A 43,921-nucleotide genomic window follows, 5' to 3' on the forward strand; every position below is an offset into this window, starting at 1 on the left:
CAACGGTGAGGCGGCCGAGGCGGCCATCCCCGAGCTGGTGATCATCTCGGGCATGTCGGGAGCGGGCCGCAGTACCGCCGCGAAGTGCCTCGAAGCCGGGCCGCTGTCTTCGCGTGGGTGACCTGGACGGCCGTGCCGGCGCCGGTGACCAGATCTGTCCCGGCGCGCCGGGTTTCACGCGCCTTCTTCGAGGACCTGGGAGATGAGCCGGGTCTGCGCCTCCGTCAGCCGCGGGTCCGCGCAGTAGACGGTCTTCCCGTCGACCGTGATCTGGTAGCTGAACCCGTCCGGTACGCCGACGGGCGGTGTGCCCCGGCCTTCGGCGACCGCCGACTCGGCCAGGGCATGCCACTCACCGGCATCGGGCCGTTCCGAGGTGTCCACCTCGGCATACCGCTCGATGCCGGCGAAGCCTCCCGTACGTCTTACCGCGATTCGCATGCTCTCCGTTCTAGTACGGATACGCCTCAGCCGGTAGGCACCCCGACCCGGGACCACGCTTTCAGCAGAGCCTCCCGCTCCTCACCGTCACCGAAACGGGCCCGCGCGGCGGCCGCGGTGGCGCGGGCGAAGCCGGCGAAGTCCACGTCGGCCTCCAGGCTCCCGGCGGTCAGGGTGTCGTACCAGATCTGCCCCGCCCGCTCCCACGCCTTGCCGCCGAGGGCGGTGGCGAGCAGGTAGAAGGCGTGGTTGGGGATGCCGGAGTTGATGTGGACGCCGCCGTTGTCCCGGGTGGTGCGGACGTAGTCGTCCATGGTCGCGGGCTGCGGGTCCTTGCCGAGCAGGTCGTCGTCGTACGCCGTGCCGGGCGCCTTCATGGAGCGCAGGGCCACTCCGGTGACCCGCTCGGTCAGCAGGCCCGCGCCGATCAGCCAGTCGGCCCGGTCGGCGCTCTGGTCGTCGACGTACTGCTTGACCAGGGAGCCGAAGACGTCGGACACGGACTCGTTGAGCGCGCCGGACTGGCCGAAGTACGTGAGGTTGGCCGTGTACTGCGTCACGCCGTGGGCCAGCTCGTGGGCGATGACGTCCACGGGGAGGGTGAAGTCGCGGAAGATCTCGTCACCGTCGCCGAAGACCATCTGCTCGCCGTCCCAGAAGGCGTTTCCGTAGTTCTCGCCGTAGTGGACGCTCGCGACGAGCGGCAGGCCGTTGCCGTCGACCGAATCGCGGCCGAACGCCTTCAGCAGCAGCTCGAAGGTCGCGCCGAGACCCGCGTACGCCCGGTTGACGGTCGCGTCCTGGTGGGGCTCGTCGCCCTCGCCGCGCGCCTTGCGGCCCGGCAGGTTCCGGAGGTGCCCCGCGTCGTGGACGGTGCGGTGGGGGGTGCGGGCGGCCGTGTCCCCGGGCGGGGCGGCCGGCGTGGCGCCGAGCGCCGGGGCGAACTGGCGGCGGGCGCGCTGCGCGGCGTCCGTTTCGAGGGTCCGCCGGGCGGGGCCCGCGAGCGCGGGGTCGTCGGCCCGGGCCAGCTTGTCGAGGACGTGGGGCGGCACGATGGTGCAGAAAACGGGATGCGTGGCTCTCATGACGGCAATGTGGCACTGCGTAACCCAGGTGTCTCTCCTTGTCACCATGATTGACGAAATCGAGTGAAGGATCACTCTCAACCCCTTATCGGTGACCGGTCCCGCATACTGATACAGGACCGGCGTTCCCGGCGCCCCTGGGCTAGGCTGCGGCACATCATGCGTTACGGGCTGCTCCTCCTTAGCTGCCGCGGCGAGGGTCTGTAGTTATAGGCCGACCCCCTCCCCGCGGAGTCTGGTGCTGCAGCGACACCGTCGGCCGTCCCCTCCGCAGGACACCGAGGAGCCCCACGCAATGAACGCCCCTGTTGGACGCCCCACGCCGATCACCAACGCGACGCAGCTGCAGAAGCCGTCCGGGATGCCGGTCCACAAGTACGGCGCGTACGAGGCCGTCGACATCCCCGACCGCACGTGGCCGGACCGGCGGATCACCAAAGCGCCCCGCTGGCTGTCCACCGACCTGCGCGACGGCAACCAGGCCCTGATCGACCCGATGTCCCCCGCCCGCAAGCGCGAGATGTTCGACCTGCTGGTGCGCATGGGCTACAAGGAGATCGAGGTCGGCTTCCCCTCGTCCGGCGAGACCGACTTCAACTTCGTACGCTCCATCATCGAAGAGGGCGCGATCCCCGAGGACGTGACGATCTCCGTCCTCACCCAGGCGCGCGAAGAGCTGATCGAGCGCACCGTGGAATCGCTGGTCGGCGCCCGCCGCGCGACCGTGCACCTGTACAACGCCACCGCGCCGACCTTCCGCCGGGTCGTCTTCCGCGGCTCCAAGGAGCAGGTCAAGCAGATCGCCGTGGACGGCACGCGACTGGTCATGGAGTACGCCGACAAGCTGCTGGGCCCGGAGACGGTCTTCGGCTACCAGTACAGCCCGGAGATCTTCACCGACACCGAGCTGGACTTCGCCCTGGAGGTCTGCGAGGCCGTCTGCGACGTGTGGCAGCCGGAGGAGGGCCGGGAGATCATCCTCAACCTGCCCGCCACCGTGGAGCGTTCGACCCCGTCCACGCACGCGGACCGCTTCGAGTGGATGTCCCGCAACCTGTCCCGGCGCGAGTACGTCTGCCTGTCCGTGCACCCGCACAACGACCGGGGCACCGCCGTCGCCGCCGCCGAGCTGGCGATCATGGCGGGCGCCGACCGCATCGAGGGCTGCCTGTTCGGGCAGGGCGAGCGCACCGGCAATGTCGACCTGGTCACCCTGGGCATGAACCTCTTCTCCCAGGGCGTCGACCCGCAGATCGACTTCTCGCAGATCGACGACATCCGCCGCACCAGCGAGTACTGCAACCAGATGGAGGTCCACCCGCGCCACCCCTACGCGGGCGACCTGGTCTACACCGCCTTTTCCGGCTCCCACCAGGACGCCATCAAGAAGGGCTTCGACGCGATGGAGGCCGAGGCGGCCGCCGCCGGCAAGACGGTCGACGAGATCGAGTGGGCCGTGCCGTACCTGCCGATCGACCCGAAGGACGTGGGCCGTTCGTACGAGGCGGTCATCCGGGTCAACTCGCAGTCCGGCAAGGGCGGCATCGCGTACGTCCTGAAGAACGACCACAAGCTGGACCTGCCGCGCCGCATGCAGATCGAGTTCTCCCGGATCATCCAGGCCAAGACGGACGCCGAGGGCGGCGAGGTCACGCCGAAGGCGATCTGGTCGGTCTTCCAGGACGAGTACCTGCCCAACCCGGAGAACGCGTGGGGCCGCGTCCAGCTGCGTTCCGGCCAGACCACCACCGACACGGACGGCCAGGACACGCTGACCGTCGAGGCGGTCGTGGACGGCGTCGACACCGTGCTGACCGGCACCGGCAACGGCCCGATCTCGGCCTTCTTCGAGGCGCTGGGCGCGGTCGGCGTGGACGCCAGGCTGCTGGACTACCAGGAGCACACGATGAGCGAGGGCGCGAGCGCCCAGGCCGCGTCGTACATCGAGTGCGCGATCGACGGCAAGGTGCTGTGGGGCATCGGCATCGACGCCAACACCACGCGCGCCTCGCTGAAGGCGGTCGTGTCGGCGGTGAACAGGGCCGCTCGCTAAGGGAGTTCAGGCCCCCCGAATCCTCCGGGGGGCCGCTTCTGACCTCACGTTCCGCCCGGCCCCGCCCACCCGGACCGGTGGGCGGGGCCGTCACTTGTCGCGACGGGGTACTGACGCGGCATCACTGATGTGGCTAACATCACGTCAAAGCGGCAGTGTTGCCGGATACGGAGGTGCGACGTGCTGCCAGTCCGAGGGCGGAAACAATACGTATGGGGCATTCGCACTGCTTGGAGCACGGTCGGCGACGGTGACTTCTTCTGCCCCGGCTGCGGCGGCGACCGCAACTACCGGCGTCGCACGGGCCGCAGGCGCCTCACCGTCCTCGGCGTCCCGCTGCTGCCGCGCGGCTACGAGGGCCCGGTCGTCGAATGCGCCGCCTGCCGGCACCACTTCAGCACCGACGCACTCGACCACCCCACCTCCGCCCGCCTCTCCGCGATGCTGCGCGACGCCGTCCACACCGTCGCCCTCGCCGTACTCACCGCGGGCGGCGCGTCCTCCCGTACCGCCAGGGTGACCGCCGTCGCCGCGGTGCGCGCGGCCGGCTTCGACGACTGCACCGAGGACCAGCTCACCACCCTCATCGCCGCGCTCGCCGCCGACACCGGGCGTCTTCCCGGGCCGTACGAAGGGACCGGCGAGCCCTGCGGCGCCGCGCTCGCCATCGAACTGCACGAGGCGCTCGGACCGCTGGCCCCGCACCTCGCGCCCGGCGGCCGTGAATCGATTCTGCTCCAGGGCGCCAGGATCGCCCTCGCCGACGGCCCGTACAGCCCGGCCGAGCACGAGGTGCTGACGATCGTGGGCGGCGCGCTGCTGATCCGCCCCGAGGACACGGTCCGGCTGCTCGCGACCGCCCGCACGCCGTCCTGAACCGTCCGCCGTTCACCGCTGCCCTGCCGCTCCCCCGGGGGTGAGGCGGCCCGCGTGCCGCCCCGGCGGCAGCGCTGTCCTCGCCCGTACGCGCGACGCGCCGGCGCCATCCCGCGACGGGTCTCCGGCGAGGGGAGCGGGCCGGTCCCCTCGCCGTGGCCGCGTACGGGCCGGGGCCCGGCCCGTACGGCTCAGTCCTGAGCCGGGGCCTCGCTCGCCCGCAGCATCGCCTCGCGTTCGACGATCTTCACGCGCTCGCGCCCCTCGGCGGCGCCCAGCGCGCGCTCGGCGCTGTCGAGGTGGTGCCAGCCCTCCCACGTCGTGTACGTCACGCCCTTGGCCGCGAGGAAGTCCACCACGGCGTCCTCGGCGGGCGCGGCGGGCGCGGGCAGGCGGCCCGCGCCGTGGTCAGCCAGCAGGTTGGCGACGGTCTCGTTGGCGTCGCCCTTGGTGTGGCCGATGAGGCCGACGGGGCCGCGCTTGATCCACCCGGTGACGTACGTCGACGTAAGGTGCTCGCCCGCCTCGATGACGCGGCCGCCCTCGTGCGGGACGGTGCCGGTGGTGAAGTCGAAGGGCAGCTTGGGCAGCTCGTCGGAGAGGTACCCGACCGCCCGGTAGACGGCCTGCACGTCCCACGTCTGCGTCTCGCCGGTTCCGGTGACGTTGCCCGTGCCGTCGAGCCGCGTCCGCTCGGTGCGGAGTCCGACGACCCTGCCGTCCTCGCCGACGACCTCGACGGGCGACTCGAAGAAGTGCAGGAAGAGTTTGTGGGGCCGGTCGCCGACGTCCCGGATCGCCCAGTTCTCCAGCGTCTTGGCGACCATGTCCGCCTGCTTGTTGCCGCGGCGGGTGGCGATGCTGCCCTCGTCGTAGTCGATGTCCTCGGGGTTGACGACGACCTCGATGGTGGGGGAGTGGTCCAGCTCGCGCAGCTCCATCGGGCTGAACTTCGCCTGCGCGGGGCCGCGCCGCCCGAAGACGTGGATCTCGCGCGCCCTGTTGGCGGCGAGGCCGTCGTAGACGTTCGGCGGGATCTCGGTGGGCAGCAGCTCGTCGGCGGTCTTGGCGAGGATGCGGGCCACGTCGAGCGCGACGTTGCCGACGCCGAGGACGGCCACCTTCTCGGCCTCCAGCGGCCAGGTGCGCGGGACGTCCGGGTGGCCGTCGTACCAGGAGACGAAGTCGGCGGCCCCGTAGGAGCCGTCGAGGTCGATGCCCGGTATGTCCATCGCCCGGTCGGCGCTCGCGCCGGTGGAGAAGATCACCGCGTCGTAGAACGCGCGGAGGTCGTCCAGGCCGATGTCGGACGGGTAGTCGACGTTGCCGAAGAGGCGTATCTGCGGCTTGTCGAGGACCTGGTGCAGGGCGGTGATGATGCCCTTGATGCGGGGGTGGTCGGGCGCGACGCCGTAACGGATCAGGCCGAAGGGCGCGGGCATCCGCTCGAAGAGGTCGATGGAAACACCGGGCTCGGAGGCCGCCTCGGATTTCAGCAGGGCGTCGGCGGCGTAGATCCCGGCGGGGCCGGCACCGACGATCGCTATCCGCAGGGGGCGGGGCATGGGGGTTCCCTTCGAGCGGCGACAACTGGACAACTGTCTCAAGCGTCACCCTAGGCAAGAAATTACCTGCTCAGGTACCTGACCCCTGCCTATGACCCCATAAGTCATGCTTATGACTTCTCATAGGTGTCCTTGATGGGGCGGGGCGCCGCATGCGTTGGCCACGGGTTAACTCCCTTGTGGTGCCAGCGGGTTGCAGAGCATGTCGTCCTGCCGATTTCGGATGCGTGGCCTCAAGGTGGAGGGAGAAAAGGAAAAAGGGTAAGAAAGAGGCGCGCATAGTGTCAAAGGGAATGGAAGAAGGCGATTTCGTCATCGATACGCGCACCGGGCGCGTGGGATGTGTCAGGGGGAACGAGGGGCCGCGTCTTCGGCTCCGGCCCGTCGGCGGCGGACGGGAATGGGACTGCTCTCCCGACGACGTGCGCCCCGCCACCATCGCCGAGACGATGCGCGCCAAGGTCGCGGCGGCCAATGCCCTCAGCCGGCGTGGGCGGTGACCGGAGAAGAAGCGGGTCTGTGACATACGCCATGCGCTGCGGGACCCGGCGAGGCGAGTGCGGTCGCGAGGTGGGCGAGAATGGACGTATGAGCCTGTTCCGCGACGACGGCATCGTGCTGCGCACCCAGAAGCTGGGCGAGGCGGACCGGATCATCACGCTGCTCACCCGCGGTCACGGCCGCGTACGCGCCGTCGCGCGCGGAGTGCGGCGGACCAAGTCGAAATTCGGGGCCCGCCTGGAGCCCTTCTCGCACGTCGACGTGCAGTTCTTCTCGCGCGGCAGCGAGCTGGTCGGGCGCGGGCTGCCGCTGTGCACGCAGGGCGAGACCATCGCCCCGTACGGCGGCGGCATCGTCACGGACTACGGCCGCTACACCGCCGGTACGGCGATGCTGGAGACCGCGGAGCGGTTCACCGACCACGAGGGCGAGCCCGCCGTACAGCAGTACCTGCTGCTCGTCGGCGCCCTGCGCACCCTCGCCCGCGGCGAGCACGCCCCCCACCTCATCCTGGACGCCTTCCTGCTGCGCTCGCTGGCCGTCAACGGCTACGCGCCCAGCTTCACCGACTGCGCGCGCTGCGGCCTCGACGGTCCGAACCGGTTCTTCTCGGTGGCGGCGGGCGGCGTCGTGTGCGGCGACTGCCGGGTGCCCGGAAGCGTCGTACCCTCGGCGGAGGCCGTCGGTCTGCTCAGCGCGCTGCTCACGGGGGACTGGGAGACCGCGGACAGCTGCGAGGCCCGGCACGTCAGGGAAGGCAGTGGGCTGGTGTCGGCCTATCTGCACTGGCACTTGGAACGCGGACTGCGCTCGCTGCGGTACGTGGAGAAGTAGAGAAGTGAATCGAGGGAGAGAAAAGCTCATGGCGCGACGCGGGATTCTCGGCCGTAACCGGCGCGAATACAAGACGCCGGAACCGCACCCGTCCGGCGCGCGGCCGCCGAAGATCCCCGGCGAGCTGGTTCCGGAGCACGTGGCGATCGTCATGGACGGCAACGGCCGCTGGGCGAAGGAGCGCGGACTGCCGCGCACCGAGGGCCACAAGGTCGGCGAGGGCGTCGTGCTCGACGTGCTCAAGGGCTGCCTGGAAATGGGCGTCAAGAACCTCTCCCTGTACGCCTTCTCCACCGAGAACTGGAAGCGCTCGCCCGAGGAGGTGCGCTTCCTGATGAACTTCAACCGGGACGTCATCCGCCGCCGCCGGGACGAGATGGACGAGCTCGGCATCCGCATCCGGTGGACCGGCCGCATGCCGAAGATGTGGAAGTCCGTCGTCCAGGAGCTCCAGGTCGCCCAGGAGCAGACCAAGGACAACGACGCCATGACGCTGTACTTCTGCGTCAACTACGGCGGGCGCGCGGAGATCGCGGACGCGGCGCAGGCCGTCGCGCGCGACGTCGCGGCGGGCAGGCTCGACCCGTCGAAGGTCAACGAGAAGACCCTCGCGAAGTACATGTACTACCCGGACATGCCGGACGTCGACCTCTTCGTGCGCCCCAGCGGCGAGCAGCGCACGTCCAACTACCTGATCTGGCAGAGCGCGTACGCCGAGATGGTCTTCCAGGACGTCCTGTGGCCGGACTTCGACCGCCGCGACCTGTGGCGCGCCTGCGTCGAGTACGCCTCCCGCGACCGCCGCTTCGGCGGCGCGGTCCCGAACGAGGAGCAGCTCGCCGCGGGCAGCATGTAGGCGGCGGCGAGGGGCCGGCGGCCGGCCGAGGGGCCGCCGCCGGGATCCCGCCCCGCGGGTCACCGGGGGCGGGGACGCCGACCGGGCCGCGGAGGCCGCCGAGCCGGTCGGCCGGCGCGCGGCGGCATTCCGGCGGGCGTCCGGCGTCCGGACGCGCGACCGCGTCCGGTGCCCCGCCCCGTCCCGTGTCCCTACGCCGCGCCCGCGCACTCCACGCACGTGCCGAAGATCTCCACGGTGTGGGCCACGTTCACGTAGCCGTGCTGGGCGGCGATGGCCTCGGCCCACTTCTCCACCGCGGGGCCCTCGACCTCGACGGCCTTGCCGCACACCCGGCACACCAGGTGGTGGTGGTGCTCGCCGCTGGAGCAGCGCCGGTACACCGCCTCGCCCTCACTGGTGCGCAGCACGTCCACCTCGCCGGCGTCGGCGAGGGACTGAAGGGTGCGGTAGACCGTCGTCAGCCCGACCGAGTCGCCCCGGTGCTTGAGCATGTCGTGAAGCTCCTGCGCGCTGCGGAACTCGTCCACCTCGTCGAGCGCGGCCGCTACGGCGGCCCGCTGCCGGGTGGACCGGCCGCGCACCGGGGATGGGGTTCCCGCAGTCGTCACAGGTGCCTCCTCTGGTCGCCCGTACGTATGCCGGGCCATTCTGCCAGGTCGCTGCCGGCCGCCGGTCAGACCTTGGCGTCGTCAGTGGGGCGCCGGGTGTCCGGCAGACCGCCGGCCTCCACGCTACAGCCGCCCGCCGGTCCGGCCTCCGCCTCGCCCAGGGCCCGTGCCCGGCGCCTCGCCAGGGGAGCGGCCAGTGCGGTCAGTACGAAGAAGGCGGCGATGGCCAGCAGCACGATCGTCGCGCCCGGCGGCACTTCGTACTCGTACGAGGTCACCGTGCCGGCCAGCGTCACGACCGTGCCGATGACCACGGACAGGACGAACGTGACCTTGAACGACCGGGTGATCTGCTGCGCCGCCGCCACCGGCACCACCATCAGCGCGCTGACCAGCAGCAGTCCGACGACGCGCATGGCGACGGTGACCGTGACGGCCGCGGTGACCGCGATCAGCAGATTCAGGGCGCGCACCGGCAGACCGGTCACCCGCGCGAACTCCTCGTCCTGGCTGACCGCGAAGAGATGACGCCGCAGTCCGACCGTGACCAGCATCACAAAGGCGGCGAGCAGACAGATCGCGACGACGTCCGCGTCCGAGACCGTCGACAGCGAGCCGAAGAGGTACGAGGTGAGGTTGGAGTTGGAGCCGCCCGGTGCGAGGTTGATCAGCAGGACACCGCCCGCCATGCCGCCGTAGAAGAGCATGGCCAGCGCCATGTCGCCGCGCATGCGCCCGTACCAGCGGATCAGTTCCATCGCGACGGCGCCGGCGACCGAGACGAGCGCGGCCATCCACACCGGGTTGGCGCTCAGCAGGAAGCCGAGGCCGACACCGGTCATCGCGACATGGCCGATGCCGTCGCCCATCAGGGCCTGGCGGCGCTGCACGAGGTAGATGCCGACGGCGGGGGCGGTGATGCCGACGAGGACGGCTGCGAGCAGCGCCCGCTGCATGAAGGCTGTTTCGAGGATTTCCATCAGTCAGGTCAGCAGTCCTGTGCGGACGGGCTCGGAAGCCGCGTGCGGGTGTACGTGGTCGTGGCCGGGCAGCGCGTGCTGGCCCAGGGACTCCGGGGGCGGCCCGTCGTGCGTGACGCAGCCGTCGCGCAGGACCACCGCGCGGTCGATCAGCGGCTCCAGGGCGCCGAGCTCGTGCAGGACGAGCAGCACGGTCGTACCGGCCGCCACCTGCTCGCGCAGGGTCGTCGCGAGGATCTCCTGGCTGTTCAGGTCCACGCCCGCCATCGGCTCGTCCATGATCAGCAGTTCCGGCTCGGCGGCGAGGGCCCGCGCGATGAGCACGCGCTGGTGCTGGCCGCCGGAGAGGGCGTTCACGGAGTCCTTGGTGCGGTCCGCGAGCCCGACGAGCCCGATGGCGCGGTGCACGGCGGCGCGGTCGGCCTTCGAGGGCCAGCGCAGCTTCGCGCGGGAGAGGCGGCCGGAGGAGACGATCTCGTACACGGTCGCGGGAACGCCGCTCGCGGCCGTGGTGCGCTGCGGTACGTACCCGACGCGCGCCCAGTCGCGGAAGCGGCGCAGCGGCGTACCGAAGAGGTCGACGGTGCCGCCGGTGAGCGGCACCTGGCCGATCACGGAACGTACCGCCGTCGACTTGCCGGAGCCGTTGGCGCCGAGCAGGGAGACGACCTCACCGCGGTGCACGGTGAGATCGACGCCGCGCAGCACGGGGCGTGAGCCGAGCGTGGCCGTGGCGCCGCGCAGGGATATGACGGGCTGCTCTGGCTCTGGCTTCATGGCTCTCGCCTCCGATGCTGCGGGTGATGCCGGGGTGCCGGGTCGTACGGGGGAGACCTGCTTCACTTCGCGCCGAGGGCCTTCTCCAGCGCGGCGAGGTTGGACTCCATGACCTCGATGTAGTCATCGCCCTTGGACTTGTCCGTGATTCCCTCCAGCGGGTCCAGGACGTCGGTCTTGAGGCCGGCGTCGCCCGCGAGGGTCCTGGCGGTCTTGTCGCTGGCGAGCGTCTCGAAGAAGACCGTGGTGACCTTGTCCTTCTCGGCGATCTTCTGGAGGTCCTTCATGCGGGACAGGCTGGGCTCGGAGTCGGGGTCGAGGCCGCTGATGCCTTCCTGCTTGAGGTCGTAGCGCTCGGCGAGGTAGCCGAAGGCGGCGTGGGTGGTGATGAAGGTCCTGGTGCCGGTGTTCTTCAGGCCGCTCTCGAACTTCGCGTGCAGCCCGTCGAGCTTGCCGACCAGGGCGTCGGTGTTCTTCTTGTACGCGGCGGCGTTGTCGGGGTCGGCCTTCTCCAGGGCCTTGCCGACGCCCTTGGCGACCTCGGAGTACTTCACGGGGTCCAGCCAGACGTGGGGGTCGCCGGCGGCGCCTGCGTGGTCGTGGCCGTCTTCGTCGGCGTGCTCGTCCGCGTGCTCGCCGGCGTGCTCTTCGCCCTCGTGCTCGTCGTGGCCGGCCCCGGTGCCGTGCTCTTCGAGGTGGGTGAGGCCGGCGGCGTCGACGGTGTTCTTCACACCGGACTGCGCGACGGCCTCGTCGACGGCGGGCTGGAGGCCCTTGAGGTAGAGGAGGAAGTCCGCTTCGCCGAGCCCGGCGGTCTGCTTCGGGCTGAGCTCCAGGTCGTGCGGTTCGACGCCGGGCTTCGTCAGGGTCGATACGGCGACGTGCTCGCCGCCTATCTCCTCGGCGAGGTACTGCAGGGGGTAGAACGACGCCACCACGTCGAGCTTGCCGTTGCCGTCCTTGTCGGCGGCGCCGGAGGAGGAGGAGCAGGCGCTGACGGCCATCAGGCCGAGTGCGACGGCTCCGGCGGTCGCGGCGGTGGGTATGAGGCGTCGTCGTACGTTCATGACACCCATTTTCAACAAAAGTGGAAACGATTGTCAATAATGCCGGATGTGATCCGGGTCCGGCCCCCTTACCGGGATACCGATTTGATCCGGGGGGTGTGAGCGCCGGTAACCTGAATCATTCGCGTTCGTCGTCGTCGTAATGAAGAGAGCACCGTGGCCGCCGACAAGATCGACACCATCGTCAGCCTGAGCAAGCGCCGTGGCTTCGTCTACCCGTGCAGTGAGATCTACGGCGGCTCCCGGGCCGCCTGGGACTACGGACCGCTGGGTGTCGAACTCAAGGAGAACATCAAGCGCCAGTGGTGGCGCTCCATGGTCATCGCGCGCGAGGACGTGGTCGGTCTCGACTCCTCCGTGATCCTGGCCCCCGAGGTCTGGGAGGCGTCCGGCCACGTCGCGACGTTCTCCGACCCGCTCACCGAGTGCACCGCCTGCCACAAGCGCCACCGCGCGGACCACCTGATCGAGGCGTACGAGGCCAAGCACAACGGCCGCGCCCCCGAGAACGGCCTGGCCGACGTCAACTGCCCGAACTGCGGCACCAAGGGCCAGTTCACCGAGCCCAAGCAGTTCTCCGGCATGCTGGAGACGCACCTCGGCCCGACCCAGGACACCGGCTCGCGCGCCTTCCTGCGTCCCGAGACCGCGCAGGGCATCTTCACCAACTTCGCCCAGGTCCAGCAGACTTCGCGCAAGAAGCCGCCGTTCGGCATCGCGCAGATGGGCAAGTCCTTCCGCAACGAGATCACGCCGGGCAACTTCATCTTCCGCACGCGCGAGTTCGAGCAGATGGAGATGGAGTTCTTCGTCAAGCCGGGCGAGGACGAGCAGTGGCAGGAATACTGGATGGAGCAGCGCTGGAGCTGGTACCGCGAGCTTGGTCTCCGTGAGGAGAACATGCGCTGGTTCGAGCACCCGGCGGAGAAGCTCTCCCACTACTCGAAGCGCACCGCCGACATCGAGTACCGCTTCAACTTCGGCGGCAGCGAGTTCTCCGAGCTGGAGGGTGTGGCCAACCGCACCGACTTCGACCTCAAGGCCCACTCCAAGGCCTCGGGCCAGGACCTGTCGTTCTTCGACCAGGAGGCCGGCGAGCGCTGGACCCCGTACGTCATCGAGCCGGCGGCCGGCGTGAACCGCGCCATGCTCGCCTTCATGCTCGACGCGTACATCGAGGACGAGGCCCCGAACGCCAAGGGCGTCATGGAGAAGCGCACCGTGATGCGCCTCGACCCGCGCCTGGCGCCGGTCAAGGTCGCGGTCCTGCCGCTGTCGCGCAACCCGCAGCTGTCGCCCAAGGCCAAGGGCCTGGCGACCGACCTGCGCAAGAACTGGAACATCGAGTTCGACGACGCGGGCGCCATCGGCCGCCGCTACCGCCGTCAGGACGAGATCGGTACGCCGTTCTGCGTGACCGTCGACTTCGACACCCTCGACGACAACGCGGTGACGGTGCGCGAGCGCGACACGATGAAGCAGGAGCGCGTCTCGCTGGACCAGATCCAGTCCTACCTGGGCGGCCGTCTCCTCGGCTGCTGACCCGGGCGTACGCGTACGTACGTCTCCGAGACCCCGGCTGCGCACGGCGGAGCCGGGGTCTTCGCGTTCCCCGGCCGGGCCGGGCGGCAGAAAATCCGGTGACCGGCGGCGCCGGGGCCCGGTACTCTCACAAGCATGTTCTTCCAGATCTACGAGTGAGCGCGCGGCGGACCCCGTCCGCCCCCCACCAGACGAATCCGCAGATCACTTCTCATCACTTCGGGAGAACCCCGTGGCAAAGAGCCGCAACAACCTTCTCGGCGTAGGCGGGCAGCGCAAGAGGATGTCCCGCGCCGAACTCGCGGACAACGGCCCCACGCGCAACGCCGACCGCAGGACGGCCGCCGACCAGAAGGAGGAGCTGCTGCGCAAGATGCGCGAGCGCACCACCGGGGAAGACGGCGGCGAGGCGGCCGCGGAGGGCACTCAGGACGCCCAGGACGCCCAGAGCTGACCTGCTTTTCGGCACAGGCAGGCACAGGCACAGGCACAGCAGTGGGCCCGGACCGCACACCGCGGTCCGGGCCCACTGGTGCGTCCGGACCGTCCTCAGCGCGCCGCGCCCGCCGAGACCCGACCGGCCTCGGCCCCCTCCAGCCGGGCCGCCGTCCGCCGCGCCGACCCCAGCGCCCACGGCCCGCTGGTCAGCGCCCCCACCAGCAGCACGCACAGTCCGCAGCCGGTGAGGATCCACCAGGCCGGCCTGCTCGCCGCCACGGAGGTGTCGTCGTACGACCGTCCGTGCACCCCGGCCGCCAGTACCGCGCCGATCACGGCGACGCCCAGCGTCTGGCCGACCTGCCTGCTGGTCGAGGCGACCGCGGCGGCGACGCCCGCCTGGGCGCGCGGCATGCCGGACACGGCGGTGTTGGTGATCGGCGCGTTCACCATGCCGAAGCCCAGGCCGAAGAGGACGTAACCGGTGAACAGCAGGGGCGTGGACGTCTCGGCCTCGAAGACCGCGAACAGCACGCCGCTCGCCGCCATCGCGACCCCGGCCACCAGGAGCGGCAGCCGTGGTCCGCGGCTGCCGACGAGCCTTCCCGAGAGCGGTGCGCAGACGAACGTCAGCGCGGCCATGGGGAGCATGTAGAGGCCGGCGTGCAGAGCGGAGAACCCTCGTACGTCCTGGAGGTACAGGGTGTTCATGAAGAGGAAGCCGCCGAGCGCGGCGAACGCGCACACGGCGATCACCGTCGCGCCGCTGAACGGCGCGCTCCGGAAGAACCGCAGGTCGATCAGCGGCTCCGCCCGCCGGGGTTCGTACACGAGGAGCCCCACGAGGGACAGGACGGCCGTTCCCGCGGACGTCAGGATGAGCGGTGACGTCCAGCCCGCCAGGGGCGCCTCGATGATCGCGTACGTGAGCGACCCGAGCAGCGCGATGATCAGCAGCTGTCCGACGGGATCGGGACGGCGCGCCTTCGGGGCGCGCGACTCGGGTACGTACCGGACGGTCAGCAGCAGCGCGGCGAGTCCGACCGGCAGATTGACCCAGAAGATCGCCCGCCAGCCGACCGAGTCCACCAGCAGTCCGCCGACCAGCGGGCCCGCGGCCATCGAGATGCCCACCACCCCGCCCCACACCCCGATCGCCCGGGCCCGCTCGCGCGGTTCGGTGAAGGTGTTGGTGATGATCGACATCGCGACGGGGTTGAGCATCGAGCCGCCGACGGCCTGCACCATGCGGAAGGCGACGAGCGATTCGAGGTTCGGCGCGAGGGAGCAGAGCAGCGACCCGAGCGTGAAGAGCACGAGCCCGGCCTTGAAGACCTTGCGCCGCCCGATCCGGTCGGCGGTGGAGCCGGCGAGCATCAGCAGCGAGGCGAGGACGAGCGTGTACGCGTCGACCGTCCACTGCATTCCGGCGACTGACGCGCCCAGTTCCTTCCGCATGGAAGGGAGGGCGACATTGAGCGCGGTGTTGTCGAGGCTGACGATCAGCAGGCTCATGCAGCAGATCGCCAGCACCAGCGACCGCCGCCGGTGGCTGAGCTCGGGCATGAGTCGATAGTACGACTCACTAACGACTCTCGTCGTGCGGGACAATGGGGCCATGACGACCGCGCTCCCCCTGTCCCCCACGCTGTCCATCGGCCCGCACTCCGTGCAGCCGCCGGTGGTGCTCGCCCCCATGGCCGGCATCACCAACGCCCCTTTCCGCACCTTGTGCCGCGAGTTCTCCGGCGGCAAGGGGCTGTTCGTGAGTGAGATGATCACGACGAGGGCGCTGGTCGAGCGCAACGAGAAGACCATGCACCTGATCCACTTCGACGCGGCCGAGACACCCCGGTCCATTCAGCTGTACGGGGTGGACCCGGTCACCGTCGGCAAGGCGGTCCGCATGATCGTGGACGAGGACCTGGCCGATCACATCGACCTGAACTTCGGCTGCCCGGTGCCGAAGGTGACGCGCAAGGGCGGCGGCTCGGCGCTTCCGTACAAGCGGCCGCTGCTGCGGGCGATCCTGAACGAGGCCGTGTCCAACGCGGGCGAGCTGCCCGTGACGATGAAGATGCGCAAGGGCATCAACGACGACCACCTCACCTACCTCGACGCCGGACGCATAGCGGTCGAGGAGGGCGTCACGGCGATCGCCCTGCACGGGAGGACCGCCGCCCAGCACTACGGCGGTACGGCCGACTGGGACGCCATCGCGCGCCTCAAGGAGCACGTGCCGGAGATCCCGGTGCTCGGGAACGGCGACATCTGGTCGGCGGACGACGCGCTGCGGATGATGCGCGAGACCGGCTGCGACGGCGTGGTCGTCGGGCGCGGCTGCCTGGGGCGGCCGTGGCTGTTCGGGGACCTGGTCGCCGGGTTCGAGGGCACGGGCGCGTACGCCGCTCCGACGCTGCGCGAGGTCGCCGCGGTGATGCGCAGGCACGCGGAACTGCTCGGGGAGTGGATCGGGGACGAGGCACGCGGGGTCATTGACTTCCGTAAGCATGTCGCCTGGTACCTCAAGGGCTTCTCGGTGGGTTCGGAGATGCGTAAGAAACTTGCAATCTCCTCATCCCTGGATGAAATGGACGCTCACTTGAGCGAGCTCAATCTGGACCAGGAGTGGCCCGAAGGGGCGGACGGGCCGCGCGGCCGTTCGTCCGGCAATGGGCGGGTTGTCCTGCCTGATGGCTGGCTGAAGGACCCGTACGACTGCTCGGGCGTGAGCGTGGAGGCCGAGCTGGACACGTCCGGAGGCTGAGATCCGGGTCTCGTTCGGGTCTCATCTGTGACGTGATTCTCGCCACGCCTGATGTACTCATTGCTCAGATGAGCACATCAGGCGGGGCTGCACCTCTCAAAAGGTGGCACTGGGTGCCACCTCCTTTTGTTTTGATCGATCAAATCATCCGTCACTCTGTGGTGTCTATATGTGGAAAGTTCGATGCTCTCCGTGTTGATGTGTAAAACACTTGAACGAATGGGCTGATCGCTCCGGGAGAGTTGATCACTTTCGATCTGCTGGCGGACGAGTGGTTAAGGCCGCATGACAGTCAGGTGGACGTACCCAGGCACCTTCGATCTGGGTATGTTCCTCGCCGTCAGGGCAGCCACCGCGTCCTCGAGGAGTCGAGACCCGTGTCGGAAAACAAAGAACCCCAGGTAGCCACCGAGCCCCAGGGGCAGAAGTTCGTTTATGACTTCACCGAGGGCAACAGGGACCTCAAGGACCTGCTGGGTGGCAAGGGCGCCAACCTCGCCGAGATGACCAACCTCGGGCTGCCGGTCCCTCCGGGCTTCACCATCACCACCGAGGCCTGCAAGGTCTACCTCGACAGCGGCGAGGCGCCGGACGCCCTGCGCGACGAGGTCAGCGCGCACCTCGAAGCCCTCGAGCAGAAGATGGGCAAGAAGCTCGGCCAGGCCGACAACCCGCTGCTCGTCTCCGTCCGCTCGGGCGCCAAGTTCTCCATGCCCGGCATGATGGACACCGTCCTGAACATCGGGCTCTCCGACAAGTCGGTCACCGGCCTCGCCAAGCAGGCCGGCGGCGACGAGCGCTTCGCGTGGGACTCGTACCGCCGTCTCATCCAGATGTTCGGCAAGACCGTCCTCGGCGTCGACGGCGAGCTCTTCGAAGAGGCGCTGGAGCAGGCCAAGCACGCCAAGAAGGTCACGGTCGACACCGACCTGGAGGCGGCCGACCTCAAGAAGCTGGTCCGCAAGTTCAAGAAGATCGTCTCCGACGAGGCCGGACGCGACTTCCCGCAGGACCCGCGCGAGCAGATGGACCTCGCCATAAACGCGGTCTTCGACTCGTGGAACACCGACCGCGCCAAGCTCTACCGCCGCCAGGAGCGCATCCCCGGCGACCTCGGCACGGCCGTCAACGTGTGCTCCATGGTCTTCGGCAACCTCGGCCCCGACTCCGGCACCGGCGTCGCCTTCACCCGCGACCCCGCCAGCGGCCACCAGGGCGTCTACGGCGACTACCTGCAGAACGCGCAGGGTGAGGACGTGGTCGCCGGCATCCGCAACACCGTGCCGCTCGCCGACCTCGAGCACATCGACAAGGCGTCGTACGACCAGCTCATGCAGATCATGGAGACGCTGGAGACCCACTACAAGGATCTCTGCGACATCGAGTTCACCATCGAGCGCGGCCAGCTGTGGATGCTCCAGACCCGTGTCGGCAAGCGCACCGCCGGCGCCGCCTTCCGCATCGCGACGCAGCTCGTCGACCAGGGCCTCATCGACGAGGCCGAGGCGCTCCAGCGCGTCAACGGCGCCCAGCTCGCGCAGCTGATGTTCCCGCGCTTCGACGAGGAGGCGAAGACCGAGAAGCTCGGCCGCGGCATCGCCGCCTCCCCGGGCGCGGCGGTCGGCAAGGCGGTCTTCGACTCGTACACGGCGGTCAAGTGGTCGCGTTCCGGCGAGAAGGTCATCCTCATCCGCCGTGAGACGAACCCGGACGACCTCGACGGCATGATCGCCGCCGAGGGCATCCTGACCTCGCGCGGCGGCAAGACCTCGCACGCCGCCGTCGTCGCCCGCGGCATGGGCAAGACCTGTGTCTGCGGCGCCGAGGAGATCGAGGTCGACACCAAGCGCCGCCGGATGACGGCCCCGGGCGGGATCGTCGTAGAGGAGGGCGACGTCGTCTCCATCGACGGCTCCACCGGCAAGGTGTACCTCGGTGAGGTGCCCGTCGTGCCGTCCCCGGTCGTCGAGTACTTCGAGGGCCGCATGCACGCGGGCGCCGACGACGCCGACGAACTGGTCGCCGCCGTGCACCGGATCATGGCGTACGCCGACCGGGTCCGCCGCCTGCGCGTGCGCGCCAACGCCGACAACGCCGAGGACGCCCTGCGCGCCCGCCGCTTCGGCGCCCAGGGCATCGGCCTGTGCCGCACCGAGCACATGTTCCTCGGTGAGCGCCGCGAGCTCGTCGAGCGGCTGATCCTGGCCGACACGGACGACGAGCGCGAGCAGGCGCTGGACGCGCTGCTGCCGCTCCAGAAGGCCGACTTCATCGAGCTGTTCGAGTCGATGGACGGTCTGCCCGTGACGGTGCGGCTGCTCGACCCGCCGCTGCACGAGTTCCTCCCCGACATCACCGAGCTGTCGGTGCGCGTCGCCCTCGCCGAGTCCCGCAAGGACGCGAACGAGAACGACCTGCGCCTGCTCCAGGCCGTGCACAAGCTGCACGAGCAGAACCCGATGCTGGGTCTGCGCGGTGTACGTCTGGGCCTGGTCATCCCGGGTCTGTTCGCGATGCAGGTCCGCGCCATCGCCGAGGCGGCCGCCCACCGCAAGAACGCCAAGGGCGACCCGCGCGCGGAGATCATGATTCCGCTCGTCGGCACGGTCCAGGAGCTGGAGATCGTCCGCGAGGAGGCCGACCAGGTCATCGCCGAGGTCGAGGCGGCCACCGGCACGAAGCTGAAGCTGACCATCGGCACGATGATCGAGCTGCCGCGCGCCGCGCTGACCGCCGGCCAGATCGCCGAGGCCGCGCAGTTCTTCTCCTTCGGTACGAACGACCTCACCCAGACCGTGTGGGGCTTCTCCCGCGACGACGTCGAGGCGAGCTTCTTCACGGCGTACCTGGAGAAGGGCATCTTCGGGGTCTCCCCGTTCGAGACGATCGACCGGGACGGCGTCGGCTCGCTGGTGCGGTCGGCCGTCGAGGCCGGACGCGCCACGCGCCCCGACCTGAAGCTCGGCGTCTGCGGCGAGCACGGCGGCGACCCGGAGTCGGTGCACTTCTTCCACGAGGTGGGGCTGGACTACGTGTCCTGCTCGCCCTTCCGGATCCCGGTGGCGCGCCTGGAGGCGGGCCGCGCGGCTGCGCAGTCCACGGGCAGCGACTCGCGCTAGCGGGACCACCGGAGCTCCCGCCGGTCCACCCCAACCCTCGAACGGACCGGCAACGGCTCCGGCGCAACAAAGAAGCGGCGGCACCTCGTGCGGAGGTGCCGCCGCTCTGTTGTGCCGACGACGGAAAGTTCAGGAAACAACAGAAAGCAACAGCAGGTGAATTACGCCATTCTCTGCTGAAAGCAGGGCAGGATGCGGTCGCCGGATCCCCACCCGCCGACCGCATCCTGATACCCCGCCGGGCATCGAACTGTTCCCTTCGCCGACCGCCGCCAGGCCCGGCGAAGCCCCCCACGGCCTTCGCTGTGCCTTTCCGGTGACTCCGGTGTCGTGCCCGACGGGGAACAGCATTTCGTTCGGTGCGGGGGGCGCGCGATGCGTTTCAACTGTGGCTGAAAGGCCGTGGTGACGGCGTGTGATGGCATGCATACTCGACTGCGGGGGGCGATTGCGGATGCAACAGATGGGGCTTCGGTGCTGCGTGTTCATTTCTCCGGTGTTGACTTGTCGAGGGTTCGGCTGTCCGACCGGCCGGACGCGTTATGGGAAACAGTCCTCAGTTTTCACAGATTAAGAGACCGGCGCGGTGCCAAGGTGTTCGGAGAATGGCGCCGGGAATCGCGGACTCGGTTGAATGGTGAAACACGACTGCTGGCCTCCGTGATACCGAACAGGGGTTATTTCCCGGATTTCCTGACACCCCGTGAGGGGGTGCGCGGCATGGACGCGGGACTCGAAGCGCTACGGGCCACCGCCTCCGACCGGCTGCGCGCCGAACTGGCCCTGCTGGCCGCCTCGCACCGACCGGACCGTACGGCTCCGCCGGGCCGTGCGGCATTGGCACGGCACGGCGTCGCCCCGCTCACCGGGCGCCGGGGCGACATCCTCGGCCGGCTCGCCGGAGCCCTGCGCGGCTACCACCGCGCCGCCGTCGAGCCGTACTGGCCGCACATCCGGGCCCGTGTCGAAGCCGACCGGGCGGCCCGGGGCCGCGCGCTGCTCGACGGCGGCGCGGACGAGCTCCTCGCCTCGCTCCCGCCGATGCTGCGCTGGCGTCCGCCGGTCCTGGAGGCCGACTATCCGGTCGACCGGGACCTGTATCTGCGGGGCCGGGGCCTGCTGCTCCAGCCCTCGTTCTTCTGCCGCGGCACCCCGGTCGTCTACCGCGACCCGAACCTGCCGCCCGTCCTGGTCTACCCGGTGACCCACGCCGAGGCCCCGGCCCCTTCGGACGACCCGGGCCCGCCCCTGGGCCGCCTGGTCGGCCAGACCCGCTCGGCGGTCCTCGCGGCCATCGGCGGCGGCTGTACGACGAGCGAGCTGGCCCGCAGGGCCGGGGTGTCGCTCGCCTCGGCGAGCCAGCACGCGTGCGTCCTGCGCGAGGCGGGCCTCCTCGTCACCCTGCGCCACGGGAACGCGGTCCTGCACACCCTGACGCCACTGGGCGCCGCCCTCCTGCGGGGCGGCGCCACGGCGGAAGCACTGCGGTGACGCGGGGGCCGGCCGCACGGGGGCGGCCGGCCCGTCCGGGGCCGTCAGCTGCGGAAGGGGCCCGTCACCTCGTACGTGATGCCGCCCGAGGAGCTGCCGCTCGTGCCGCGCTGGCTGGAGAAGTACAGGCGCTTGCCGTCCGGTGAGAACGCCGGCCCCGTGATCTCCGATCCCGACTGCCCGTCGATCCGCAGGAAGGGCGCGACGACGTCGTCCGGCGTGATCACGCAGATCTCCATGGTGCCGCCGTCCTCCGCGACGAACAGGTCGCCGGAGGAGGTGCCGGTGACGTTGTCGACGCCCGTCAGCGGGGCGGTGCCGCTCACCAACGAGTCGTCGTAGGCGAGCTCGATGGTCTGCGCCGCCGCGTTGTACCGCCAGACGCGGTTGTCGCCCTTGGTGGTGAACCAGCACGTGTCGTCGGCGTAGTAGCAGCCCTCGCCGCCCGTGAAGCGCTTGGCGCCCGAGACCTGGTTGCGGGTGGCGGTCGTGGCGCCGCTCGGGTCGGGGACGGTGGCCCAGGTGACCGGTCCGGACGTGCCCGAGCCCATCTTCAGGACTTCGAGCCTGCCTGCCGACAGGTCGCCCCAGGTGGTGGGCGTGAAGCGGTAGAAGCAGCCGTCGGTGACGTCCTCGGTGAGGTAGATCGTCCTGCGTACGGGGTCGGCCGCGGCGGCCTCGTGCTTGAAGCGGCCCATCGCGTCACGGCGTACGGCGGCCTTCACGCCCCACGGGTCGGTCTCGTAGACGTACCCGCGGTCGACCTCCTCGCAGGACAGCCAGGTGTTCCACGGGGTCGTGCCGCCCGCGCAGTTCTGGCGGGTGGAGGACAGGATGCGGTACGCGCCGGTGATCGCGCCCGTCGAGGAGAAGCGGACCGCGCCCGCGCCGCCGGAGGGGTTGATCTCGGAGTTGGAGACGTAGATCCAGCCGGTGCCGTCCGCGTAGCAGGCGCCGCCGTCCGGCGCGTTGTGCCAGGTGTACGCGGTGGAACCGACCTTCTGGCCGGAGCGGGCGATGACGCGGCTGGTGAAACCGGACGGCAGGCGCAGGCCGTTGGCGTCGGGGGAGCGCAGCGCCCCGTAGGGGCCGGTGCCGGGCTGCGCGGGGTCGGCGTACGCGGCGCCGCGCCAGAGGGTGCCGCCGAAGGCGGCGACGGAGGTGCCGATGACAGCGCCGCGCAGGAAGCTACGACGTTCCATGTGTCACTCCAGGGTGGGGTGGTACCGGGACTGTGACCTCGGAACGTAAGGCTCTCGAATTGACAGTGCATCAACAACCGGTGAGCGGGAGATGATCAGTCGTCGGAGTCGGAGTCGGAGGCGCGGTCGAGGCCGTCGAAGACGCCCTGCGCCACCGCGAACGCCGAGTTCGCCGCCGGGACTCCGCAGTACACCGCCGTCTGGAGCAGGACCTCGCCGATTTCTTCCCTGGTCAGACCGTTGGTCAGCGCGGCCCGTACATGCATCGCCAGCTCCGCCTCGTGGCCGTGGGCGACGAGTGCGGTGAGTGTGACGCAGCTGCGGGTGCGCCGGTCCAGGATATCGCTGGTCCAGATCTCGCCCCAGGCGTACCGCGTGATGAAGTCCTGGAAGCGGGCCGTGAACGGCGTCGTACGGTCGGTCGCGCGGTTTACGTGGGCCGGCCCCAGGACCGCCCTGCGGACCCGCATGCCCGCCGCGTGGCGGGACGCGTCGGTGGCCGCGGGCGGCGGGTCCGGGGCGAAGTGGGCGAGCAGGGCGGCGGTCACCGCCTCCGGCTTCTCCACGCCCGCCAGATGGGCCGCGCCGGCGACTTCCAGCAGGCTCGCCCCCGGGATCGCGTCGGCGATCTCGCGGGCGTGCGCGGGCGGCGTGGCCGGGTCGTCGCGGCCGGCGACGACCAGGGTCGGTGCGGTGACCGTGGGGAGCGCGCCGCGCAGGTCGTACGCCGCGAGGGCGTCGCAGCAGGCGGCGTAACCGGCCGGGTCGGCGGCCCGCAGGTCGTCGACGAGGGCGCGGGCGACCGGCGCCGCGGCGAAGGCGGGCGCGAACCAGGTGCCCGGACGGCTCGCCGCCATGGCCCCGGTGCCCCGGGTGCGTACGAGGCCGGCGCGTTCGTGCCACGCGGCGGGGTCGCCGAACCGCGCCGACGAGCAGACCACGGCGAGGGAGGAGATCCGCTCGGGGCGGTGCGTCGCCAGGTGGAGTCCGACGGCGCCGCCGATGGAGACACCGGCGTACGCGAACGACGTCCAGCCCTGCGCGTCGGCCGCCCGCAGCACGAGCGCCGCGAGGTCGGCGACGGTCGCGGTGCCGTCCAGCGGGATCAGGCCGGCGGGGGTGGAGCCGTGGCCCGGGAGGTCCCAGCGCAGGACGCGGTGGGTGCGGGCCAGGGCGGCGAGCTGGGGCTCCCAGACGGCGAGGGAGGTGCCCAGGGAGGGGCCGAGGATCAGGGGAGTTCCGGACTCCGGGCCGTCCAGGCGCAGGTGGGGAAGGGCGTGGGTGTCAGGCATGGGGGTGCTCCGGCTTTCGTTCCAGGGCGCGGTCCACCAGGGCCGCCGCGGAACCGGTGTAGTGCGTGGGGTCGGTGAGTTCGGCCGACTGGTCCGTCGGGAGAGTGCCCGAGAGGGCCTCGGCCAGGGAGATGCCTTCCGCGGCTGTGCGCCGCGCGGCCTCGGTGAGGAGTTCCTTGGCGCGGGCCCGGCCGAGGACGGGGGCCAGGGCCGCGGCGATGCGTTCGCTGACGATCAGGCCGTGGGTGAGGCCGAGGTTCTCGCGCATGCGGTGGGGGTGGACGCGGAGGTTCTCCGTCAGTTCGGCCGCGTGGGCGGCCGCGCCGCCGGCCAGGCGCAGGAGCTCGCGCAGGGGCTGCCATTCGGCGTGCCAGGCGCCCGCGGGGCGCTCGTCCCCGGCGGACGCGAAGGAGGCGAGGAGGGCGGAGGCCAGGGCCGGGGCCTGCTGGGCGGCGGAGGCGATCAGGGTGGAGTGGACCGGGTTGGCCTTGTGGGGCATGGCCGAGGAGCCGCCGCCGGTGCCTTCGGAGAGCTCGGCGATTTCGGTGCGGGAGAGGGTGAGGACGTCCGTGGCCAGTTTGCCGAGGGCGGCGCAGGTGAAGGCGAGGGCGGTGGCGAGGTCGGCGACGGGGGTGCGGAGGGTGTGCCAGGGGAGGGCGGGCGCGGCGAGGTCCAGTTCGGCGGCGTAGGCGGTGAGGAGGGCCAGGGCGGGGCCGGCTCCGGGGGCGGGGGTGGGCTCGGGCAGGGGGGCTTCGGGGTCGGTGACGTGCCGGGGCGCCTCCTCGGGCGCCGAACGTTCGGGCACGGGGATTTCTTCGGGGTGGTCGCGTTCGACGCCCTGCGGGGAGCGCCCCGGCGCGTCCCCTCCCGCCACCGTGAGGGCGCCACCGGCGGCCGTGTGGCCGAAGGCGGCCAGCGTGCCTGCCGCTCCGCCGAGTTGTGCGGGGAGGGAGAGGGCTCGCAGGCGGGCGTGTGCGTCGAGGGCGAGGCTTCGCCAGCCCGCCGCCTTCAGGCCGAAGGTGGTGGGGACCGCGTGCTGGGTCAGGGTGCGGCCCGGCATGGGGGTGTCCCGGTGTTCCGCCGCGAGGGTGGCGAGGGCCGCCGCCGTACGGGTCAGGTCGGCCGTGACGAGGGGGAGCGTGCGCGCGGCCACCAGCATCATCGCCGTGTCGACGATGTCCTGGCTCGTCGCCCCCCGGTGCACGTACGGCGCCGCTTCCGGGCCTACCGCCGCCGTCAGGTCGGCCACCAGCGGGATCACCGGGTTGCCGCCGGACCTGGCCCGCAGCGCCAGGTCGCGTACGTCGAAGCGGTCGGCCCGCGCCGCCGCCGTGACCGCCTCGCCCGCCCAGACGGGGCCCTGCGCCCGGGTCAGGGCCGCCTCCGCGTCCAGCATCGCCTGGAGGAGGGCCACGTCACCGGTCGCCGCTTCCGCCGCCGTTCCCGCTCGTACGGGGGAGAGGAGGCCGTGGTCGGGAGAGGTCTCAGCCGAAGTCAAGGAAGACCGTCTCTTCCTCGCCCTGGAGGCGGATGTCGAAGCGGTGGGTGCGGTCGCGGTCCGGTTCGGGCGGGGCGATCAGTGTCGCGCGGCGCTCGGGAGCCAGCGAGGCGAGCAGCGCGTCCGGTCCGTCCGCCAGGTACGCGCGGGTGAAGAGGTGGTGGGTCAGGCCGCGCGCGAACACGCACACGCTGATGTACGGGACGCGGGAAGGGGCGCCCGGGGGGAGGGTACGGACGGTGTAGTGGCCGTCCGCGTCCGTCGGGACCCGGCCGAAGCCCGTGAAGTCCACGCCGTTGCGGCCGAGGAAACCGCCGGTCACCGGATCCCGGCGCATCGATCCCGGAGCGCCGGCCAGCGAACCGTCCGGTCCCGCCTGCCAGAACTCGACGATCGCGTCCGGGACCGGTTCCCCGGCGCCGTCGTAGACGTATCCGTGGAGCGTCAGCGCGTCGGGATGTCCCGCGGGGGCGATGTCGCCGCCCCCCGGGAACGGCAGGGCGTATCCGTAGAAGGGGCCGACGGTGTGCGAAGGGGTGGGCGGCAGGGACGGCATCAGCGGCCTTCCTCGATCCAGGTGGCGGACGGGCCGTCGAGGACGATGTCCCAGCGGTAGCCCAGCGACTGTTCGGGGCGGGAGAGGGAGTGGTCGTACGCGGCGACGAGCCGGGCGCGCGCCGCCTCGTCCGTCACCGACTGGAGGATCGGGTCGTACGCGAAGAGCGGGTCGCCCGGGAAGTACATCTGGGTGACCAGGCGCTGCGTGAAGGCCGAGCCGAAGAGCGAGAAGTGGATGTGGGCGGGGCGCCACGCGTTCTCGTGGTTGCGCCACGGGTAGGCGCCCGGCTTGATGGTGGTGAAGCTGTACGAGCCGTCGTCGCCCGTCAGAACCCGTCCCACACCCGTGAAGTTGGGGTCCAGGGGCGCCGGGTGCTGGTCGCGCTGGTGGGCGTACCGGCCGGAGGCGTTGGCCTGCCACAGCTCGACGAGCTGGCCGCGCACCGGCCGGCCCGCGCTGTCGAGCAGCCGCCCGGAGACGGTGATGCGCTCGCCGAGCGGCTCGCCCGCGTGCTGCCGGGTCAGGTCGTGGTCGAGTTCGGTGACGTCGGTGTGGCCGAAGACGGGGCCGGAGAGCTCGACGGTCTCGGGGTCCCCGTCGACGGCCACCAGCGGCTGCTTCGGGTGGCGCAGGAGGCTGCTGCGGTACGGGGGGAAGTCGCGCGGCGGGTGGTGCGCGGCCGGGGCCCCGGCCGCGCGGGCCTTCTCGTAACCGGTTCGGATCCCGGCGAGCTCGCCGTCGATGTCGGACTGCGTGAGAGGGGGCGGCGGTGTCATCGGGCGTCGTCCCTTTCTGCGGACTCTCCTGCGGACTTGAGGGCGCGCAGCGCGGCCAGTTCGGCGGGTGACGGGGGCTCGGTGACCCCGACCGCGCCGGCGGTCCTCAGCTCCCAGCCGGTGGCGGCCCGTACCTGTTCGACGGTGACGCCGGGGTGCAGTTCGGTGAGGACGAGCTCGGCGGTGGCCGGGTCGGGGCGCAGGATCCCGAGGTCGGTGATGACGGCGACCGGGCCCGCGCCCGGCATGCCCAGCTCCTTGCGGTCACCGGGGCCGGAGCCGTGGCCGAGCGTGGTGACGAAGTCGAGCCTGCGCACGAAGTTGCGGGTGGAGTGGCGCAGCACCATCAGCACCTTGCCGCAGTTCGACGCGATCTCGGGTGCGCCGCCCGCGCCCGGGAGCCGGCCCTCCGGCTTGTCGGGGCCCCGGTCCACGACCGTCGTGTTGATGTTGGCGAAACGGTCGACCTGGGCCGCGCCGAGGAAGCCGACGTCGATCCGGCCGCCCTGGAGCCAGTAGTTGAACATCTCGGGCACGGGCACCACCGCGTCGGCGGTCTCGGCCAGTTCGCCGTCGCCGATGGAGAGCGGCAGCCGGGTCGGCTTGGAGCCGATCGTTCCGGACTCGTAGATCAGCACGAGACCGGGGTTGACGGTGTGGCGGGCGAGGTTGGCGGCGGTGGACGGCAGTCCGATGCCGACGAAGCAGGTCCGCGCCCCGGCCAGCGCGCGGGCGGCGTTGACCTCCATCAGCTCGTCGCGGGTGAAGTCGGTGAAGACGGTGGAGTCCTCGGTCGTCGTCATCGGACGGCAGCCCCTTCGGTTCGTACGGTGTCGGTTCGCACGTGCGTGTCCAGCCACCGCGTGAACGTGCCGCGGTCCCGGGCGATCGGGTCCCACGCCTGGTAGAAGGCGTTGTCGCGCACGGTGTATCCGGTGGCGTACGACGGGTGGGCGCCGCCCGGCACCACCGCGACCGCGTCGACGACCCAGGTGGGCAGGACCACGCCGCCGGGCCGGGGCGTCAGCTCGTCGACGATCTCCTCGACCGTCACCAGCACCCGGTCGGCGGCCAGCGCCGCCTCCTTCTGCACACCGGTCAGGCCCCACAGCTGGACGTTGCCGTCGCGGTCGGCCTGCTGGGCGTGGATGACCGTGACGTCGGGGTTGAGCGCGGCGACGGCGGCCAGCTCCTCGCCGGTGAACGGGCAGGTGACGGAGGAGACCGTGTCCGTACGGGTGGCGAGGTCGGAGCCGCGGTAACCGCGCAGTACGGCGAACGGCAGGCGTGAGGCACCCGCGACGTAACGGTTGGCCATGCCGGCGTGGCTGTGCTCGTCGAGCTCCAGGGGGCGGGGCCAGCCGTTCTCGACGGCGTCGCGGAAGCGGTGCAGGGAGCCTACGCCCGGGTTGCCGCCCCAGGAGAAGATCAGTTTCTTCACCAGACCGGCGCCGATCAGCTGGTCGTAGATGACGTCCGGAGTCATCCGGGCGAGGGTCAGGTCGGTGATGCCCTGGCGTACGACCTCGTGCGCCGCGGCGTACGGGATCAGGTGGGTGAAGCCCTCCATGGCGAGGGTGTCCCCGTCGTGGATGAGGTCCGCCACGGCGTCGTGCAGGCTGCGTATGTCGGCCATCGTCACTCCGCGAGTTGCTCAGTGTACTGACTAATTTCTCGTCGAGGCCGTACAATTCCACCGAGTTACGCCCACGTCAATGGCTCAGTACACAGAGCATCACCCGCGATTGCAGGAGGCCCGCATGGCTGCGGTCGATCTGAGCACCCACCCCGGGCACCTCGCCCGGCGGTTGCAGCAGGCGCACACCCTGCTGTGGACCACGATGGTCTCGGAGGAGACCACGTCGCCGCAGTTCGCCGTGCTCAACGCGCTGGCGGAGAAGCCGGACATCGACCAGCGCACCCTGAGCGGGCATGTCCACCTCGACCGCTCGACCATCGCGGACCTGGTGGCGCGTCTCGGCCGGCGCGGCCTGCTGGAGCGGGGGCGCGACCCGCAGGACGGCCGGCGCAGCGTACTCAGGCTGACGGACGAGGGTGCGGCGGTGCACCGCAGGCTGGTCACCCGGACGACCCGGATGAACCGGGTGTTCCTCGCCCCCCTCGACGAGGGGGAGCAGGAGACGCTGCTGCGGCTGATCGGCCGGGTCGCGGACGCGGCGGAAGAGCTCCGCGCGTAGTCCCTCGGTGTCCCTCGGTGTCCCTCGGTGTCCCTCGATTTTTTCTCCGCGACTTTCCGTTCGAGCGATGAGTTTCGCGCGGGGCCCGGGTCTACCCCTGCACATGGCAACGACGGCACCATGGCGGCAGCGCGCCGCCGACGAGAGAAGAGAGAGCACGGCTCATGCCTCAGATGATCTTTGTGAACCTGCCGGTGAAGAACCTCGACACCACGAAGTCCTTCTTCGGCAAGCTCGGGTTCTCCTTCAACCCGCAGTTCAGTGACGACCAGACCGCCTGCCTGGTGATCAGCGACACGATCTTCGCCATGCTGCTCGCCGAGCCGCGCTTCAAGGAGTTCACGAAGAAGGAGATCGCGGACACGAGCCGGACCACGGAGGTCCTGCTCGCGCTCAGCGCCGACAGCCGGGAGAAGGTCGACGAGCTGGCCGACACGGCCCTCGCGTCCGGTGGTTCCCCCGCGAACGAGCCCCAGGACCACGGCTTCATGTACGGCCGTTCCTTCCAGGACCCCGACGGGCACACCTGGGAGGTCATCTGGATGGACCCGTCGGCAGTCGAGGGCCAGGGCTGAGCGGCGGATCGCTCACCGCGCCCCGCTGCCGCATGCGGCCGGGAGGCCGTCAGGCGGAGGCGCCTCCGTCGATGACGAGGTCGCTTCCGACGACGGAAGCGGCGTCGGCGGAGGCCAGGTACAGCACGGCGGCGGCGACCTCGTCGGTCGTCGAGACCCGGCCGAGCGGCGACTCGTCCTTCATGCGGACGGCTCGCTCCGCTTCGCTCTCGCCGGGCCGCAGCGACATGGCGGTGGCGGTGGCGCCCGGGCTGACCGCGTTGATCCGGACTCCGTCCTGGACGTGGTCGAGGGCGGCCGCGCGGGTCAGCGCGGAGACGGCGGCCTTGGAGGCGAGGTAACCGGCGACGCCGGGGATGCGCAGGTGGGCGCCGAGGTTGGAGGAGATGTTGACGATCGCGCCGCCGCCTTCCTGGGTGCGCATCACGTCGATCTCGGCCTGCATGGACAGGAATACGCCCGTGACGTTGACGTCGAGGAGTGTGCGCCAGTCGTCCTCGGACAGCTCGGCGACGGGGCCGCCGCCCCGGAAGACGCCGGCGTTGTTGACGGCGACGTCGAGGCTGCCGAAGCGCTCGACGCTCTCGCGGACGAGCGCCCTGACGTCTTCGGAGCGGCTGACGTCGGCGGTCACCGCGACCGCGCTGCCGCCCGCCTGCCGCACCAGTGCGACGGTCTCGTCGAGGGGCGCGGCGCCGCGCCCCGCCGCGACGACGTTCGCCCCTTCGCGGGCGAAGGCGAGCGCGAGGGAGCGGCCGATGCCCGAGCCTGCCCCGGTGACGAGGGCGGTCTTGCCGGAGAAGCGAGCAGTCATGGTCTGTCCGTCCTTTTATTGGAACGAGCGTTCTGTTATGAGGGTGTAAAAAGAGACGCCCTCGGGGGCGTCTCGAAAACGGATCGCGCGGCTCAGTCGAGGAGCGCCAGCGCCTGCTCGGCCGCGTCCCGCACCCTGGCCGGGTCGCTGGACGCCTTGCCGACCACCCGCAGCCCCTGCATCAGCACGAGCAGCATGCGGGCGAGCGCCCGCGGATCGCGGTCCTCGGGCAGCTCGCCCTGGGCCCGCGCCCGTACGAGCGCGGAGTGCAGCAGGGTCTCCAGGTGCTCCCAGTTCACCTCCACCCGGCGGGCCGCCGAGTCGTCGTGCGGGGCCAGCTCGGCGGCCGTGTTGGTGATGAAACAGCCGGTCAGCCGCTTCTCGCCGGAGGCGGACTCGCTGGCGAACCGGCGCAGCAGCGCCCGCACGGCCGGCAGTGCGGGGCCCGGCTGGGAGAGCTCGCCGAGCAGGCGCGGGTTGTGGGAGGCGGCGTACCGGTCGAGGGCCTTCAGGTAGAGCTCGTGCTTGTTGCCGAAGGTGGCGTAGATGCTGGCACGCCCGATGCCGAGGTGTTCGACGAGGTCCGCCATGGACGTCGCTTCGTAGCCGCGCCGCCAGAACAGCTCCAGAGCTGCCTGCAGCGCGGCGTCGGGATCGAATTCCTTGGTCCTGGCCACGTCATGGACCGTAGCCTTATTGGAACGATCGGTCAACTGGCTTGGATGCGGACGGCGAACGTCTGCACCGTGACCGACTCGTCGTCCAGACAGTGCCCCGTCTCCAGGTCGAAGCGCTGCTTGAGCAGAGGCGACGCGACGAAGGGGCGGCCGTTCGCGGACCCCGTCAGGCCGCGGGACAGCACCTGGGCGCCGGAGAAGGGGTCGCGGTTGTCGATGGCGTACGGGCGTCCCGCGCGGTCCGTGAACAGCGCCGCCTGACGGCCGTCGGGGAGCAGGGCCGCCACGCCGCGCCCGGGTGTGAGGGCCGACAGGTCGCAGGCGGTGAACCAGGAGTCTTCGATGCGCAGTTGCAGGGTCATCCGGCACGGGTCCCTTCGAGGGTGAGAATGGTCAGGTCCGGCTTCATCTGGTCGCGCTCGGGGACGAACCGTACGGACGGGTCCGGCGCGTCGGGCGCGTTGACGAAGGACACGAAGCGGGACAGCCGCTCGGGGTCGTTGATCGTCTCGGCCCATTCGTCGCGGTAGCCGGAGACGTGATCGGCCATCAGGGCTTCCAGCTGTTCGCAGATGCCGAGGGAGTCGTGGACGACCACGTCCCTGAGGTGGTCCAGGCCGCCCTCCAGGCGCTCCAGCCAGGTGGAGGTGCGCTCCAGGCGGTCCGCGGTACGGATGTAGAACATCAGGAACCGGTCGATGAGGCGGACGAGTTCCGCGTCCGACAGGTCCTGGGCGAGGAGATCGGCGTGACGCGGGGTCGCGCCGCCGTTGCCGCCGACGTAGAGGTTCCAGCCGTTCGCGGTGGCGATCACGCCGAAGTCCTTGGACTGCGCCTCGGCGCACTCGCGCGCGCACCCCGAGACCGCCGACTTCAGCTTGTGCGGGGCGCGCAGGCCCCGGTAGCGCAGCTCCAGGTCGATGGCCATCCGGACGCTGTCCTGGACGCCGTACCGGCACCACGTCTGCCCCACACAGGACTTCACCGTCCTGAGGGCCTTGCCGTAGGCGTGACCCGACTCGAAGCCGGCGTCGACCAGACGCGTCCAGATCAGGGGGAGCTGGTCCACGCGGGCGCCGAAGAGGTCGATGCGCTGGCCACCCGTGATCTTCGTGTAGAGACCGAAGTCGCGGGCCACCTCACCGATCACGATCAGCTTCTCGGGGGTGACCTCGCCGCCCGGGATGCGCGGCACGATCGAGTACGAGCCGTTGCGCTGCATGTTGGCGAGGAAGTGGTCGTTGGTGTCCTGGAGGGCGGCCTGCTCGCCGTCCAGGATGTAACCGCTGCTGAGGCTGGCCAGGATGGAGCCGACCGTCGGCTTGCAGATCTCGCAGCCGTCGCCGCCGCGGGCCGCCTCGCGGCCGTGCGAGTCGAGAAGCTCGGCGTACGAGGTGATCCGCAGGGTGCGGACGATCTCGTACAGCTCGGAGCGCGTGTGCGGGAAGCAGCCGCACAGGCCCTTGTCGCCGGTCTGGGGGAGCAGCTGGCCGATGAGCTTCACGCAGCTGCCGCAGCCCGTGCCCGCCTTGGTGCACTTCTTCACCTCGGGGAGCGACGAGCAGGCGGTCACCGCGCCCTTGGTGACGTTGTGGCAGTTGCAGACGACCGCGTCGTCGGGGAGGGCGGACGGGCCGAGGGTGACCTGGCCGCTGCCGGCCGGCGCGATCAGCTGTTCCGGCGCGACGGGCGGTACGGAACCGGTGAGCGGCCGCAGCATCGCGTACGCGTCGGCGTCGCCGACCAGGACGCCGCCGAGGAGCGCGCCGTCCGGGCTGATCACCAGCTTCTTGTAGACACCGGAGCGCGAGTCGGAGTACGTGACGTCCAGGCAGCCCTCCGCGTGGCCGTGCGCGTCGCCGAAGGACGCCACGTCCACGCCGAGGAGCTTGAGCTTGGTGGACATGTCCGCACCGGTGAACGCCCTGGCCGTCTCTCCGGCCGTTCCCGCGATCGTTTCGGCGGCGGTCTCCGCCATCTCGTAACCGGGCGCCACCAGGCCGTACACCCGGCCGTCCGACGCCAGCGCGCACTCACCGATCGCGAAGACGGCGGGGTCGGACGTACGGCACTGCTCGTCGACCGCGATGCCGCCCCGCTCGCCGACCGACAGGCCGCAGTCCCTCGCGAGCTGGTCGCGCGGCCGCACGCCCGCCGAGAAGACGACGAGGTCCGTCTCCAGCGTCGAACCGTCCGAGAGCGACATGCCGTTGACGACTCCGGCGGCGTCGGTGGTGACGGCCTGGGTGCCGACGCCCGTGTGGACCGTCAGCCCCATGTTCTCGATCGTACGGAGAAGGGCCGCGCCGCCGCCCTCGTCGACCTGGACGGGCATCAGCCGGGGGGCGAACTCCACCACGTGCGTGGCGAGCCCGAGACCGCTCAGCGCGCCCGCCGCCTCCAGGCCCAGCAGCCCGCCGCCGACGACCGCTCCCGTGCGCGCTGTTTTCGCGTACGCCTCGATCGCCAGGAGGTCCTCGATGGTGCGGTAGACGAAGCAGCCTTCCGCGTCCTTCCCGGGAACGGGGGGTACGAAGGGGTACGAACCGGTGGCGAGGACGAGCGTGTCGTACACGAAGGTCCGACCGGCGCGCGAGGTGACGGTGCGCGTCTCACGGTCGATGGCCGTCGCCGGGTCGTCGAGGTGCAGCTCGATGCCGTGCCGGTCCATGAAGTCCGGCTCGCCGAGCGCGAGTTCGTCCGGGGTGCGGCCCGAGAAGTACGAGGTGAGCTGGACCCGGTCGTACGCGGGGCGCGGCTCTTCGCACAGGACGACGACGCGGGACCTGCCGGTCACGCCCCGCTCCGCGAGGGCTTCCAGGAAGCGCTGGCCGACCATGCCGTGGCCGACGACCACGATCGTGGGGGGTGTGGACATCTCAGGCGCCTCCAAGCAGATGGAACAACGGGGTGGAGGGGAGCGGTTCGTCGCCCTCCCAGGTACGGGCGAGCTCGCCGACGGCGCCGAGATCGCCCAGGAGGATTCCGCCGATCAGCCGGTCCCCGCGAACGACGACTTTGCGGTACGCGCCACGGGTCGCGTCGGTGAGACGGACGACGTCGTCGCCGGGGAGGGGGTTGGTCTCCCCGAAGGCGGCGAGGTCGAGCGGCCCGGTGGCGGCGAAGGCGGCAGTGGCAGTGGCAGTGGGGGCGTCGGTGCCGGTGGTGCCGTTGCTGCTGCCGCTGAGGGTGAGACGGGTGAGGGCCCGGGTGCCGGTGTAGCGGGGCGGGGGACCGCCGGCGGGGCCGGGGACGGAGATCGCGGGCCCGGCTGTGGCTGTGGCTGTCGCTGTCGCTGTCGCTGTCGTTGTGGCGACGGCGTGGTCGGCCGGCGGGGTGGCGGGCGGTGCGGCCGGGTGGGAGGACAGCAGCAGCGCGGCCAGGATGTCGGCCTGTTCGAGGGCGGGGCCCGCGAGACCGTAGACGCGGCCGTCGTGCTCGGCGCAGTCGCCGATGGCGCGGATGTGCGGGTCCGAGGTGCGCAGCTCGTCGTCCACGACGATGCCGTGCCGCACCTCCAGGCCCGCGGCCTGCGCGAGGCCGACCCGGGGGCGTACACCGCAGGCCAGGACGACGAGGTCCGCTTCGAGGGCGTAGCCGTCGGCGAGTTCGACGGCCCGCACGGTCCCGGCCTCGCAGCGCAGGCCGCGTACCCGGCACTCCGTGTGGACCTCGACGCCCAGTGCTTCCAGGTGGTCGCGCAGCAGCTCGCTCGCGGCCGGGTCGAGGTGGCGCTGCATGAGGTGTTCGCCCTGTTGGGCCAGTACGACCTGGGCGCCGCGTTCCGCGAGCGCCCGGGCCGCCGAGACGCCGAGGAGGCCGCCGCCGATGACGACGGCGCGGGTGCCGGTGCGTACGGCGGCGGCGAGTGCCAGGCAGTCGTCCAGCGTACGGAAGGGATGGACACCGTCGGGGAGCTCGGCGCCGAGGCCGCGCAACGGCGGCAGGACCGGGTTCGAGCCGGTCGCGAGGACCAGCGTGCCGTACGGGACGACGCTGCCGTCGTCGCACTGCACCACGCGCTCGGCGCGGTCGATGCGGACCACCCGCACTCCGCGCCGCACCGGAGTCCCGGGCAGCGCGATGACGTCGGGGCCGTAGCGCCCGGCGAGGACCTCGGCGAGCAGCACCCTGTTGTACGGGGCGTGCTCCTCCTCGCCGATGACGGTGACCGCCGGCGCGGCTCCCCCCGCCGGCCCTGCCGGTCCTGCCGGCCCGGCCGCCGGGAGTGGCCGGCGGGTCAGCTGCCGGGCCAGCCGGGCACCTGCCGTCCCGCCGCCGATCACCACGATGTCCTTGCTCATGACCGCAGCCTGCGGGGGCGGTGTTACCCGGCCGCATCCCGCCTGTTTCCCGGGGGGAACACTGCGCTCAGCGCACCTCGCCCCCCGCTGTGAGGGACTGGGGGGCCGGCCGGGGACGGGGGTGGACCGAAGCCCGGGCTTCCGTACGGGCGCCGTCGAACCGTGCCCGCGCGCCCGGCTGCCCGGACGCGTGGACACCACAGGCAGACGCCGGCGGCTCCGGCCGCCCCCGGCCGGGCGCCCTCCGCCGGAACCTCAGATGTCACTCAACTCTGCGGGGATGGGCGGGCGCCGCACCCGCCCCTCCCTTAAGGTCGCGATCATGCCCGACATATCGCTGACCACGCTTGTTGTCCTGTGTCTCGCCGCGGCCGCGGCCGGCTGGATCGACGCGGTGGTGGGCGGGGGAGGGCTGCTGCTCCTGCCGGCCCTGCTCCTCGGCCTGCCGCACGTACCCGCCGCGCATATCCTCGGCACCAACAAGGCGGTGGCCATCGTCGGCACATCGGGCGCGGCCGTGACGTACCTCCGCAAGGCGCCGGTGAAGGTGGGGACGGCGGTACGGATCGGGCTCACGGCCCTCGCCGGCTCCATGCTGGGCGCGTTCTTCGCCGCCGGGATCAGCAGCGACGTACTGCGCCCGGTCATCATGGTGGTGCTGCTCGCCGTAGCGGCCTTCGTGCTCCTGCGCCCCTCCTTCGGCCGCGCCGCCGCCGACGGGGCGAAGGCGCCGGTCACCCGGGCCCGTACGGTCACCGCGATCGTCCTCGTCGGCGGCGGCATCGGCTTCTACGACGGCCTCTTCGGACCCGGCACCGGTACGTTCCTGGTGCTGGCCCTGACCGCCGTGCTCCACCTCGACCTGGTCACCGCCTCCGCCAACGCCAAGATCGTCAACGTCTGCACCAACGCCGGCGCGCTCGCGATGTTCGCGTACCAGGGAACGGTGCTGTGGCAGCTCGCCGCGCTCATGGCGCTCTTCAACCTGGCGGGTGCGATGGCGGGCGCGCGGATGGCGCTCAGGAAGGGCAGCGAGTTCGTGCGCGGGGTGCTGCTGGTGGTGGTCTTCTCGCTGGTCGCGAAGCTGGCGTTCGACCAGTGGACCTAGGGAGCTGGGGGCACTGAGGGCACTGGGGGCGCTGGGGCAGGCTCAGCGCACCGCCGTGAGGTGCGCGTACGCCACCACGTTCCCCTCGTAGCCGGTCTCCTCCGAGTAGGCGCCGCCGCAGGTGATCACCCGCAGTTCGGCGCGCCCGGAGGCCCCGTACACCCGCTGCTCGGGGAAGTCCTCGTTGTCGTACACCTCGATGGCGTCGATCGTGAAGACGGCGGTGCTCCCGTCCCGGCGGTCCACCTCGACGGTGTGGCCCTTCTTCAGCGCACCGAGGTGGTAGAAGACGGCCGGCCCCCGCGCGTTGTCGACGTGCCCGACGACGACCGACGCGCCCTCGGCGCCCGGAGGGGTGCCGTCCTTGTACCAGCCGGCGACATTGCGGTTCGCGGCCGGCGGTACGTCGAGACTGTCGTCGGGGCCCAGGCCCAGGCGCATGACGGGGGCGTCCACCCGGACGGCGGGTATCCGGATCCGTACGGGCTCGGAGGGCCGCAGCGGTTCTGCCGACGGGGCCGCGCCGCTCGCGACATGCCGGGGGGACCCGGCGGCGAACGCCTCGGCGGGCGACGGCTGGGGCGGGTCCTGCCCTTCGGCGCCGTTCTGGATCAGCCACAGCCCGGTGCAGACGGCGATGGCGACGAGCCCGCCCTTCGTGCGCCGGTCTGTCATCGGTGATCGCCCTCCAGTCCGAAGTCGTCGGCCCGCCGGGGTGCACGTCCCGCGTGCCCCCGCCCGGCTCGGGGTCGGGGCGGAGGCACGCGGAACTCCGGCGGTACGGGCGGCAGCAGAGGCCGGCCCGTCAGCTGTCCCGCGTGCCGCTCGCCCGGCGACGCAGGAGCCAGGTACCGCCGACGGCGGTCGCGGCCAGCACGGCCGCACCCGCCGCGATCTGGGTGGTGTCCGAGCCGGCGGACCCGCCGACGCCGGTCTTGACGTGGCCCTCGGGGTGGGCGGGCCGGTGGGCCGGGGGGTGTGCGGGGTGCGTGGGGTGCACGGGGGCGGGAGTGGACCCCGCGGTCACGGTCAGGGACCCCTGGGCGGTGTTGCCGTTGTCGCAGGCCACCGCGATGTCGTAGCTCCCGGGCAGGGCGTCCGCCGGGATCTCGAACTCCCCGGTGACGACCTCCTTGTGCGTGGCGGGCCGGAGAGGGAAGTCGCCCGCCTCCAGGGCGTTGGCGTCGCCCGTGCCGCCGCTGCCGGAACCGCAGGCGGTGGTGTTCACCGTGATGGTGGTGCCGGGGCCCGCGCTCGCCGGATACACCTCCAGCGTGTGCTCCGGAGCGTCGTTCCCGGCGTACGCCGGACCTGCGCCGAGGCCGGACACGGCGGCCGCCAGCACGGTGCCGGCCAGCAGAAGTGCAGGGCGCATGGTGATCCTCCCGGACGCGTGGGTACGGCACTGCCTCCGAGATAACCGGCGGTACGCGCCCGGCGCCTGCTGACGACGGGTCAGATCAACTGTCCCGCCCCGCGTGCCACGTCGTGCATGCGGAGCGTTCGCCCAGGTCAGAGCCGGGGCGGCGGGAGGCCGGGGGCCCGTCCCGCGCCGCGCCCCGAACGGGTGACGGGGGCGCCGCACACCGGTCCGCGCCCGCCGGCCGGTGCCCACCGGCAGACCGTGCTCACCGGCCGAGCGGCGCCCACCGGCCGAGCGGACCGGCCCTCAGACGCGGTCCCAGGGCGTCGCCTCGTACACCGACACGACCGTCTTCATCAGCTCCTCGTCGACCGCGAACTCCACGTCGTCGATACGCCGCACCGGTGCGATGCCCTGCGAGTTCGTGACGAACACGGCCCGGTAACCGGCGAGGCCGTCCAGCGTCACCGGTCCCCGTACCGACGGCAGGCCGCCGGACTCCGGAAGCCGGGTTTCGAGCAGGGCCATGGTGATGCCGTGCAGCGACGGCGCGTCGGGCCAGACGACCGAAGTGCCGTCGTGGAAGGCGACGTTGGTGATCGCACCCTCCGCGACCACCCCGCCCGGGCCGGTCAGCAGCGCGTCGTCGAAGCCCGCGCGCCGCGCGATCCGGCCGTAGTGGGTCTGGGCGAAGCCGCCCAGGTGCTTGATGTGCGGGAAGGGACGCTCGTACGGGACGGACATCAGAGCCTGCGGTGCCGGAGGCATGGTGACGGGCGGCCGGACGGTGACCATCAGGGTGGCGGCCTTTGCCTCGGGGGCCCAGAACACGTACACCCGCACCGCGCCGTCCCGGACCCCGGCCCCGTCGAGCGCGTGCCGCACCCGCTCGCGCACCAGCTCCCCGTCGAGTCCGGCGCCGAACACCTCCTGGGTGGCGGCGTCGAGCCGCGCGAGGTGCAGGGGGAGTCCGCGCACCCGGCCGTCCCTGACCTGCATCGCGGTGAAGTGCGCGTAACCGCCGTACAGGGTGGGGACGAGGAGGTCGTCCGCCGTGGCGGCCCTGCGGCCGTCGATCTCGATGTGAGGCGCGGCGGACGTGGGAGGCGTGGGAGACGCGGCGGGCGTGGTGGGAGGGGTGGGAGGGGTGGGTGTGGTCATGTGTTCACCGTAGGGGGGTGCTCAGTCCTCGATCGGCCGACGGGCGGCGGGGGCCATGCCCGTGCCCGTGCCCGTGTCCGGCAGGCCGGCCGCTGGGGCGGAGGCGACGCGGCCGAGCCGGAACACGGTGGCAAGAGGAGCTTGACCTCAACCTCACTTGACGTACGAGTCTTTGCGCATGGACATCACGACGCATGAATCCGCCCAGGTCAGCCCCCTCGTCGCCGCCGCGGCCCCCGCCTCCGGGCGTCCGCTGCGCGTCGCCGTCATCGTGGCGAGCAACCGCGAGGGCCGCTTCGCCCCCGTCATCGCCGACTGGTTCGTCTCCCGGGCCGCCGAGCACGACGACCTCGACATCGATGTGATCGACCTGGCCGGCATCGACCTGCCGACCGCCCTCTCCCACAACCCGTCCGACGAGACCAGGGCCGTCCTCGCCCAGGTCTCCCCGCGCCTCGCCGCCGCCGACGCCTTCGTCGTCCTCACCCCCGAGTACAACCACTCCTTCCCCGCCGCCCTCAAGAACCTCATCGACTGGCACGGCAGCGAATGGCACGCCAAGCCCGTCGGCTTCGTCTCCTACGGCGGGATGTCGGGCGGCCTGCGCGCCGTCGAGCAGCTGCGCCAGGTCTTCGCCGAGATGCACGCCACCACCATCCGCGAGACCGTCAGCTTCCACGGACCCTGGGGCCAGTTCGACGAGGACGGGCAGCACAAGGACCCGGCCGCCGCCAACACCGCCGCCAAGGCCCTGCTCAACCAGCTCACCTGGTGGGCCCACGCCCTGCGCGACGCCAAGGCCCTCCGTCCGTACACCGGCTGAGGGTGCGGGCACGCCATGCTGATCCGGCTGCTGCGCACCCAGCTGCGCCCTTACGCGCGGACCATCGCCCTGGTCGTCGTACTCCAGCTCGTCCAGATCCTCGCCACCCTCTACCTGCCCACCCTCAACGCCGACATCATCAACAACGGCGTCCTCACCGGTGACACCGGTTACGTCCTGTCCACCGGCGGTGTCATGCTCGCCGTCACCCTCCTCCAGATCCTCGCCGCCGCGACCGCCGTCTTCTTCGGCGCCCGCGTCGCGATGGGGGTCGGCCGGGACCTGCGCCGCGCCGTCTTCTCCCGGGTGCAGGACTTCTCCGTACGGGAAGTGGGCCGCTTCGGCGCCTCGTCCCTCATCACCCGCACCACCAACGACGTGCAGCAGATCCAGATGCTGACGGTGCTCGGCCTGACCATGCTGGTCGCCGCGCCCCTCATGTGCGTCGGCGGCATCGCGATGGCCGTCGGCCAGGACGTCCCGCTCGCCGCCCTGCTGCTGCTCTTCGTCCCGCTGCTCGCCGGGGTCGTCGGCCTGATCATCCGCCGCATGCCGCCCCTCTTCCGGTCCATGCAGAAGCGCGTCGACCAGGTCAACCGGATGATGCGGGAGCAGATCACCGGCATCCGCGTCATCCGCGCCTTCGTGAAGGACGAGCACGAGCAGCGCCGTTACGCCGATGCCAACGCCGAACTGATGGGCGTCGCCCTGCGGGCCGGCCGCCTGATGGCGCTGACGATGCCCGCCGTCATCCTGGTCTGGGAGCTGGCGACCGTGGCCGTCATCTGGGTCGGCGGACACCGCATCGGCTCGGGCGAGCTCCAGATCGGCTCGCTCATCGCCTTCCTCAGCTACCTGATGCAGATCCTGATGGCCGTCATGATGACGACCTTCCTGATGATGCAGGTGCCGCGCGCCGCCGTCAGCGCCGAACGCGTCAGGGAAGTCCTCACCACCGAGCCCAGCGTCGTCCCGCCCGCCGCACCGGTCACCGCCCTCAGCGGGAAGGCGCGCGGCAGGCTCGACATCCGCGGCGCCGACTTCAGCTACCCGGGGGCGGAGGAACCGGTCCTGCGCGGCATCGACCTGACGGCCCTCCCCGGCCGTACGACCGCGATCATCGGCTCCACCGGCAGTGGGAAGACGACCCTGCTCGGCCTCGTCCCCAGACTGTTCGACGCGACGGGCGGCGAGGTGCGGGTGGGCGGCGTCGACGTACGGGACCTCGACCCCGAGGTGCTGTCCCGCACGGTCGGCCTCGTACCGCAGAAGCCGTACCTCTTCTCCGGAACGATCGCCTCCAATCTGCGGTACGGGAACCCCGACGCCACCGACGAAGAGCTGTGGCACGCCCTGGAGACCGCGCAGGCCAAGGGGTTCGTCGAGGCCCTGCCCGAGGGCCTGGACGCGCCCGTGGCCCAGGGCGGCGGCAACTTCTCCGGAGGCCAGCGCCAGCGCGTCGCCATCGCCAGGGCGCTGGTCGTCAAACCCGGCATCTACCTCTTCGACGACTCCTTCTCGGCCCTCGACTACGCCACCGACGCCGCGCTGCGGGCCGCGCTCGCCCGGGAGACCGCAGGCGCCACCGTCGTCATCGTCGCCCAGCGCGTGTCCACCGTCCGGGACGCCGACCGGATCGTCGTACTCGACGAGGGCCGGGTCGTCGGCACCGGCACCCACCAGCAGCTCATGCGGGACAACCACACCTACCGGGAGATCGTCCTCTCCCAGATCTCCGAGGAGGAAGCCGCATGAGTACGGTCCGTACCGCTTCCGCCGTCCCCGAGCGCAGGGGCCCGGCCCCGCAGCGGGGCATACCCGGCACGCCCGCCGCCCCGCCCCTCGAACGCTCCCTGGACTTCCGGGCGTCCGGCCTCCGTCTGCTGCGCATGACGGCCCCCGAGCGCCTCCGGCTCCTGGTCCTCCTCGCGGCGGGTGTCGCGGCCGTCGCCCTCGCCGTACTGGGCCCCAAGATCCTCGGCCACGCCACCGACCTCGTCGTGGCCGGCGCCACCGGGCCGGGCGGCATCGACTTCCGGGCGGTGGGGGAGGCCCTGGCCCTCGTCCTCGCGGTGACCGCCGGGTCCGCCGCCTTCACCTGGGTGCAGATGCGGCTGGCCATGGTGGTCGTGCAGCGCGTCGGTCACCGGTTGCGCGAGCGGGCCGAGACGAAGCTGGCGCGGCTGCCCCTCGCGTACTTCGACAAGCAGCCGCGCGGCGAAGTCCTCTCCCGCACCACCAACGACATCGACAACATCACGCAGACCATGCAGCAGGCCTTCAGCCAGATGGTGCGGGCGCTGCTGACCATCGTGGGCGTCCTGGTGATGATGTTCTGGATCTCGCCGCTGCTGGCGCTGGTGGTGCTGGCGACCGTGCCGGTGTCGGTGCTCGGGGCCGTACTGATCGGCAAGCGCGCCCAGCCGCAGTTCGTCAGGCAGTGGGCGGTCACCGGCAGGCTCAACGGCCACATCGAGGAGATGTACACGGGCCACGCGCTGGTGAAGGTCTTCGGCCGCCGCAAGGAGGCGGTCCGTACCTTCGACGAGCACAACGAGGAGCTGTACGCGTCCAGCTTCAAGGCCCAGTTCGTCTCGGGCGTCATCCAGCCCGCGATGTCCTTCGTCGGCAACCTCAACTACGTCCTGATCGCGGTGGTCGGCGGCCTGCGGGTCGCCTCCGGGTCCCTCTCCATCGGCGACGTCCAGGCCTTCATCCAGTACTCGTACGAATTCAACGGCCCGATCACGCAGGTCGCGGCGATGGCGAACCTCCTCCAGTCGGGCGTCGCGTCGGCCGAGCGCGTCTTCGACCTCCTCGACGCCGAGGAGGAGCCGGCGGCGCCGGCCTCACCCCGGGACCCCGCCCGTCCTGCCCGCCCCGTTCCTCCCACCCGTCCCACCGGCAGGGTCGCCTTCGAGAACGTCGCCTTCCGCTACGAGCCGGCCAAGCCCCTCATCGAGAACCTGACCCTGAAGGTCGAACCCGGCCAGACGGTCGCCATCGTCGGCCCGACGGGCGCGGGCAAGACCACCCTGGTCAACCTCCTCATGCGCTTCTACGAGGTGACGGGCGGCCGGATCACCCTCGACGGCACCGACATCGCCGCCATGACCCGCGAGGACCTGCGGTCCGGCATCGGCATGGTCCTCCAGGACACCTGGCTGTTCGGCGGCACGATCGCCGACAACATCGCGTACGGCGTCGCCGGAGACGTGCCGCGCGAGCGGGTCGTCGAGGCGGCGATGGCGACGCACGCCGACCGCTTCGTCCGCACCCTGCCCGACGGGTACGACACGGTGATCGACGAGGAGGGCGCGAACCTCAGCGCGGGCGAGAAGCAACTCCTCACGATCGCCCGCGCGTTCCTCACCGAACCCTCCATCCTGATCCTGGACGAGGCGACCAGCTCGGTGGACACCCGCACCGAGGTCCTCATCCAGCGCGCGATGAACTCCCTGCGCACGGGCCGCACCTCCTTCGTCATCGCCCACCGGCTCTCCACGATCCGCGACGCGGACGTGATCCTGGTGATGGAGGACGGCGCGATCGTCGAGCAGGGCACGCACGACGAACTCCTGGCGGCGGACGGCGCGTACGCCCGGCTGCACGCCTCGCAGTTCGCGGCGGCCACGGCGGCTTGAACGCGGGTGCGGGAGCGGGGCGGACGCGTCCGTGCGTTCGGCTCAGCGCGCGTCGCCGGCGGGGGGCGCCGCCTGCGCGGCGGTCTCCGGGGGGAGGGTGCGGGCGCTGAGGGCGAGGTCGTTGTTGATGGTGAAGTAGGGGCGCAGCCGCACCGTCTCCGGTCCGGGGCGGCGGGTCTCGGTGGCGGGCAGGACGTCGGTCTTCTTGCGGTGGACGGTGTCTCCGGTGATGCGGGACAGCCGCACCGGGGGCTCGTGGTCCGCCGGGTGCAGGAAGAGGTCCCACATGGTGTGCTCGCCGGTGTGGCGGGCCAGGGCTTCGGGGTAGGGGAGCGTGCAGGCGAACCGGTTGCCGGGCAGGAGGGTGAGCGGCCGGCCGAAGCCGTCGGCCGTCCCGTTCCGGGGGGTGGCCACCACCGTGGCGTCCGGGCCGGCCTCGAAGCCGTGGAGGCGCCCGGTGATGTGCACGGCCTGGTCGGCGACGTGGACGCTCTCCACCTCGGCGTGCCTCTCGCGCAGCCAGGTCCGGACGCTGAGGTTGCCCTCCTCGGTGGTGTAGGGGATCCACGCCGAGGCGGTGCCTTCGCGGACCTGGAGCGGCAGGGAGAGCAGCCGTGCCTGTTCGACGGTACGGGCGGCCACGCGCCGGTCCTTGCCCTGGACCGGGGTGAGGTAGACGTCCCAGCGGCCCTCGGCGAGCGTGTGCGCGGCCCGCTCCAGGGTGGCCTCCCCGGCGGGGGACAACGGGAGCCGCACGGTGCGCTTGTCCGGGTCCTTGCGCAGCCTGAGCAGCAGCTCCGGGCGCCCCTTGGGCGCTCCGTCGATGTCCACCCGGAAGCGGATCCCTCCGTCCGCGGTGGCCGCGGCCGCCGCGCGGGGCCGCGGCCGGGATGGAGCTGGAGGCGAGGGCCGCGCCCAGCGTCT

Annotated in this window: 40 protein-coding genes and 1 pseudogene; 17 read left to right on the forward strand and 24 right to left on the reverse strand. The window is 71.4% G+C overall.

Going from position 1 to position 43,921, the window contains the following annotated elements; translation table 11 throughout:
- Positions 1 to 94, forward strand: a pseudogene (locus ACWD0Y_RS23515) (RNase adapter RapZ); the annotation flags it as partial.
- An 80-nt stretch (positions 95 to 174) separates the two neighbouring features.
- Here the strand turns inward: ACWD0Y_RS23515 and ACWD0Y_RS23520 are convergent.
- Both ACWD0Y_RS23520 and ACWD0Y_RS23525 read right to left on the reverse strand, forming a co-directional pair.
- Positions 175 to 441, reverse strand: coding sequence for a protealysin inhibitor emfourin (locus ACWD0Y_RS23520; protein ID WP_450262287.1), 267 nt, complete (start codon positions 439 to 441; stop codon positions 175 to 177).
- A gap of 26 nt (positions 442 to 467) precedes the next feature.
- Positions 468 to 1,526, reverse strand: a complete 1,059-nt coding sequence (locus ACWD0Y_RS23525; protein ID WP_450262288.1) for a M4 family metallopeptidase — start codon at positions 1,524 to 1,526, stop codon at positions 468 to 470.
- 295 nt (positions 1,527 to 1,821) lie between these two features.
- On the opposite strand from ACWD0Y_RS23525, the gene leuA reads away from it, so the two are divergent.
- On the forward strand, positions 1,822 to 3,579 hold the full coding sequence (gene leuA / locus ACWD0Y_RS23530; protein WP_450262289.1) for a 2-isopropylmalate synthase: 1,758 nt from the start codon (positions 1,822 to 1,824) through the stop codon (positions 3,577 to 3,579).
- Between the two features lie 180 nt (positions 3,580 to 3,759).
- Positions 3,760 to 4,455, forward strand: coding sequence for a TerB family tellurite resistance protein (locus ACWD0Y_RS23535; protein ID WP_450262290.1), 696 nt, complete (start codon positions 3,760 to 3,762; stop codon positions 4,453 to 4,455).
- A gap of 191 nt (positions 4,456 to 4,646) precedes the next feature.
- On the opposite strand, the gene ACWD0Y_RS23540 is transcribed toward ACWD0Y_RS23535, so the two are convergent.
- A complete protein-coding gene (locus tag ACWD0Y_RS23540; RefSeq protein WP_450262291.1) occupies positions 4,647 to 6,020 on the reverse strand; it encodes an FAD-dependent oxidoreductase in 1,374 nt (457 codons plus the stop codon).
- Positions 6,021 to 6,313: 293 nt separating this feature from the next.
- Here ACWD0Y_RS23540 and ACWD0Y_RS23545 point away from each other — a divergent pair, with 293 nt between their 5' ends.
- From ACWD0Y_RS23545 to ACWD0Y_RS23555, 3 genes are all read left to right on the forward strand, one after another.
- Positions 6,314 to 6,520, forward strand: a complete 207-nt coding sequence (locus ACWD0Y_RS23545; RefSeq protein WP_450262292.1) for a hypothetical protein — start codon at positions 6,314 to 6,316, stop codon at positions 6,518 to 6,520.
- A gap of 88 nt (positions 6,521 to 6,608) precedes the next feature.
- A complete protein-coding gene (gene recO / locus ACWD0Y_RS23550; protein WP_093800923.1) occupies positions 6,609 to 7,355 on the forward strand; it encodes a DNA repair protein RecO in 747 nt (248 codons plus the stop codon).
- Positions 7,356 to 7,383: 28 nt separating this feature from the next.
- Positions 7,384 to 8,211, forward strand: a complete 828-nt coding sequence (locus ACWD0Y_RS23555; protein WP_093800924.1) for an isoprenyl transferase — start codon at positions 7,384 to 7,386, stop codon at positions 8,209 to 8,211.
- 191 nt (positions 8,212 to 8,402) lie between these two features.
- Here ACWD0Y_RS23555 and ACWD0Y_RS23560 read toward each other — a convergent pair whose 3' ends face one another.
- The 4 genes from ACWD0Y_RS23560 to ACWD0Y_RS23575 all read right to left on the reverse strand — a co-directional run bounded on the left by ACWD0Y_RS23560 (position 8,403) and on the right by ACWD0Y_RS23575 (position 11,646).
- Positions 8,403 to 8,822, reverse strand: a complete 420-nt coding sequence (locus tag ACWD0Y_RS23560) for a Fur family transcriptional regulator (RefSeq protein WP_450262293.1) — start codon at positions 8,820 to 8,822, stop codon at positions 8,403 to 8,405.
- Positions 8,823 to 8,887: 65 nt separating this feature from the next.
- A complete protein-coding gene (locus tag ACWD0Y_RS23565; RefSeq protein WP_450262294.1) occupies positions 8,888 to 9,802 on the reverse strand; it encodes a metal ABC transporter permease in 915 nt (304 codons plus the stop codon).
- A gap of 3 nt (positions 9,803 to 9,805) precedes the next feature.
- Complete coding sequence (locus ACWD0Y_RS23570) at positions 9,806 to 10,579, reverse strand: metal ABC transporter ATP-binding protein (RefSeq protein WP_450262295.1); 774 nt, start codon at positions 10,577 to 10,579, stop codon at positions 9,806 to 9,808.
- Positions 10,580 to 10,641: 62 nt separating this feature from the next.
- Entirely contained in the window at positions 10,642 to 11,646 is a 1,005-nt protein-coding gene (locus tag ACWD0Y_RS23575) for a metal ABC transporter substrate-binding protein (protein WP_450262296.1), read from the reverse strand.
- Positions 11,647 to 11,802: 156 nt separating this feature from the next.
- Here ACWD0Y_RS23575 and ACWD0Y_RS23580 point away from each other — a divergent pair, with 156 nt between their 5' ends.
- Both ACWD0Y_RS23580 and ACWD0Y_RS23585 read left to right on the forward strand, forming a co-directional pair.
- A complete protein-coding gene (locus ACWD0Y_RS23580; protein ID WP_450262297.1) occupies positions 11,803 to 13,188 on the forward strand; it encodes a glycine--tRNA ligase in 1,386 nt (461 codons plus the stop codon).
- A gap of 232 nt (positions 13,189 to 13,420) precedes the next feature.
- Entirely contained in the window at positions 13,421 to 13,642 is a 222-nt protein-coding gene (locus tag ACWD0Y_RS23585) for a DUF6243 family protein (RefSeq protein WP_450262298.1), read from the forward strand.
- Between the two features lie 95 nt (positions 13,643 to 13,737).
- On the opposite strand, the gene ACWD0Y_RS23590 is transcribed toward ACWD0Y_RS23585, so the two are convergent.
- Positions 13,738 to 15,192: an MFS transporter gene (locus ACWD0Y_RS23590; protein ID WP_450262299.1), complete on the reverse strand. Its 1,455-nt coding sequence runs from the start codon at positions 15,190 to 15,192 to the stop codon at positions 13,738 to 13,740.
- A 52-nt stretch (positions 15,193 to 15,244) separates the two neighbouring features.
- On the opposite strand from ACWD0Y_RS23590, the gene dusB reads away from it, so the two are divergent.
- The 3 genes from dusB (at position 15,245) to ACWD0Y_RS23605 (ending at position 21,003) form a co-directional block, all read left to right on the forward strand.
- Positions 15,245 to 16,393, forward strand: coding sequence for a tRNA dihydrouridine synthase DusB (dusB, locus tag ACWD0Y_RS23595; RefSeq protein ID WP_450262300.1), 1,149 nt, complete (start codon positions 15,245 to 15,247; stop codon positions 16,391 to 16,393).
- Positions 16,394 to 16,770: 377 nt separating this feature from the next.
- A complete protein-coding gene (ppdK, locus tag ACWD0Y_RS23600; RefSeq protein WP_450262301.1) occupies positions 16,771 to 19,512 on the forward strand; it encodes a pyruvate, phosphate dikinase in 2,742 nt (913 codons plus the stop codon).
- Between the two features lie 474 nt (positions 19,513 to 19,986).
- A complete protein-coding gene (locus ACWD0Y_RS23605) occupies positions 19,987 to 21,003 on the forward strand; it encodes an ArsR/SmtB family transcription factor (protein ID WP_450262302.1) in 1,017 nt (338 codons plus the stop codon).
- A gap of 44 nt (positions 21,004 to 21,047) precedes the next feature.
- Here the strand turns inward: ACWD0Y_RS23605 and ACWD0Y_RS23610 are convergent, their stop codons facing one another.
- The 7 genes from ACWD0Y_RS23610 to ACWD0Y_RS23640 form a co-directional block, all read right to left on the reverse strand.
- Positions 21,048 to 22,205, reverse strand: a complete 1,158-nt coding sequence (locus ACWD0Y_RS23610; RefSeq protein ID WP_450262303.1) for an alkaline phosphatase PhoX — start codon at positions 22,203 to 22,205, stop codon at positions 21,048 to 21,050.
- A gap of 95 nt (positions 22,206 to 22,300) precedes the next feature.
- Complete coding sequence (gene pcaDC, locus ACWD0Y_RS23615; RefSeq protein ID WP_450262304.1) at positions 22,301 to 23,497, reverse strand: bifunctional 3-oxoadipate enol-lactonase/4-carboxymuconolactone decarboxylase PcaDC; 1,197 nt, start codon at positions 23,495 to 23,497, stop codon at positions 22,301 to 22,303.
- Positions 23,490 to 24,995: a lyase family protein gene (locus tag ACWD0Y_RS23620; protein WP_450262305.1), complete on the reverse strand. Its 1,506-nt coding sequence runs from the start codon at positions 24,993 to 24,995 to the stop codon at positions 23,490 to 23,492. The genes pcaDC and ACWD0Y_RS23620 overlap by 8 nt, the downstream gene beginning before the upstream one ends.
- Entirely contained in the window at positions 24,982 to 25,551 is a 570-nt protein-coding gene (gene pcaG, locus ACWD0Y_RS23625; protein ID WP_450262306.1) for a protocatechuate 3,4-dioxygenase subunit alpha, read from the reverse strand. Before pcaG ends, ACWD0Y_RS23620 begins: the two co-directional genes overlap by 14 nt.
- Positions 25,551 to 26,330 carry a protocatechuate 3,4-dioxygenase subunit beta gene (pcaH, locus tag ACWD0Y_RS23630; RefSeq protein ID WP_450262307.1) on the reverse strand — a complete coding sequence of 260 codons (780 nt, stop codon included), beginning with the start codon at positions 26,328 to 26,330 and terminating at the stop codon, positions 25,551 to 25,553. Before pcaH ends, pcaG begins: the two co-directional genes overlap by 1 nt.
- Positions 26,327 to 27,133: a CoA-transferase subunit beta gene (locus tag ACWD0Y_RS23635; RefSeq protein WP_450262308.1), complete on the reverse strand. Its 807-nt coding sequence runs from the start codon at positions 27,131 to 27,133 to the stop codon at positions 26,327 to 26,329. The genes pcaH and ACWD0Y_RS23635 overlap by 4 nt, the downstream gene beginning before the upstream one ends.
- Complete coding sequence (locus tag ACWD0Y_RS23640; protein ID WP_450262309.1) at positions 27,130 to 27,966, reverse strand: CoA transferase subunit A; 837 nt, start codon at positions 27,964 to 27,966, stop codon at positions 27,130 to 27,132. Before ACWD0Y_RS23640 ends, ACWD0Y_RS23635 begins: the two co-directional genes overlap by 4 nt.
- A gap of 124 nt (positions 27,967 to 28,090) precedes the next feature.
- Here ACWD0Y_RS23640 and ACWD0Y_RS23645 point away from each other — a divergent pair, with 124 nt between their 5' ends.
- Together ACWD0Y_RS23645 and ACWD0Y_RS23650 are read left to right on the forward strand one after the other, a co-directional pair.
- On the forward strand, positions 28,091 to 28,528 hold the full coding sequence (locus tag ACWD0Y_RS23645) for a MarR family winged helix-turn-helix transcriptional regulator (protein ID WP_450262310.1): 438 nt from the start codon (positions 28,091 to 28,093) through the stop codon (positions 28,526 to 28,528).
- A gap of 164 nt (positions 28,529 to 28,692) precedes the next feature.
- On the forward strand, positions 28,693 to 29,103 hold the full coding sequence (locus ACWD0Y_RS23650) for a VOC family protein (RefSeq protein ID WP_450262311.1): 411 nt from the start codon (positions 28,693 to 28,695) through the stop codon (positions 29,101 to 29,103).
- 49 nt (positions 29,104 to 29,152) lie between these two features.
- On the opposite strand, the gene ACWD0Y_RS23655 is transcribed toward ACWD0Y_RS23650, so the two are convergent.
- The 5 genes from ACWD0Y_RS23655 to ACWD0Y_RS23675 all read right to left on the reverse strand — a co-directional run bounded on the left by ACWD0Y_RS23655 (position 29,153) and on the right by ACWD0Y_RS23675 (position 34,898).
- The gene (locus ACWD0Y_RS23655) at positions 29,153 to 29,917 is read right to left on the reverse strand and encodes an SDR family NAD(P)-dependent oxidoreductase (protein WP_450262312.1); all 765 of its coding nucleotides are present in this window, start codon (positions 29,915 to 29,917) and stop codon (positions 29,153 to 29,155) included.
- 92 nt (positions 29,918 to 30,009) lie between these two features.
- Positions 30,010 to 30,594 (reverse strand): TetR/AcrR family transcriptional regulator, encoded by a 585-nt coding sequence (locus ACWD0Y_RS23660; protein ID WP_450262313.1) that lies wholly within the window; start codon positions 30,592 to 30,594, stop codon positions 30,010 to 30,012.
- Between the two features lie 32 nt (positions 30,595 to 30,626).
- Positions 30,627 to 30,956 (reverse strand): nitrite reductase small subunit NirD, encoded by a 330-nt coding sequence (gene nirD / locus ACWD0Y_RS23665; protein WP_450262314.1) that lies wholly within the window; start codon positions 30,954 to 30,956, stop codon positions 30,627 to 30,629.
- Complete coding sequence (gene nirB, locus ACWD0Y_RS23670; protein WP_450262315.1) at positions 30,953 to 33,472, reverse strand: nitrite reductase large subunit NirB; 2,520 nt, start codon at positions 33,470 to 33,472, stop codon at positions 30,953 to 30,955. The genes nirD and nirB overlap by 4 nt, the downstream gene beginning before the upstream one ends.
- Before the next feature lies 1 nt (position 33,473).
- Positions 33,474 to 34,898, reverse strand: a complete 1,425-nt coding sequence (locus tag ACWD0Y_RS23675) for an NAD(P)/FAD-dependent oxidoreductase (RefSeq protein WP_450262316.1) — start codon at positions 34,896 to 34,898, stop codon at positions 33,474 to 33,476.
- Positions 34,899 to 35,220: 322 nt separating this feature from the next.
- On the opposite strand from ACWD0Y_RS23675, the gene ACWD0Y_RS23680 reads away from it, so the two are divergent.
- Positions 35,221 to 36,006, forward strand: coding sequence for a sulfite exporter TauE/SafE family protein (locus ACWD0Y_RS23680; RefSeq protein ID WP_450262317.1), 786 nt, complete (start codon positions 35,221 to 35,223; stop codon positions 36,004 to 36,006).
- Positions 36,007 to 36,048: 42 nt separating this feature from the next.
- On the opposite strand, the gene ACWD0Y_RS23685 is transcribed toward ACWD0Y_RS23680, so the two are convergent.
- From ACWD0Y_RS23685 to ACWD0Y_RS23695, 3 genes are all read right to left on the reverse strand, one after another.
- Positions 36,049 to 36,681, reverse strand: a complete 633-nt coding sequence (locus ACWD0Y_RS23685; RefSeq protein ID WP_450262318.1) for a class F sortase — start codon at positions 36,679 to 36,681, stop codon at positions 36,049 to 36,051.
- Positions 36,682 to 36,811: 130 nt separating this feature from the next.
- Positions 36,812 to 37,381: a hypothetical protein gene (locus ACWD0Y_RS23690; protein WP_450262319.1), complete on the reverse strand. Its 570-nt coding sequence runs from the start codon at positions 37,379 to 37,381 to the stop codon at positions 36,812 to 36,814.
- Between the two features lie 294 nt (positions 37,382 to 37,675).
- On the reverse strand, positions 37,676 to 38,530 hold the full coding sequence (locus ACWD0Y_RS23695) for an aminotransferase class IV (protein ID WP_450262320.1): 855 nt from the start codon (positions 38,528 to 38,530) through the stop codon (positions 37,676 to 37,678).
- A 178-nt stretch (positions 38,531 to 38,708) separates the two neighbouring features.
- On the opposite strand from ACWD0Y_RS23695, the gene ACWD0Y_RS23700 reads away from it, so the two are divergent.
- From ACWD0Y_RS23700 to ACWD0Y_RS23710, 3 genes are read left to right on the forward strand one after another with little or no spacing between them, the layout of a single operon-like run.
- Positions 38,709 to 39,353, forward strand: coding sequence for an NADPH-dependent FMN reductase (locus ACWD0Y_RS23700; protein WP_450262321.1), 645 nt, complete (start codon positions 38,709 to 38,711; stop codon positions 39,351 to 39,353).
- Between the two features lie 15 nt (positions 39,354 to 39,368).
- On the forward strand, positions 39,369 to 41,108 hold the full coding sequence (locus tag ACWD0Y_RS23705; RefSeq protein WP_450262322.1) for an ABC transporter ATP-binding protein: 1,740 nt from the start codon (positions 39,369 to 39,371) through the stop codon (positions 41,106 to 41,108).
- Positions 41,105 to 42,997, forward strand: a complete 1,893-nt coding sequence (locus ACWD0Y_RS23710; protein ID WP_450262323.1) for an ABC transporter ATP-binding protein — start codon at positions 41,105 to 41,107, stop codon at positions 42,995 to 42,997. The genes ACWD0Y_RS23705 and ACWD0Y_RS23710 overlap by 4 nt, the downstream gene beginning before the upstream one ends.
- Before the next feature lie 42 nt (positions 42,998 to 43,039).
- On the opposite strand, the gene ACWD0Y_RS23715 is transcribed toward ACWD0Y_RS23710, so the two are convergent.
- On the reverse strand, positions 43,040 to 43,828 hold the full coding sequence (locus tag ACWD0Y_RS23715) for a hypothetical protein (RefSeq protein WP_450262324.1): 789 nt from the start codon (positions 43,826 to 43,828) through the stop codon (positions 43,040 to 43,042).
- Positions 43,829 to 43,921: the final 93 nt, after the last annotated feature.

The sequence above is a fragment of the Streptomyces altiplanensis genome (assembly GCF_053591575.1).

Excerpts from the sequence above, each read along its gene's own strand:
- ACWD0Y_RS23520 (WP_450262287.1), bottom strand. The coding sequence starts at position 441 with ATGCGAATCGCGGTAAGACGTACGGGAGGCTTCGCCGGCATCGAGCGG.
- ACWD0Y_RS23525 (WP_450262288.1), bottom strand. The coding sequence starts at position 1,526 with ATGAGAGCCACGCATCCCGTTTTCTGCACCATCGTGCCGCCCCACGTC.
- leuA (WP_450262289.1), top strand. The coding sequence starts at position 1,822 with ATGAACGCCCCTGTTGGACGCCCCACGCCGATCACCAACGCGACGCAG.
- ACWD0Y_RS23540 (WP_450262291.1), bottom strand. The coding sequence starts at position 6,020 with ATGCCCCGCCCCCTGCGGATAGCGATCGTCGGTGCCGGCCCCGCCGGG.
- ACWD0Y_RS23545 (WP_450262292.1), top strand. The coding sequence starts at position 6,314 with ATGGAAGAAGGCGATTTCGTCATCGATACGCGCACCGGGCGCGTGGGA.
- recO (WP_093800923.1), top strand. The coding sequence starts at position 6,609 with ATGAGCCTGTTCCGCGACGACGGCATCGTGCTGCGCACCCAGAAGCTG.
- ACWD0Y_RS23555 (WP_093800924.1), top strand. The coding sequence starts at position 7,384 with ATGGCGCGACGCGGGATTCTCGGCCGTAACCGGCGCGAATACAAGACG.
- ACWD0Y_RS23565 (WP_450262294.1), bottom strand. The coding sequence starts at position 9,802 with ATGGAAATCCTCGAAACAGCCTTCATGCAGCGGGCGCTGCTCGCAGCC.
- ACWD0Y_RS23570 (WP_450262295.1), bottom strand. The coding sequence starts at position 10,579 with ATGAAGCCAGAGCCAGAGCAGCCCGTCATATCCCTGCGCGGCGCCACG.
- ACWD0Y_RS23575 (WP_450262296.1), bottom strand. The coding sequence starts at position 11,646 with ATGAACGTACGACGACGCCTCATACCCACCGCCGCGACCGCCGGAGCC.
- ACWD0Y_RS23590 (WP_450262299.1), bottom strand. The coding sequence starts at position 15,192 with ATGCCCGAGCTCAGCCACCGGCGGCGGTCGCTGGTGCTGGCGATCTGC.
- dusB (WP_450262300.1), top strand. The coding sequence starts at position 15,245 with ATGACGACCGCGCTCCCCCTGTCCCCCACGCTGTCCATCGGCCCGCAC.
- ACWD0Y_RS23610 (WP_450262303.1), bottom strand. The coding sequence starts at position 22,205 with ATGGAACGTCGTAGCTTCCTGCGCGGCGCTGTCATCGGCACCTCCGTC.
- pcaDC (WP_450262304.1), bottom strand. The coding sequence starts at position 23,497 with ATGCCTGACACCCACGCCCTTCCCCACCTGCGCCTGGACGGCCCGGAG.
- pcaG (WP_450262306.1), bottom strand. The coding sequence starts at position 25,551 with ATGCCGTCCCTGCCGCCCACCCCTTCGCACACCGTCGGCCCCTTCTAC.
- pcaH (WP_450262307.1), bottom strand. The coding sequence starts at position 26,330 with ATGACACCGCCGCCCCCTCTCACGCAGTCCGACATCGACGGCGAGCTC.
- ACWD0Y_RS23635 (WP_450262308.1), bottom strand. The coding sequence starts at position 27,133 with ATGACGACGACCGAGGACTCCACCGTCTTCACCGACTTCACCCGCGAC.
- ACWD0Y_RS23640 (WP_450262309.1), bottom strand. The coding sequence starts at position 27,966 with ATGGCCGACATACGCAGCCTGCACGACGCCGTGGCGGACCTCATCCAC.
- ACWD0Y_RS23645 (WP_450262310.1), top strand. The coding sequence starts at position 28,091 with ATGGCTGCGGTCGATCTGAGCACCCACCCCGGGCACCTCGCCCGGCGG.
- ACWD0Y_RS23650 (WP_450262311.1), top strand. The coding sequence starts at position 28,693 with ATGCCTCAGATGATCTTTGTGAACCTGCCGGTGAAGAACCTCGACACC.
- ACWD0Y_RS23655 (WP_450262312.1), bottom strand. The coding sequence starts at position 29,917 with ATGACTGCTCGCTTCTCCGGCAAGACCGCCCTCGTCACCGGGGCAGGC.
- nirD (WP_450262314.1), bottom strand. The coding sequence starts at position 30,956 with ATGACCCTGCAACTGCGCATCGAAGACTCCTGGTTCACCGCCTGCGAC.
- nirB (WP_450262315.1), bottom strand. The coding sequence starts at position 33,472 with ATGTCCACACCCCCCACGATCGTGGTCGTCGGCCACGGCATGGTCGGC.
- ACWD0Y_RS23675 (WP_450262316.1), bottom strand. The coding sequence starts at position 34,898 with ATGAGCAAGGACATCGTGGTGATCGGCGGCGGGACGGCAGGTGCCCGG.
- ACWD0Y_RS23680 (WP_450262317.1), top strand. The coding sequence starts at position 35,221 with ATGCCCGACATATCGCTGACCACGCTTGTTGTCCTGTGTCTCGCCGCG.
- ACWD0Y_RS23685 (WP_450262318.1), bottom strand. The coding sequence starts at position 36,681 with ATGACAGACCGGCGCACGAAGGGCGGGCTCGTCGCCATCGCCGTCTGC.
- ACWD0Y_RS23690 (WP_450262319.1), bottom strand. The coding sequence starts at position 37,381 with ATGCGCCCTGCACTTCTGCTGGCCGGCACCGTGCTGGCGGCCGCCGTG.
- ACWD0Y_RS23695 (WP_450262320.1), bottom strand. The coding sequence starts at position 38,530 with ATGACCACACCCACCCCTCCCACCCCTCCCACCACGCCCGCCGCGTCT.
- ACWD0Y_RS23700 (WP_450262321.1), top strand. The coding sequence starts at position 38,709 with ATGGACATCACGACGCATGAATCCGCCCAGGTCAGCCCCCTCGTCGCC.
- ACWD0Y_RS23705 (WP_450262322.1), top strand. The coding sequence starts at position 39,369 with ATGCTGATCCGGCTGCTGCGCACCCAGCTGCGCCCTTACGCGCGGACC.
- ACWD0Y_RS23710 (WP_450262323.1), top strand. The coding sequence starts at position 41,105 with ATGAGTACGGTCCGTACCGCTTCCGCCGTCCCCGAGCGCAGGGGCCCG.